The following is a 48,514-nucleotide window of genomic DNA, read 5'->3' on the forward strand; positions in this document are numbered from 1 at the left end:
CTGCCCGTAACTTTTTAATAAAACTGCACCCCGTATCTAGAACGGAATCACCGTGGCGAAAACTCAGGCGATCTTTACTTTCAAGCTCCGGTATGTATTTTAGTCTGTTTGTAGATTAAAACGTTCTCCGCAGTGGGGAAGGAAGCGGACAATTGGGAATAAAATACAACCGGCCTGAAGTAAACAGGCAGATTACAAAACAGCTTATAAGTGACTACGGAGCGATTGTTTCCACGCTCGTGAAGGTTTTCGGCTACGAGAGCCTTGAGCACGTGCAGAGAGTATGTGCCAACTCTTTTGAGAAGATGAGGGCCAGATGGGGAAAAGACGGAATTCCCCAGGATCCCCAGAGCGCGGTGTGGGCTGATATAACGGAGAGCTCAAACAAGCTTTTCTGCAGGAAGATAAACTATCTCTCCAGAGCAAACGGTGCGAAGAGAAGGATCGACGTATCGGGGTTTCACCTCTCCTTTCCAGATAAAGAGGAAGTGGCGAAAAACCAGGTCGAGATGCTTTTCGCCCTGTGCGCGCCCGGAGTTGAAAGTTCCATCCGGAAATATCTCGTACTGAACGTGCTCTGCGGCTTTTCCTGCTCTTCCCTCGCCAGGATACTGGAGAGAAACGAGAAGTCCCTCGAAGAGCAGCTCGCTTCGGAGAAAAAGAAGATCACCGAAGCGGCCGTTCGGATGACCGGGGCCGATATGGAGAAAAATCTCGGGACGGTGACCAAGAACATATACGAGATTTTCAGCCTCGGCCAAAACGGTATCCGCAAGGCAATGCCCCCGATCGCCTCCTTGTGCTTTTCCGCGATAAGGCTTGGCGAAATGCTGCTTGATTTCTCCGCAACGAAAAAACCCGGGGTTCACGCCCTTGTATCCTTCATGCTGCTAAACGCCTCGAGACTTCAGACCATGAACGACGGCAACGGAAGACCGCTTGGGATAAAGGAGCAGGACAGGGGGCTTTGGGACAGGGACATGATCAAAAGGGGATTTGAGCACCTTGCCCTCTCGGCTGAAGAAGGAGAAGAGGTAACGGAGATTCACCTGAAGGCAGGCGTTGACGCCGTTCACTCTCTAGCCAAAAAATACGGAGACACGAACTGGGACCGGATTATCTCACTTTACGACAAGTACCTGGCGTGCAACTACTGTCCGCTTGTCGAACTTCAAAAAGCAATCGCTATCTCCAAAACCCGAGGGCCGCAGGAAGGTCTTCGCGTCATAGGGGGAATACGCGGGGTTGAGGAGCTCCGCTCGCACGATCTCCTGTATTCAACCCTTGGAAATCTTCATTTCCAGCTCCATAAGTACGAAGACGCGATATCGAATTTCAACCGCGCGATCGGCCTTGCCGAGGACTCTTTCGAAAAGGCATTTTATTCCAAAAAGATAAAGATCTGCGAGGACAGGATGAACATGTCGAAGCGCTACAGGTATGGAGTGTCCTTCTGAACACTCCCCGGTCGCTTAATATGCCCGCGGACTCGATCCTTAAACACGCCTTCATACTCTGTCTTGTTTTATCCGTCGCACTCTCTTCCGCCCGCGCGGAGCCCGGTTATTCAAATAAAAGTACGGCGGAATCCACATCTTTTCGAAACGGGATGGTTGTATCCGAGGAGCAGATCGCTACCCACATCGGGCTCTCCGTACTCAAGGAAGGCGGAAACGCCGTTGATGCAGCGGTCGCCGTCGGATTCGCCCTTGCGGTCACTCACCCGAGAGCCGGAAACCTCGGGGGCGGCGGATTCATGCTGGTCCATCTAAGCAAAACGGGACGGACAGTCGCCATAGATTACAGGGAAAAAGCCCCGCTTGGGGCCACGCGCAACATGTTCCTCGATGAGACCGGGGAGGTTGACATGGAACGGGCACGGCACAGCATCTATTCCTGCGGGGTTTCGGGAACGGTCGCGGGGCTTTCGCTGGCCCTTGAAAAATACGGAACCATGCCGCTTGAAAAGGTTCTTGCGCCGGCAATAAGGCTCGCGGAGGAAGGGTTCGCGGTTACGCCGGAGTTCAGGAAATCGCTCCTGAAGGCAAAGTGGCGCTTGAAAAAATCAGGCGAGAGCATGGAGATTTTTTTCAAAAACAACGGAGAGCCGCCCCGGGAGGGAGAAATCCTCAGGCAGAAAAACCTTGCGTGGAGCCTCAAGGAGATAAGCAAAAACGGTCCCGGGGCGTTTTACAGGGGGGCAATAGCGAAAAAAATCACGGCTTACATGAAAAAAGAGGGAGGCCTCATAACCGAACGGGACCTTGCCTCTTACGAGGCTCTCATAAGAGAACCGGTGACCGGAAGCTACAGGGACTACAGCATCCACTCGATGCCGCCTCCAAGCTCGGGTGGGGTCCATCTTATCCAGATGCTTAACATTCTCGAGCGCTATCCCCTCTCGCAATACGGCCATAACTCCGCACGCTACGTCCATATTCTCTCGGAAACCATGAAGCTCGCCTATGCGGACAGATCAAAACATCTGGGCGACCCGGACTTCTCCCCCGTTCCCACAGCACACCTTGTCTCAAAACAGTACGCAAAACGCCAGGAAGTCCGCATCAATCCCCAAAAAGCGACTCCGAGCAGATACGTAAAGCCCGGCTCACCAGTCCCCGCCGGAGGCACTGACACCACCCACTTCACCGTAGCCGACAGATTCGGAAACGTGGTTTCAAACACATACACGCTTAATTTCACCTACGGCTCGGGCCTCGCTGTGCCGGGAACAGGGATCCTGCTGAACAACGAAATGGATGATTTCTCGGCAAAGCCCGGAGCGCCGAACGCATACGGCCTAATCGGCGGTGAAAAAAATTCCATTGCCCCCGGTAAAAGAATGCTGAGTTCCATGACCCCGACCATTGTGTTTAACGACGAAAAGCTTTTTCTAGCGACGGGAGGCAAGGGGGGAAGCAGAATAATAACCTCAGTGCTTCAGGTCATCCTGAACGTGATTGACCATAAAATGAGCATACGGGAGGCCGCATCGGCCCCGAGGATACACCACCAGTGGCTCCCCGACACCCTGTACATAGAAAGAGAAGCAGGGGAAGATCTGGAGGCCGGGTTGCGGAAAAAAGGATACGAAGTGAAAAGAACCGGTCCGATGGGAAGTACGCAGAGCGTGGCGAGGATCAACGGGCTTTTTCACGGAGCGACCGATCCCAGGCACCCGGGAGGGCTGGCGCAGGGGTACTGATCCGCATGCTGCGCCCGGAAAAGCAAATCGCCCCTAACCCGTCTTTCGCCGTCACGTAGCGGACCCTGAGCATGGTAGGATTAACTTTGAAAACAGAATTCATTGGAGGGCTCTTAATGTTCCGATGTCCGCACTTTCTCCTTGCTGTTACGATCCTTTTAGGGCTTGTCAGCGCCGCCCGGGCCCAAACTTTCAATTCTGTCGTCGTATTCGGTGACAGCCTGAGTGATTCTGGGAATATCGCCCAGATCAGCGGACTTCCGCCCGGCACGAGCTTCACCACGAATCCAGATCCGGTCTGGGCCGAAATCGTGGCCCGGGCTTTCGGGGCATCCGGAACCAATTCGCTCGCCGGAGGGACGAACTACGCATGGGGCGGCGCCTGCGTAGACCCAAACGTCGCTTGTGAAAACCCTGTGCCTACAACGCAGCAACAGATTAGCCAGCATCTCTCCGGAGGAAATGCCGACCCGGATACGCTTTACATGATCTGGGGCGGCGCAAACGATATAAGCGCCATCGCCGGGGAAAATCAGTCTGACGTCCAAGGCGCCCTCAATGGCGCCCTGAAAGCGGCAGAAGCGTACGTAGATCAAATCCGAGGTCTCCAGAACGCCGGCGCGCGTTACGTCGTGGTGCTCAGCGTGCCCGACGCCGGCAAAACCATAAACGCTCAGCGTGACGGGCCTGTAGCCGCGGCTGGACTCTCCGCTCTAGTCCAGGTCTATAATGAAGCTCTGGATACGGGTCTCGGATCTCTTGAGCACGGAATCATTCCCGTGAATGTCTCTGTCCTGTTGGACGAGATGACTGAAAATCCTGGAAACTACGGATTCACCAACATTGATGAGATAGCTTGTACTCCCGGTTCCAACCCCCTGCGCCCTAGCGGGGGACTGGAGTCGCTTGTCTGCGGTCCGGCCGATTCAGGCTATCTTTCACCTCCCAAAACTGATGAAACTTATTTTTTCGCGGACGGCTCCCATCCCAGTGGCCTGGGCCATGCGGCAGTCGCAAGTATGGTAATTTCCACTCTTGAGGCCCCGGTTCAGGTATCGCTTGGAGGGGAAGCAGGAGTAGAAGTTGCCAGGGCGCACCGCGACGCCGTATTTACGGAGCGGATGCTTGACCTCGGGTTTAATCGCTCGGCCGGGAAATGGCACAGCTACGCGAGGGGCCTTACAGGCAGATACAATCTCGAATCCCCGCCGCGTCTGGGCAAAACGCAGGCCGAAATGCATGTGCTCACCCTGGGCACCGACTACCGCATTGGGGATGGGCTTTACCTGGGCGCGGCATTGAGCCTTGGGAACCACGACAATGATCTCTCGGGCGCAAGCATTGACAGCATCGTTGTGACAGGCTCGCTGCACGGCACCCTTATCTACGACGTTTTCTACCTGAGCGGCGCCTTTAACGGAGGCAGGACATCTATTGACATCAACCGCTCGATCCGGCTCGGAGCGGCGCTACGCACGGAGCACGGCTCCACAAGCTCCTATCAGTTCGGAACCGATGTCGAATTGGGCTGGGTTTCGAGCACATCCGAGAGGTACAGACATAATCTGTTTCTGGGACTCGGGTGGCTTAATCAGAAAATCGACGGCTACAGTGAAATCGGCTCCACGTCCACATCGATGAACTTCTCGGACTTTGAACGCGACTCCCTATTTGCGAGAGCGGGTTATCAGTTCAAAGGAAATCTAGGTCTAGGCGAAAGGCTGTTACCATACCTCCGCGTCTCTTACGAGAGAGAGCTTAACGACGATTCCGTTCCGGTCACCGCGGGATCGAACACCATGTCCGGCCGCTTTACTCTCCCGGGTTTCAAACCGCCGAATGAATGGATAAACGCCGACGGCGGCCTTACCGCCAACATCGGCAGCCGGACGAGAACTTTCGTCGGCTACTCCGGGCGCTTTGGCAACGACTCCAACCTCAGCCATGAGTTCAGTCTCGGAGTGCGCATGACATTCTAGAAAGCGGTTATTGAGCCGAGATGTAAAGCATCCTGTCTATCGATTTCTTGGCCTTCCGAGCAATATCCTCGGGAACCCTGACCTCGTAGACCTCCTCCCTTAGGGAATTGAGTACCTTATCAACCGTTATCATCTTCATGTACTCGCAGACCGCGTCGGCCTTGGCGGGGTAGAACTCCTTCTCGGGGCTCTGTTTCCTGAGAGTGTGAAGAATTCCGGTTTCAGTGGCGACCACGAACTCGGGGGTGTCGGAATTCCGGGTGTAGTCAATCATCTTTCCCGTAGAGAAAAACTTGATCTCCTTTGCCAGCTCGTCGTCCCTAGCCGCGGAATGAAGAAAAGACGTGGTGCAGCCGCACTCGGGGTGAACTATCATCTCCGCGTTGGGATAGGATTCCTTTATCCTCCTTATATCCTTCGGACGTATCCCCGCGTGCACGTGGCATTCCCCGGGCCAGATGTGAATTTTCCTGCCCGTAGCCTTGGAGACAAATGCCCCCAGGAACATGTCCGGCAGAAAAAGTATCTCTCTGTCCCTGGGAATGGATTCCACTATCTTGACGGCGTTTGAGGAAGTAACGCAGTAGTCGGTCTCCGACTTGACGGCGGCCGAGGTGTTCACATAGGAAACCACGAGCGCGTCCGGGTGTTCGGATTTCCACTTTTTGAGCTGCTCCAGGTTTATGGTCTCGGCAAGGGAGCACCCCGCCTCGGGATCGGGGATGAGCACCTTTTTGTCGGGAGAGATTATGGAAGCGGTTTCGGCCATGAAGTGGACTCCGCAGAAGATGATGATTTCCGCGTCGGTTTCAGAAGCCTTCTGCGAGAGACCTAAGGAATCCCCCGTGTAGTCGGCAAGGTCCTGGATTTCGGGTATCTGGTAGTTATGGGCCAGAATTACCGCGTTTTTTTCCTTTCTGAGCCTGTCTATTTCTTCTGAAATGTCATGTAAGCTGTCCATCTCAACAGCCGGGCATCCCCTATTTAGCCCGCAACTTTCAGTCTAACACATCAAAAGAAATATCTAAACACGGAGCCGAGTGCGTAAGAGCTCCGACAGATATGAAATCGACTCTGCTTTGCGCCATCTCCCTAACGTTCTCAAGAGTAACCCCGCCGGAGACCTCGACAAGCGCGCGGCGGCCTATCAGGCGCACGGCCTCCCCGATTTCCCGGATGTCCATGTTGTCAAGCATTATGACGTCAACGCCGCAGGAAACCGCCTCCTTTACCTGCTCCATGGTTTTGGTCTCCACCTCTACGGAGAAATCCGCTCCGACGCCCCGCCTCGCCCTCTCGACCGCCGCCGCTATGCTCCCGGCGGCCTTTATATGGTTGTCCTTTATGAGCACTCCGTCGTAAAGCCCGGCGCGGTGATTATGTCCCCCGCCGACCGCCACGGCGTATTTGCTGATCCACCTGAGTCCCGGAAGGGTTTTTCTGGTGTCTTTTATCTTCACTCCGGAACCGGCTACGGCCTCGACGAAAAAAGAAGTGAGAGTCGAGATGCCGCTCATTTTCTGAAGGATGTTAAGAGCGGTCCGCTCCGCCGAAAGAATCGCCCTGCTTCTGCCCGTAACGCGGGCGAGAGTGTCTCCCGGCGAAACCCTGTCCCCGTCATGGACAATCTCTTCCCACGTGCAGTCCGGATCAAGTTTCCGGAAAACGGCGCCGGAAAGTCCCAGCCCTGAAACCACGCCGGTCCCCTTCGCGCGCACTTCTCCGGTTAAAACGGCGTCTTCGGGAACTATGCTCCCGGTCGTAACGTCTCCGCTCCCTATATCCTCCCGAAGAGCAAGCTCCAAAACGGCGTCAACTTCCTGCGGGTAATTTTCGTGCGTCTTCATCAGTCGGCTCCGTAGCTCTCCAGATTCTTCCTGAAAACCAGATGTTTTTCATAATCCGAGTCCTCCTCCGGATAATCAGACCTCATGTGGGCTCCCCGGGACTCCTTCCTCGAAAGAGCTGCGCGCGCGACGAGCAGACACACATCCAGCATCGTCCCGAGCTTAAAGCCAAACCATCCGGGAACGTCCCTGGCTGCCGAGGAAACCTCCTCGAGCCGCGCAACGAATTCCTCCATGCCCTCTCGCTCTCTCACTATCCCGAGATGCGTGCTCATCCCCCCGATTATTGAGTCCTTGGCTTCGTTGAAAAACCCGGCATCGGCTTCTCTGGTGTCGGCAAGCATAAAGCCTTCGAAATCTCCGCTAATGTCTCCCGTATGCTGCCTGCCGGACGCGCTGTCAACACACCTCTTGGCAAACACCATGCACTCGAGAAGGGAATTGCTCGCAAGGCGGTTGGCACCGTGGACGCCAGTGTTTGAAACCTCTCCGCAGGCGTAAAGACCCTCTATGTTCGTCTCTCCCATGAGACTGGTCCTTACCCCGCCTATGGTGTAATGGGCGGCGGGAGCAACGGGAATGCGGTCTTTGGGAAGATCAAAACCCGAATCCCTGCAGAGCCTGTCTATGTTAGAGAACCTTTTCCTTACGAATTCGGGATCCATATGGGAGAGATCGAGATACACATAGTCTTCTCCGCAGGACCTCATCTCGCTGTGAATCGCCTTTGAGACCACGTCTCTCGGCGCAAGTTCAAGGAGGGAACTGTAGTGTTCCATGAACCTTTCGCCCCGGGCGTTAAGGAGATAGGCTCCCTCCCCCCTTATCGCCTCGGTGAGAAGAAAGGCGTCGCCTTTTTTGCCGCTGAAAACAGTGGGGTGGAACTGAACGAACTCCATGTCGGAAATCTCGGCTCCCGCTCTCCAGGCAAGCGATATGCCTTCCCCCGAGGCCCCTTCCGGATTGGTGGTCCTACTGTAAAGGGCGCTTGCGCCGCCGGTGGCGACTATGGTGCAGGGAGAAGAAATTCTCACGTAGCTTTCCCTCCCCTCGTCGTAACCCCAGACGCCGTAGCATCTCTCTCCGTCCGAGATTATGTCGGTAACGGTGACAAGCTCAAGAATGGCTACCGACTCGCTTGAACTTACAAAAGAGATGAGGAACTCGATCATCTCCTTTCCCGTCGAGTCGCCTCCCGCGTGAAGAACTCTTCTTTTCGAGTGGCCGCCTTCAAGGCCGAGCAGAAGACCGCTGTCGTCGGAATCGAACTTCATGCCGAGGTTTATGAGGTCTGTTACCCTCTCCCTTCCATCCTCGACCAGGATCTGCACGGCGCGGCCATCGCAAAGCCCTCTTCCCGCGGCAATCGTGTCCTCCTTGTGAAAGATGGGCGAGTCCTCGGGGTCGACCGCAGCCGCGATTCCTCCCTGAGCCCAGTATGAATTGCTTTGCACGAGGGTCTGCTTGGTCACCACCACGCACCGGCCAAGGGAAGACGCGCACACCGCGGCGTAGAGACCCGCAAGCCCCCCGCCCACAACAAGAAAATCGCACTCGACGTCAATAATTTCTGCGCTCATTAAAACCGCCCGGCTTCCCCCCTAGCTCACCGCCGATATAAGAGAATCCTCTATCTTTTTGAGTTTCTTGGCACCGCTTATCTTGCGCCCTCTCGAGTCACGCACGTAAAACGTGTCGGCGACCTGATCCGCCCTGGTCGAAATCTTGGCGTAGTCAATCGAAAGATTCAGCTCGGCGATTGTTTTCGTGATGCTGTAGAGAAGTCCTTCCCGGTCGTGGGCATAAACCTCTATCACGGTCGCCTTATCTGAAGACTCGTTGTCAAACACGATTTCCGGAGGATACTCGGGAATTTTTCTTCCGTAGGAGGAATAGTTCCTCTTCCTCCTCTCAACCAGCCCGTCAACCTCAACATCTCCGTCAAGCACCTTGCTGAGGTTTTTGTCGACCTTTTTCCACACCTCTCCATACTCCTCTTCGGTCAGGTAATCGGTCCTCTCCACATAGAACACGTCGAAAGCCTTCTTGTCGAGAGTGGTTACGATTCTTGCCCCCAGGATATTGAGTCCGTTCGCGCTAAGAACCCCGCAGAACTCCGAGAATATACCCTTCTTGTCGGGAGCACAGACTGTAAACTCGTCGTATTCCTCGTAGCGGATTACCTCCGTTGCGAACTTTCCCTCAATCGAGTTCAGGAGCTTTACGTGGCGTAAAATGTTCTGTCTCGAAAACTGGCCGAAATAGGAAACCGGCATTTTTTTCAATATTTTCGTCACCTTGCGCTCGGGAATCTCTCCGGCGGCGTCTGCCACTATGTCCGAGGTCATCTTCTGCATCCACTCCTCATCGGTTTTACGCCGGTACGTGCCCGCCGACATCTGCCGGAGGGTCTTCACATAGAGCTCCTGGAGCAGCATTCCCGTCCAGTCTTTCCACACGTCGGGACCAACCGATCTTATATCCGCAAAAGTGAGCAGGTAGAGAAGAGAGAGTGTTTCCTGGTCCGGAATGGACTTGGCCAACCTGTTCAGAACGACCGGGTCGTCAAGATCCCTTCTCTGGGAAAAATGAACCATGGCCAGATGATGTCTCACCAGAAATTCAAGCTGCTCCGCGTCGGAGGCACTAAGACCCATCCTCTCGGCTATCTTCGGGATCATGGCAGCCCCTTTCTGCGCGTGGCTTCCCCCTTGGCCCTTCCCCATGTCGTGGAAAAGGCAGGCGAGGAAAAGAACATGTCTTTTCACCAAGGTTTCGGCGACCTTTGTGAGAAAGGGAAATTTTTCCTCGTATTCGTAATTTATAAGCCTTTCGATCTCCCTGACCATGAATATGGAGTGTATGTCGACTGTATAGACGTGGTAGGAATCGAACTGCACCATGCAGACTATTTTCCCGAATTCCGGAATGAAGCGGCCCAGAAGACGCATCTCGTTCATCTTGAGCAGCGTTTTAGAAACATCCTTTCCGAAACGCAGGAGTCTCAGGAACATCATGTTGAACTCCGGGTCGTTTCGGACCTTTTCGTCTATGCGGGTTGCCTGCTCGGCCATGAGAAGTTCCAGGTATTCCGTGAATTCGACCGAGTGGCGGTCAGCGTATTCAAACGCGCGCAGGAAATTGCAGAAGTCCTCGCTGAAAACGTTTCTGCTCGTCACGGAGAGATACTTGCCCCGTATTGTAAAACCGTGGTCAAGATGAATGGCCCTTTTGGCGAGCCTTCTTCGCGCGTACGCCCTCGTGCATTTTTCCGTCAGCCTTCGGGACTGCTGTACCAGCACCGCGGCGCGGAGGTAATAGATCCTCATGAACTTCTCCACCGCACGGAGCTTTCCGTCCCTGTAACCGAAGGATTTCGCTACCTGGACCTGAAGATCGAAACTCAGGTTGTCCTCCCTTTTTTTCGCCTGGTAATGCAACTGCGCACGCACAAGCATAAGGAAGTTAAGGCATTTGCGTATCGCCACGTATTCCCTCTCCGAGACAAACCCCCTCTGGAGCACCTCCTCGAAACTTTTGGCCTTGTAGCTTGCCTGTGCTATCCACATCGCCGTCTGGAACTCCCTGAGCCCTCCTCTTCCCTCCTTAACGTTAGGTTCGAGGATGTAGAGGGTTTTTCCGTATCTTTCGCCCCTTACGTCCCTTTCATCTATTTTTCTCCTTATGAAATCGTGTGAGATCTTGGGGAGCACCTCGCCGTAAATTTCGTTTTCAAGTTCGTCGTAAAGAGCCCTGTCCCCGCATATGAACCTCGAGTCAAGAAGAGAACTCAGGATGGTTACATCGTTTTTGTCCATTGAGAGCTCCCTGCACTCCTCAAGGCTTCTCGTGCAGTTCCCCACATCCATTTTCGTATCCCAGAGAAGGTAAAGAAGCCGCTCAACTACTTCCTCGGCCAGGCCCTTCGAGCCTTTTTTGTGAAGGAAAAGAAGATCTATGTCGGAGTACGGGGAAAGCTCTTCCCTGCCGTAACCCCCGAGAGCCACTATGGAGACGCCTTTGAGTTCCGGGTAACCGTACCGCGAAAGGGCCTGCTTGATGAACTCGTCCACAATCTCGGTTCTCTCTCGGGCAAGCTCGTAGCCTATGAGGGCCTTATTTTTCCTGCTCCTCGCGTAATGGCGCCTGCGTATATGCTCGTAGGAGTCCGTAAAAAAAGCCAGAAGCTCATTCTCAGTGGTCTCAAGTTCTTTCACTTTGGGATCCCGGGAAATAAATATCCGTTAAATCCTGACACTTAGCGCCACCCCGTCGCGAAGGGGAACCACCGTGGAGAAAAACTCCGGGTCCGAGAACAAAAGCCGGTTAAACTCCAAGACTCCTTCGGTGCTCTCAGAACCTCCGCCGCCGAGAACCCTCCCTCCCCAAAGCACGTTATCGGTAATGAGCATCCCTCCGGGGTTAAGCCTCTCCCGCGCAAGCTCGATGACCTGCGGGTAGTTCTCCTTGTCTATGTCATTGAATATCATATCAAATTTACGGTCCGAATTCGCCAGTACTTCGAGCGCGTCCCCGCAGACAAAGCGGAGCTTGCGAATCTGCCCGGCCCGCGTGAAGTACCCGCGCGCCGCCTCCGCGTTTTCCTCAAGCCAGTCCGTACAGGTTACCACGCCTCCGTCACCCAGAAAAAGGGAGAACCAAAGGGCCGAGTACCCGAACCCGGAACCCATCTCAAAAATGCTTTGCGGCCTGCGCAGAAGGCATATCTGCGAAAAAAACCTTCCCACAAGAGGCCCCACTATTTTCACGTCGCTTCCCTCAGCCCGCTTTTCCATCTCATAGAAAACCTCGTGGACGCGAGGATAGAGAGAGAGAATGTAATCTTCGATCTCGGGGTTCGTTATAATTGCGCCTTCGTCCATCACCCGTCCTCGCCCCGTCCGAAATCAACGAAGATCTCCCCCGTCCCCGCGGCCTTATTCTCCACTCTCGCAAGAACGAAAAGAAGATCCGAGAGGCGGTTAAGGTAAACCAGAATCCTGCTTCCCTCCTCGGAATCCCCGAAAAATTCCTCAACGCCTCTCTCGGCCCTCCTGCACACCGTGCGGGCGAGATGAAGCCAGGCGGCGCCCTCCGCCCCTCCAGGCAAAACAAATTCCCTAAGCTCTCCGACCTCTGGCAAAAACTCATCTATCCGTTCCTCAAGCCGTTTCGCCATCCCCGCGGTCACCCTCGGCGGGGAGAAAGTCGAATCCAGCGGGGTCGCCAAGTCGCTTCCCACGGTGAAAAGCGCGTTCTGTATTTCCCGCAGAAGCTCCTTAACCCTGGGATCGACCGCTTTTGTGCAGGCAACTCCCAGAACCGAGTTAAGCTCGTCCACATCGCCGTACGCATCGACCCTCGGCGATGATTTCCTCACCCTTTTTCCGCCCAGAAGCGAAGTTTTCCCGTCATCTCCAAGACCAGTGTAAACAGTAGTTATTCTCTTTTTAGGCATTTGAAAAAATTTTAACCGCCCTCCTGCGAGCTTCAATTGCGGTTTAAATCTCCTCCCTCCTGCGACACATCCCAAGCGCCTTGCCCGCCGCTTTAAATCATGTTAGTTTTTAATTTCCGGCTTTAAGTTGTGAGGAGGTTCGGATTGCCTTTCCCCCCCAGGCTAAGAGATAAGATACAAGAAATAGCGGATGACCACGAAACCAGGCTTTCGGCGCTTATTCCCGTCCTGCGGGAAGTGCAGAACGAATTCGGCTGGCTTTCCACCGAATCCATGGAAGAAGTCGCCGAGACACTTGATATTCCCGCCTCTTCGGTTCAGAACGTCGCGTCATTTTACACCATGTTTTTCACAGAACCCGTGGGGACTCACGTTATGTGGCTCTGCAGAACCCTTTCCTGTGCGCTTCGCGGAGCCGAGGGGTTGGAGCATCACCTATGCAAGCGCCTGGGAGTAAAAACCGGTGAAACAACGGCCGACGGAAAAATAACCTTTCTCGAAGCGGAATGTCTTGCCTCCTGCGGTACCGCCCCCGCCATGCTCGTGGACGATACTCTTTACGAGAACCTCACCGAGTCGGAAGTTGACAGAATAGTTGATGAAATTAAGAGAAGGGAATGAGCGAGAAACTTAGAAAGGACGCAAGGAAGCTTTTTGACCAGGCGCTTAAAGAAGCCGACCCGGGAAAATGCGTTCTGGAGCATATTAAACTCAAAGGCAAGCAACTTAAGGTCGGAGGGAAGAGCTTCAATCTCTCCGATTTCGAGTCGGTGTACGTCGTGGCCTTCGGAAAGGCCGCGTCCTCCATGGCCGCGGCGCTTGAGGAGCTTCTCGGCGAGCGGATAACCGGGGGAATCGTGGTATCAAATGTCCGTTCCGAGCAGGCTTTTCAGAAAATGGATTTTCATCTCTCCTCTCACCCGGTGCCGGATGAAAAAAGCGTCGAGGCGGCGAAAAAAGTAGTCTCGCTTCTCGAAGGATCGGGAGAGAAAGATCTCGTGATTTTCCTCATATCGGGAGGCGGAAGCTCGATACTCGCGATGCCAAGCGAAGGGCTCACCATAGGGGATAAAAGAGCGGTGACCCAGAGACTGATGCTGAGCGGAGTCGACACCTACGGCCTTAACACCGTGAGGAAGAAAATGTCGCAGACAAAAGGAGGAGGGCTTCTTAAAAAAGCCCTGCCCTCGCAGGTCATCACGCTGATTCTCTCGGATGTTGTGGGCGACCGGCTTGAATTCATAGCTTCGGGACCCACGGTTCCCGACACTACGACCTACGAGGACGCGTGGCGGGTCATAGAGGCACTTGAGCTTGAGCATAAAATTCCCCCTAGGGTGGTGGTGCATCTTGAGAGAGGAAGGGAAAAAAACAGTTCTCCCACGATGGACCGCGAGCAGTACGAACGGAGCGGAGCCACCACGGTTGTTGTCGGAAACAATCACAAGGCGATAATCTCTATGGAGAAGATGGCGAAGAAAATGGGGTACAACACGCTTTTTCTCTCCTCCCAGATATCTGGAGAGGCAAGGGAAGTGGCCAAGGTGCTTGCGGGAATCTCCTTTGATGTACAAAGGTTCGGAAGGCCTGTTAAGAAACCCGCCTGCATACTTTTCGGGGGAGAGACAACCGTGAACGTAACGGGGCGGGGACGCGGCGGGCGCAACACCGAGACCGCCCTTTCCTTCTGCTTTGAGATAATAGGGAGTAGTGGAATCGTGGGGCTTTTCGCCGGAACCGACGGAATAGACGGTCCCACGGACGCCGCCGGGGCGATATGCGACGGGCAATCACGCCTGATAGCAAGATCGATGGGCATAAGCGCGAGAGACCATCTTGCCGACAACGACTCTTACTCTTTCTTCGAAACCCTGGGCGATCTTATAAAAACCGGAAGCACGGGAACAAACGTCATGGACGTGGGAGTGGTTCTGATAGGAGAATGAAAAACCATCGGACAGGCGGAACAGGAGAGAACCTCGAACGATGGACAGTCTGACGAAATCACCCCTTCCGAGCAACGAAGAGGCGGAGCGCGCTGTACTGGGCTCTGTACTCATTGAAAGCAGCTCGATAAACCAGGTCCTCGAAATCCTTATAGCCGAGGATTTCTATAACGAAAGCCACTCCAAGATAATGAACTGCATGATAGATCTTGACAGGGAGGGCACACCCATCGACGTTCTTACCCTGTATGAGTGGATGGACTCCAAGGGGATCATAGAAGAAGTCGGGGGGGCCGCCTACCTCACCTACTTGGTCTCGACCGTTCCCACGGCGGGAAACGTCGCTCATTACGCGAGGATAGTAAAAGACAAGTCCGTCCTGAGGAAACTGGTGCTCACCGCAACTGACATAGCCCACCGCGGGTACGGACCCGATATCGAAGTTGACGAGTTCCTGGACAGGGCGGAGCAGTCAATCCTCGACATCGCCCAGAACAAGATAAAGCCAAGCTTCTGGCACTCAAGGGAGCTCGCACCGGTGGCGATAGACAATATCGAGAGGCTCTACAAGAAAAAAGAGCTCATAACCGGCTTAAGAACCGGCTTTGAGAAACTCGACCACCTGACCTCGGGTCTTCAGAGATCTGATCTCGTGATAATTGCCGCGCGCCCGGGGGCGGGAAAAACATCGCTCTGCCTTAACATAATAAGCAACGCCGCATTGAACGAAGACCTCTCAGTGGCCATGTTCTCGCTTGAGATGACGAAGGAGCAGCTCATGATGAGACTTCTTTCCATAAACTCGAAAGTCAGTTTTTCGGCAATGCGAAGCGGGTACATAAGGGATAACGACCTGGAGAGGCTGTTTGATTCAGCCGAGAGGTACGCGAGCGCGAGCATCTTTATAGACGACACCCCGGCACTCACGGTGCTTGAGATAAGGGCAAAGGCGAGACGGCTTAAGAAGGACAACCGCCTCGACCTGATCGTGGTCGACTATCTGCAGCTCATGAGAGGAAGCTCGAGAAATGAAACCCGGGAAAGGGAAATAGCGGAGATCTCGGGCGCCCTGAAGGCGCTTGCCAAGGAACTTGACGTTCCGGTAATAGGAATCTCGCAGCTAAGCCGCCAGACCGAAGCCAGAACCGACCGCCGTCCCCAGCTCTCAGACCTCAGGGAAAGCGGCGCCATAGAGCAGGACGCAGACGTAGTGCTCTTCATTCACCGCCAAGACATATACAGAAAAAACCCCGAGGAAAAAGATGGCATGGCGGAACTCATAATCGGAAAGCAGAGAAACGGGCCCACGGGCACGGTGAAGCTGGTGTTTCTTGAGCAAAACGGGATTCCGAGCTTCGAGAATCCTTCGGACGAATTCGAAGAGGGATTCGTCTAGACTATGAAGGGCTTTACGACCGCCTTGGACTTTGACTCCTCCAGGTAGAGAGCGGGGGAGCGCTGCCAAGCAACGAATTTTTGGTGGATTTCTGCGAATTTCTGCCTGACCGAGGTCCAGTGAAAATCCCAGTCGTAGTTCTTAGGCCTGTCTGAAAAAAACATTTCGGAGAATACGGCGCTCTGCTCCGGAAGTCCCTTCTCCGCGATCCAGCCCGTTCTCACGTTCGCGTAGCCGCTGGCAAACCCCATGGCCAGCGTTCCCTCGAGGCCGAGGCGCAGCGCTGCCGCGTTCACAAGCTCTACATAGACGTAGAGGGCTTCCGTTGTGCGGTAGTTTTTCTCCGGGAATCTCTCCCGGAACTCCTGCAGGTTCTTCACGAGATACATCGGATAATAGGTTGGAGAGTAAACCGAAACGGATTTCGTCGGACTCCCAAGCGGCTCGCGCGTTATTGTTTCCCCGGAAATTGTCCCGAGCATGAAATCATCCCCGCAGTAATCCCCCGTATCCCCGCAAAGAGCCAGGGAGACCCTTATCTTCTCCCATTCTTCTCTGGCGATCTCGCTTGCGCGCTCTATCTCGCTGGCTGTCTCGTCGGCTAAAACAAGTTCTTCAAGTGAAGGCATCTTGAACGAAAATCCTCCTGCGCTTCAATATACATATACCGGGGAATTTATCAAAAAACACTTAAGGCAAAAACCTTTCCCTCTCCTCAGGGGACGGTACCCGGCATGTATCCCTTCTACCGAAAATACTGTAGCGGTTCCTCGATATGATTCCGTAGAAATAGTCTTTTACAGGCCGGGGGACGCATATTAGGAGCGCGGGAAGTGTCCAGAGACCCCCAAGCCTTCTAAGAACCAGCAAAACCGCGTCAGCTCCCTCGTAAACCCCTTCTTCATCAGCGTAGGCTATCTTCCAATCGCGCGGGGGTTCGTCCTGATACAGAGAGAACTCAACGGCTGTCTCTCCCTGCACGGGGGAAAAGAATATTTCCCGGCGGACATCCGCCCACATCACGAAATCGACGAACCTGTTACAGAACCCGCACACGCCGTCAAAAAAAATCACAGGTTTTTCTGATCCCGGAATCTCTATCTCCCGTTTACGTAAGCTCCCGTATGAGGTTTTCGTGCTGAGGAAATCTCAGCAGAAGGCTCTCCTGCGCACCCAGTTCGAAATCCTCAAGCTCAAACCCGGGAGCCATCGTAGTTCCCATAAAAGCGTATCCGTGCTCTCCCTCCACCACCATTGCGCCCTGCCAGGTTCCCTTGGGAATCACAAGCTGGGTTCTCTGGCCGGAGGGAAGATTATCTCCCATGAACACTATCCTTGATTCTCCCGTAGGATAGAGAAGCAGCATCTGGACGGGATCGCCGAAGTAAAAATGAAAAATTTCGTCCGAATTCACCCTGTGCATCTTGGAATTCTCCTCTGAGGTTATAAGGTAGTAAATAGCGGTTGAAAGACTGCGGTCTTCTCCGGCCATTTCCTCGCTTCTGTAAGTTTCTTTGTAGTATCCTCCCTCGCCGGGAAGCTTTTTCAGACCGAGTCTCTGTATAAGGTGATCGGCTTTCATGGATTTTCCTCCAGCAAAATTGTTAAAATCAAATCAGCAATATAATATAATACGTCAGGACGATTTCACCATACAAAAACGGGGGATATTAAAATGTCAGAAGAAGACACAAAGCCGCAAGAGGGAACAGAGTCGGAAGAGGCAGTAGCAGACAACTTCATGAACTCCATAAACATGGCCTTTAACCTCGGAGTAGCGGCCCATCAGGAGTCCGGCCAGTCAAAAAGCGTCGTGGAGATAGCGACCGAGCTCGGAAACCAGATATACCAGAATTTCGCACAGGCATACGGCGGCGAGATAAACGAGTCTTTTCTCAAGGCAAACACCGAATACTTTCTCCAGATAGCGCTTATGGGATACATAATCCCAGGGGTATGCGCCTTTGATAACGACTTCAAGGAGAAATTCTTCGCTCTTGTCTACGCCAGAGCCAAGCAGAACCAGCAGAGACAAAGCGGAGGGGAACCCGAGGGCGGAAGCAGGATAATAACCTGAGTACGCCTGCGGCCCGAGGCTCATGAGAAAAGTTCTAGGCGGCAGGGAAAAAGTAAAAGTTGCGGTTGCCCAGACGGCTCCCGTGTTCATGGACAAGGAACGGACCCTTGAGAAGGCCTGTCGCGTGATAAGGGAAGCGGGAGATAACGGAGCGGAGCTTATCGCATTCCCCGAGGCATTCATTCCAGGCTACCCGGCCTATTACACAGTCGGCTACGAAACCCCGCCGCATGACTGGACGGATTTCATGATCGCGCTTCAGGACAACTCCTTAGTGATTCCCGGAGACGATACCGAGATGCTCGCAGAGGCCGCCAAGGCAGCTGATGCTCACGTGGTAATAGGCTGCAACGAGCTTGACGACCGCAAGGGAAGCCGCACCGTTTACAACTCTCTTCTTTTCATATCGCGAGAAGGCAAGGTGCTCGGCAGGCACAGAAAGCTCATGCCCACCTACACAGAGAGAGTCTACTGGGGCCAGGGGGACGGAAGCGACATAACCACCTACGACACCGACATAGGAAGAATAGGGGGACTTGTTTGCTGGGAGAATCATATGGTTCTCGTAAGGGCCGCGATGGTTCACAGCGGACAGGACTTCCACGTGGCGGTGTGGCCGGGGAACTGGAGGAGAGGAGACGACAAACTGCTTGCCGCCGAAACGGAGGATCCCGGAGCGGGGTGCACGGTGCAGGCGCTCATAAGGGTTCACGCGTTTGAATCGGGGGCGTTCGTCCTAAGCGCCTGCGGTTATCTTGACGACGATGATTTCCCGGAAAGATGGCACTATGTGCGCGACGGGGACCACATGAATTACGACTGGGCTCGAGGAGGAAGCTCCATCGTCAACCCAGCCGGCAGATATCTTTTCGAACCCCACTTCGAAAAAGACGCGATACTCTACGCCGACTGTTACGCAAACCAGATAAAGGCGGTAAAGGCTGTTTTCGACTCCCTGGGCCACTATTCAAGGTGGGACGTGGCCAAACTTCTCATCGACAGGGAGAAACGGGAACCCATTGCGGAAAAAACCACGGGACTTCGGATATCTTCCCAGGAAATAAAAAGAATTTCAGATGAGTACGGGGTTTCCGAGGACAAGCTTGAGGCAATCGCAGAAGAGCTTGAAAGACTTTTTAACTGAGAATAAAAATCTCAGCCGTCGCTAAAACGCCCCATTTTGTCTTTAAGTGTAATTCCGAGTCGCGACCGGTTCGTCTTTTGAGAATGTGCGCTTCTATGTCCCGGTCATTGCGTCGGAGAGTTCAAGAACCTGTTTTTCCGCATGGTAAGAGCTTCTGACAAGCGGTCCCGCTTCCACGTGCGGGATACCGATTATTTTCTCCCCGTAGTCTTTAAGAGATTCGAATTCGACGGGATGATAGAACCTTGATACCGGTATATGATCGATAGTGGGCTGCAGATACTGTCCTATGGTAACTATGTCGCAACCGGCGCGCTTGAGATCCTTAAGCGTTTCGACGATTTCTTCGAAACTCTCCCCAAGACCGACCATAATGCCTGATTTGGTAAGCATCCCGGGCCTTCCCATCTTCGCGGACAGCGAAAGAAGTTCAAGAGATCTGCCGTAGACCGCCTGCGGCCTCACGGACCTCGTTCTTCCCGACTGAGTTTTCTGGGGAAGCGAGTAGAGTCTCGGAACGGTTTCAATATTATGATTCAAAACGTCGGGAGATGACGCTATCACTTTGTGAATCGCCTCGTGTTCCCCCTTGAAATCCGGGATCAGAACTTCGATCTTTACCCCCGGGGATGTCTTTTTTACCTCGTTTACGGTCTGCGCGAAGATACAGGCGCTTTCGTAGTTCCTGTCATCTCTGTTTACCGAAGTTATAACTACATGTGTAACCCGCGCGTTGTTTTTCCGAAGCTCCGCGACCGCCGCAGCCACCCTGGCGGGTTCTTCCCAGTCAAGTTCACCGCCTTTCCCCGTTTTCACATGGCAGAACCCACAGCTTCTCGTGCAGACGTCCCCCAGGATCATGAAAGTGAGCGTTCCGGCCCCCCAGCACTCCCCTATGTTCGGACATTTCGCTTCCTCGCACACGGTGTGAAGGCCAAATTCGCGCACCAAGCTCCTAAGCTTGGTATAATTCGGACCGCTTGGGATTTTGGCCTTTATCCATTCGGGTTTTTTACGAGTCCCCGTACGAACAGGCATCCGGGTTTCAGTGGTAGCAGATCTCATTTCGGCGTCTTGAACAGATCATGGGAAGAAGGCGGTTCCTGATAGCCGGCAGGTTTGTTCTGCAGAAGCTCCACCTCTAGCTTCCCGACTTTTTCCTCGAGATCTTTCACGGTTTCCCTGCTTCGCCTCAACTCGGACTTTGTGGAATGCCCTCTTGCAAAAGTCAGCAAGAAAAAAACAAACCCGCCCAGAATAAACGAAGCTCCTATTATCCCGGCATTGTAAACCCCCCACGTATTCTTAAAAGAGAAAAAACCCAGCTCGACTACAAACACCTGCGTGGCTATCTCAAGGTTCTGAATGAAGAAAACGGCTACAAAACAGCATATGATCAGGAGAAAAAATCTTTTTACGTGTTTCATCGGTTGTTTGAAAAACGGTTTCGCTAAACCAGCGTGATCCGCCAAGCGGTACTGTATTTTAGAATATCGGTTTTTGGAGAAAATACCAGCCGAATCAAGCTGCTGCACACGTACTGCAAGACGAAAATTGATATGGAATAAGGGGGAACTTCGGTTAGTAAACCACGTCGGCTATGTAGTAAAGACCGAACCCGGTTCTCACGGGAGAGACAAAAGTCACGCGCTCAGAAAGAGTTTCGGGGAAAACGAAATCAAGCAACGTTTTTTTCTTCATGGGATACTCCCTAATCCACGAATCCTCATCTAGGTCCCCTAGCTCCCTCGCCTCGGCAATCGCGGCCTCAAGAGTCCCGATGCGGTCAATCAGGCCGAGCTCCCTCGCCTGGCTTCCGATGAATATCTTTCCGTCAGAAAGCGAAGTGACTTTCGCCGGGGGCAGGTTCCTTCTTTCGGAAATCATGCCCTTGAACTGGGAGTGGGAGCCGTCTATGAGAGTCTGCAGGTAAGCCTTTTGCGTCTCGGGCATTTTGCGAAACGGCGAGCCCAGATCCTTAAACTCCCCGCTCTTTATCACCTCGACTTCCACCTTCGCCCACTTAAGCAGCTGCTCGTAGCTTGCAAACTGCGCTATCACGCCGATGCTCCCGGTCACGGTGCCGGGATTGGCATAAATCGTGGCTGCCGCGCAGGCGATATAGTAACCCCCCGAGGCGGCAACCGTTCCCATGCTGGCCACAACCGGCATGGCTTCGCCCAGGCTTCTGAGTTCTTCGTATATTTCCTGAGAGGCAGCGACTGATCCTCCCGGGGAATTTACCCTTATCACAACAGCCTTTACGGAATCGGTCTCGCGTATTTTTCTTATGCTTTTAATATAGGGATCGGGGTTGATTATTATGCCGTCAATGTTCACCACCGCCACCCCGTCCCCGCCGGGGTTCTGGCCATGATCGGAGATCAGCATTCCTATGAGGATTCCCGCGAAACCGACAAGGAGGATGACCAGAAGCGAGAGAAAGGTCTTAAGAAAGAAATTCAGGTCGGGGACTTTCACTTCGCCATCCCTCAGTCAAGGGCCTTGAGCTTTTCGTTCAGGATGTCCCCGAGCTTGGAGGAACTTTCCTGCTGGGAAGACGCGAAGTCTCTCATCGTGTCTTTTTCCTGCTTCTTCTCAAGCCTTCTGCGGCTGAGATTCACCTGATGCTTGGGCTTGTTAAAACCCGTGACGAGACCGCTTATCTCGTCTCCAACCTTAATGGATTCCTTGCTGAACTCATCGTCCTGAAATTCGCGGATGGCGTAAAATCCCGTTACGTCGTCGGCAAGCGCCACGGTGACGCCGCTCTCGAGAATTTCCTCTATCTTGGAGGTGACCACGGTTTCGTTCACCTTGTAGTCCCGAAGCACCTTGTTCCACGGGTCCGGGGTGAGCTGCTTGACTCCAAGCCCGATTTTTCTCTGCCTCGGGATGACATTCAGCACAATAAGCTCTATTTCCTTTCCCAGGTCTTCGCTTGAGAAAACCTCAAGGGGGCTGATTTCCCCCTCCCACTTCAGATTTTCCGGACGCACGAGCCCGACCATGTCCGGGGCAACTTCGACAAAAACCCCGAGTTCCGTAACGTTTCTTATGGTTCCGCTAACCCTCGTGTTAGGAGGATTGTTCCGCTTGAACTCATCCCATGGGTTTTCCTGTATCTGCTTGAGGCTCAGCGAAATTCTTCTTTCCTTCGGCTTTACTCCCAGAACCGCGACTTCTATCTCGCTTCCGACTGAAACTACTTCACTTGGATGACGGAAATTCTTAACCCAGGAAAGTTCGCTTACGTGCACAAGCCCCTCTATCCCGGGTTCAAGCTCGACGAACACGCCGAATTCTGCCGCGAAGACTACCTTGCCCTTGACTCTGTCGCCGATTCGGTATCTTTCCTGTATGCTCTCCCACGGATCCTCGGTGGTCTGTTTCACCCCGAGAGTTATTTTCCCGTTTTCGATCTCAAGGCGAAGAATCTTGACCTGGATGTCCTCGCCTTCTTTGAGGACATCCCCCGGATGCCTTACCCTCCCCCAGGAAAGCTCTCCTATCGGGACAAAACCCTCTATGCCCCCTATATCCACGAAAGCCCCGGCGTCAATTATCTTCACCACGTTTCCGGAAACAGTCTGGTCTTCCGATATAGTGGCAAGCGTCTCCTTCTTTTTCTCCTCTCTCTCTTCTTCGAGAATCGCCCTTCTCGACACCACTATACCGTTGTCGTTGTTCTGAATAATGCGGGTTTCGATCGTCTGTCCTACCATCTCGTCAAAATCCGCAACCGGTCGCAGGCCAACTTGGGAACCGGGAAGAAATACCTTGAAGGGGGTATGCCGCCCTATATCGCAGTTAAAACCACCCTTAACTCTGTTTAGAATCTTAGTGACGACCGGTTCTTTGTTCTTGAACTTTTCCTCGATCGCCCTTTTTTCTCTGATCTGGTCTGCTTTTTGTTTGGAAGCCCTGACGGTGTTCGGATTAGGTCTTTCGACCAGAACCTCTATCTCCGAGCCCACCGAGACTTCATATTCGCCGTCTTTGTTTAGAAATTGGTTTATGGGAACTATGCACTCGAACTTAAACCCGAGGTCTATGAAAACAGCATCAGAATCAACCCTTATGACCCTTCCTTTCGCTATTTCCCCGTTCTCGGGCTCGCTCAAGCGCGATTCCATACTTTCATCAAGTAACTCCTCAAAGCTTTTCTCATTAGAATCCGTAACACCATTATCCTGAGTCATTTTGTTTAGCCGCCTTTGCCATCAGTCTTTTACTAATAAAGGCAAGGTTACATGAAAACTGTCTAAAATGAAAAGAGCGCTAGGGAAGAAAAATTGTTTTCAATCGCCGCGGAAAGAGATATCTTTTGTGCGAAGAAATATCGCCGCAATCACATCTTCGGCGCTCATTCGGGTCGTATCTATCACCACGGCGTCCTGGGCGGGACGAAGTGGGTTCTCCGCGCGAAGCGTGTCACGACGGTCCCTTCTGCGAAGCTCGTCTTCGACATCGGAGAGGGGAATATCTCCCCGTTTACTTTGAAGGAATCTCCTTTTCGCTCTCTCGGCGACCGTAGCGTCGAGGTAGAATTTATACCTTGCCCCGGGAAAAACATAGGTTCCCATATCCCTTCCCTCGGCAACTATGTTTTCCCCTTCCCCGATCTTTCTCTGAATGCCGATGAGAAATTCCCTTACTTCGGCAAGCTCCGCGAGTTCGGAGGAAAGGGAAGAGATCTTCTCCGTCCTTATAAGTTTCGAGACGTCGCGCCCGTCAAGGAAAACAAGGCCCTCCGGAGAGAATTCCACCATAGTTCCGGAAAGAAGCCGCGAGAGCGAAGCGGGATCGTTGGGGTCAACTTCCGCCTCGCTTACCTTAAGCGCCACGGCCCTGTACATGGCGCCCGTGTCAAGACACGAAAAACCGAGCAGGTCGGCAACTCGTCTGGCAACGGTGCTTTTCCCCACTCCCGAAGGTCCGTCTATGGTAACGATATTGTCGCCGTCTCGTTTCATTTGGAATCTAAAAGAGCCTCGAAAAGCGGGAAGAATTCAGGAAATGAAATGGAAACGCATCCGGCGTCCCCGATCACCGTCTCCCCCCGGGCCCGCGTGGCAGCGACGGCAAGAGACATGGCAATCCGGTGGTCTCCGCGGCTCTCGCACCGGGCTCCGCGAAGCTCCCCCGTGCCGTTTATAATCATGCCGTCCGGTGTTTCGCTTATGTCCGCGCCAAGTTTCGAAAGCTCACCTGTCATGGCGCTTATCCGGTCGGTTTCCTTTACCCGAAGCTCCCCCGCGCCGCTTATCACCGTTTCGCCCTCGGCAAAACACGCAGCCACGGAAATAACGGGAAATTCGTCTATGGCCCGCGACACCGACTCCCCCTCTATGCGCACGGCGCGAAGCGCACCGTGGCGGGCAATTAGATCCCCTACCGGTTCCCCGCAGCACTGGCGGCGGTTCTCAACCGAGATGTCGGCCCCCATTTCCCACAGGATATCAAGCACCCCGGTTCTAAGCGGGTTAAGCCCGACGTTTTTCACCATGATTTCCGATCCCGGGTTTAGAAGCGCGGCGACGATAAAAAAAGCCGCCGATGAGATGTCCGAGGGGATTTCAAGCTCGGTTCCCGGAAACTCCACTCCCTGGCTTACCGAGACACATGTTCCGCTTATCTGCACCGGAACTCCAAAGTAGCGCAGCATCCTTTCGGTGTGGTCCCGGGTTCTTTCGAGTTCTGTCACGCTCGTCCTTCCCGCAGCATAGAGTCCCGCGAGCAGAATCGTGGATTTTACCTGCGCACTTGCCACTGGAGATCTGTAATCTATTCCCTGAAGTTCCGAGCCTGTTATGTGAAGCGGAAGGACTTCCCCCTCCCCCGATATCCTGGCCCCCATGCTGCGAAGCGGGACAGTCACTCTGGACATGGGACGGCGACGCAGGGAATCATCCCCGGTAATGGTCGAGGGGAAGCTCTGGGCACTTAGAACTCCCGTGAGCAGCCTAGCGGTGGTTCCCGAATTTTCAGCGTCTATGGTCTTGCGGGGCTCCTTGAGGCCGAAAAGCCCCCTTCCCGCAATTTCCACTCCTCCCGCGCCTACTTCCACCTCGATCCCCATGCTTCTAAAAGCGTTCGCCGTAGCAAGGGTATCCTGGGAAGCGAGAAACCCGCTTGCCCTGGTCTTTCCCCGCGCAAGCGAGCCTAGAATGATCGCTCTGTGGGAAATGGATTTATCGCCGGGAGGGGTTATCTCTCCGGCAAGCGTGCGGGGTTTTTCCTTGAGTATGAAATCGGACATCTTCTGACTGAGAATTATATACCTAACTCGGTAAAACAATATATAATATTTACCGTAAGGCGCAGTCTTTTACCGAAAACACGGGATGAAAACGGAAGAGAAAAACATATTCGGCGAAGAGCTAAAAGAATGTAGCACGGATCCGATGACCGGATTTTTCAGGGATGGCTGCTGCAGAGCGGCAGTCGAGGATGTGGGGCTTCATCTGGTCTGCGCGGAGATGACGGAGGAATTTCTCGAATTTTCGAGATCCAGGGGAAACGACCTCATAACCCCCCGCCCCGAGTTCGGTTTTGATGGGCTGAAACCCGGAGACAGGTGGTGTCTTTGCGCGCTTCGCTGGAAAGAAGCACTTGACGGCGGTGTGGCTCCCCCGGTTTTTCTTCAGTCGACCCATGAATCGGTGCTCAAAATCATAGATCTCTCGGATCTTAAAAAATACGCCGCCGACATATCCTGAGCCTTGATTCCCCTGAATTTACATATACCCTCTTCTCACCGTGAAATACCTTGTCCTCCAAGGCGACGGCATGCCCGACCACAAGCTCCCCGAGCTTGAGGGAAGGACTCCGCTTGAAGTCGCCGCCACTCCCAACCTTGACGCGATCGCCAAGCGGGCCGAGATTTTCGGAATCGCAAAAACCATTCCGGATCCTCTCCCTCCGGGAAGCGACGTGGGAAACCTGGCGGTGCTGGGCTACGATCCCACGGAATACTACACGGGAAGATCTCCCCTTGAAGCTGCGAGCATTGGGATTTCGCTCGGGGAGACGGACGTTACGGTGCGATGCAATCTTGTAACTCTCGCGGAGAGAAACGGCCGGACGGTCATGGAGGACTACAGCGCCGGGCACATAACGGACGATGATGCGGCCGGGATCATCGAGGATCTAAAAAAAGAGTTCGACGGGGAGGAGTTCTCCCTAAGCCAGGGGGTAAGCTACAGGCATCTTCTGCTCTGGCGCGGAGGAAACAGCGGTATTCAAACGACTCCACCTCATGACATTTCCGGAAAGGAAATCGCTCCCTGGCTTCCTTCGGGAGACGGGGCGGAAAAACTCCTGAACCTCATGGAGAGATCCCGGAGGATACTTAAAGACCACCCCGTGAACGCAAAAAGAAGAGCCGAAGGGAAAAACACCGCAGACTCCATATGGCTCTGGGGCGAGGGGACAAAACCCGACATGCCGTCCCTTCAGGAGCTTTACGGAATCACCGGGTCAGTGGTATCGGCGGTCGACCTCGTAAAGGGGATAGGAATATTCGCCGCGATGGAAGTGATCGAGGTTCCGGGAGCGACCGGGTACCTCGACACCAACTACGCGGGAAAGGTGAGCGGCGCTATTGAGTCGCTGCAACGCGTGGACCTCGCAATGATCCACATAGAGGCAACGGACGAAACGGGTCATGTCGGAGACGCGAGCCTTAAAATACAGGCGATCGAGGATTTTGACCAAAAGGTAGTGGGGCCTGCACTCGCGGGGATGGAGCAGTTCGGCGAATACAGGGTGCTGGTGCTCTCAGACCATCCCACCCCCATAGACCTCAGGACCCACTCGAACGAACCCGTCCCATTTGCCATACTTGATTCCGCGAACCGCTCGGTAAAGCATGACTCTCTTGTTTATACCGAGGACTGCGCCGCGGCAAGCGGAGTCTATGTAAAAGAAGGCTGGAAGCTATTGGGAACGCTTGTCGCCAGACAGGAATAAAGAGCCTCAGAGGTAATACTTGAGCCCGACCGTGAAGGTCCAGCTGTCTGTGTCACCCACTTCGAAATCGGTCGTAAGCGGCGTAACGCCGTCGGCGCGTATGGGTTCGTGGCCTCTGACCCGCTTCCAAGACAGGTCGTCGCGGTCAAAATCGCTAAGGCGCGTCCAGCGGGCCTTGGCGCCGACTGAAAGATCGTCGCTGAGCGCGTAGTCGACTCCGCCCACAACCTGAAAGCCGAACCTGGTTTTTCCCAGCTCTGTATCTATGTCGCTGACCGTACCCGCCGCGGCCATCTGCCACGGTTCCGTGCCCAGATCGCTCCTGCGCAAAAATCTGGCAGAGTAACGCATTTCCGTCGAACCCACACCTATACCGCCCCCGATATAAGGCGTAAAGGGCGAGTCGTTGCGCAGGTCGTAGTAGGCGTTCAGGAAGAAATGATGAGCGCTGAGGTCATACACGCGTTCTGAAGGAAGATCGTTCTCGTCCCATTCGCTCTCCTTCTGATCAAACGTTTCGCCGCCGCCGGAACCGAGGCGCGCGAGCCTTCTCTGCGAGCCCTGGCGGCGGTTTAGATACTCCGCCTCAAAACGCAGCCCGTTGCCGAATGCGTAACCAAGGGTCGCGCCCCCCGCGAAGCCAGCGCCGGGGGCAAACACGTTTGCAATGATAGTTGTCTTTTCGGTGGTGCACTCCGCGTCCATCGGTGGAGTCGCACCGGAAGGGTAAAGGAACGAATCGCATCGGGTTGGATGATCAATCAAGGACTGGGAAACGTCCATGTCTCCCGACTTTGAAAAACCCGCTTCAAGCCCTACATAAAAACCTTCCGCCGCTCCATCCGTCACCGACAAGGTGGCCGCCAAAAGAACCGCCACAAGCCAAAGACACCCGTTGCCCGTAAAATGTCTCATATATTTTCTCCTTGTATCTCTCAATTCAAGAACCGTTCACGGGCAAAGAATACCCCTGAAGCGAGGGAAACTACGTCTTTTTTACCTCTTCCCAGATCTCGTCCATCTGCTCCATGGAAAGAGTGCTTATTTCTTTTGCCCCGGTCCGCGCTTTCTCTTCGAACCGGGAGAATCTCTCTATGAACTTCTCGACGGCCCCATGAGACGTAGTCTCGGCGTCGATGTCAAGATGTCTTGCCAGATTCACTACGGAAAAAACAAGATCTCCCCACTCCTCCCGGGATCTGTTTTTCTCTCCGGCCTCCATTTCCCGTTCAAGCTCAAGCAGTTCCTCTTTTACCTTAGCAAAAACCGAAGAAACGTCGTTCCAGTCAAACCCGGCGCGGGCCGCTTTCTCGCCAACCCTCTGCGCCCTCATCAAAGAGGGCATGGCTCTCGGTATTTCCTCCAGATCGGCCCTCCCTTTTTTTTCCTTGAGCTTCTCGGCGTTCCAAGTCCTTAAGGCCTCGTCCGCGTCCTTGGCTTTTTTCTCACCGAACACGTGAGGGTGCCTTCTTATGAGTTTGTCGTGGAGTCTCTGGGTAACATCGCCTATGCCGAATTTCCCCTCTTCGCTTGCTATCTGGGAGATGAAGACAACCTGGAAAAGGAAATCTCCAAGCTCCTCTACGAGTCCGTCCGTATCCCCAAGCTCTATTGCCTGTATTACCTCGTAGGCCTCTTCGAGAACGTACGCCCGAAGCGACTCGAGCGTCTGCTCCCTGTCCCATGGACAGCCTCCCGGAGCGCGCAGACGCCTTGCAAGCGAAACTATATCGTCAAAAGTCTTTTCCTCTTTCATAACTCCTGAGGCACCCTAGACCCGAAATTTCTTCGAACACCGGGTCAGGTTCTGGTTTCCGTCCCGCGTGACCAAGACCACGTCCTCTATCCTGACTCCCCCGAGACGCTCGTAGTAAAGACCGGGCTCTACAGTAACAACATTTCCCTCCTTAAGAATCTCGTTTCCGGGACCGATTCTCGGCGGCTCATGGATGTCAAGCCCCAGACCGTGGCCCGTGGAATGTATGAACCCTTCGGGGCTTCCGGAACCCGAAGCCGTGGTAGGAAACCCCCGTTCCGTGAAGAAATCTATTACCGCGCCGTGCACGTCCTTCGATCTCACGCCGTCTTTTATCATGGAGAGCGCGATTTTCTGACCGCGCAAAACGGTGTCGTACATTCTCAGAAGTTCAGCCGAGGGCTCGCCCTTAACAACCGTCCTCGTCATGTCGCCGAAGTAGCCGTTCTCCTGGGATCTCGGGAAAATGTCGATCACCACCGGCCACCCGGCCTTAAGAGGTCCTGAGCCCTTCTCGTGGGGCATGGAGCCCTGAACCCCTCCGGCCACTATGGTGTTTGAAGCCAGATACCCCCGTTCGGCAAGATAGGAGCTTATGGCGGAACGCACTATCTCGGAGGTAAGGGGCTTGCCGTCGCGGTAAAGCACGGAACCCTTCACCACTGAATCCGATATAATTGAAATAGCAATCCTCATGGCCCATGCCGTAGCGTAAAGCGCCTTCTTTATGAGTGAAACTTCCGCCGGGGATTTCCTGAGGCGCCCGGGAAAAAGAAAATCCGTTTTCGCGGTCCTGACGAAAAAACCGGCTCCCCGGAGCGCGTCGGCATAGGAAACCGGAAAAAACCTCTGGACAACCAGGCTCCTTACCCCTCTTTCCCTGAGAATTGCCGCGGCCACCTCGGCAATACCGGGCCTTTTTCTCTTGCCACCGCGAATCTTGGCAACCCACTCCCCAAGTGAGATGACCCGCTCTACTCTTGCCTCTTTTTTCCCCCGCTCAAGCTCAAGGTCGCTGAGAACCAGTGTTCCTTCCCCGTCGTGTTCAAAAAAAATAACAGGGTCCGGAACGAAAAAGCCGGTTCTGTGGTAAAGGTCAGAGTTGCGCTCGCTCGAATCGATTATAAGGTAGGCCGTTTTGCTCACGCCGAAAACTATACAATAAACCTGGGCAGCGGGGCAAACTAGCGCCACTGCTTACCGCTTACGCTTGTTAGCAATAAACTAATTGTCCGGTCTTAGATTTTTGGTTGCAGGAGGGATCTACGAACCGGACAGAGTTACTGCTTAACTGACTTCTTCTGAACAAATGCTTGACAATGCACATTCATGTTAGTTATACCGACGTACGTACCTAGACCGACCTGAACACCATCCGTAGATGAGGAAACCACCATCTACGAGGAATTTATGGAAGATAAAGAAAGCTAGCATTGCGTTCTATTGCACATATTGATATAGTGAGGAATGGGCGGTAGTCAAATATGCTAGTAGGCTATCTGACCAGATACTAACATTCACCATTCACCCTTCGCATCTACTGCCCCGTTTGATATGGGCGATGAGAGAAACTTTGCTATTTATTGAATTCTTTATCCTGTGTTTAGTTGAGGCAATGGTTTTGGCTTACTGTTAATGGAGGTTTTTATTGTGAAAAGATTTTTGCTTTTATTGACGGCTTTCTTTGTCATAGGTTTGGCTTCTTGTGATGACGATAATGGCTCAGACATGGAACCTGAGCCCACGACAATAAAGATGAAGGGTTTCTTTAACAGCGTTGATGAAAACAACATGGATGACTGTCAGAGTGAGGACCTGAATTTGATAGTGGAAGATGAGGTAGTTGTTGGCAGTTCTAATTTTGCTGCATCAGGGGAAACGGGCGAAGTCTTTGATGAAGCGGTGTTCGGATATATAGGTATAAAGACTCAAAACCGTATAGCCGCCTCTTACGTAACGGCAACGAGAGAAGGGGAACTTGTTAATCCCGGAGTTCTCTATCTTAGGAAAAGAGGGGATTTATATGTTGGGTTTTGGGGTGGAGGAGCTACACGTCCGGAAGGTAATCCGTCCGTTGTTTGTCCGTACATAATGGTTCCGCAGGAGATGGTCGAGGAAGGTGGCTGCGAAGCTGAAGCTTATGCAGAGCATCTTAAAAATGAGGATGGTTCAATAAAAGCCTGTGTAATGGCCCCAAATAGCTAATCCGTTAAATGAGTGACGGACCTGTAATTACGATAACAGTGGAAATTCCCGAAACTGTTAGTCAACTTCCTCCTGGCGATGACGATCAGGAATTTGAAATATGTCTATATAATAATGGAAGGCAGCTTCGACCAAATCTTGTAGCGGCTTCACGCCGTCTGAATGGCTTCGTAGATATGCTTGACCATATGCGTTCGTTTTTTCACGTTTCTTACGATTCATAATTAAAACCTCCTTGAACTTCATTTGAGTTCATTGACTTAAAGACCTAATTACCATTTAATTTGTTTCCTACACTTACCGCTTACGCTTTGACAATCGTCCCCGGCAGATGTATTTTGTTAGTGGAGTGGTAAAAGAAATTTACACTGCGAGGAGGCAGAGGAATTATGTTTTCCGTAACTCCCAAAGCCGTAGATGAAATAAAAAGGCTGCTTGCCGAAGACGACATCGAAAATGCGTTTCTCAGGGTAAGGATAGTGCCCGGGGGCTGTTCCGGGTTTTCCTACGAGATGGGATTTGACGACGAGACCGATGAAGGAGACAACTTGATCGAGTCCGACGGCATAAAGGTCGCTATCGACGAGATCAGCTACACCTATCTCGACGGATCGGTTCTTGATTTCAAGGATGGTCTTGACGGAAAGGGCTTTGCAATCGAAAACCCTAACGCGACCGGTTCCTGCGGCTGCGGACAGTCTTTCACCGCATAGAAAAATCCGCAACATCCAGATTTTCCCCACAAAACCTTTGCCGGATCCCGCGGCGAATCTTGGCGCGGAGGATTCATTGAATGTGGACGGGCCGGAAAAGCAGGCTTTTTGTCTGTGAGGCGTTGTGTGGGGTAACGGATCATGGTTTCTGTATTTGCAAAAAACCGCAGAAACCAGATTCTCGGAAAAACGTATTCTTTTTCGGATAAACAGATTTGATTATATACTTATACAGGCAGCAGACCTGCTAGGCAGTCGGCACAGAGTACATCATGGCATCAACGGCAAAAACACTTAAGGCCCACGAAGAGGCAAAAAGCTACGACAGGATCAAGTCAAAACACCTGATCGGAACCATCTTCACCGACTTTACTCCTTGGAACAAGCTCTACGGATTCAGAAACTTTATCCACGCCCCCTCAGGGAAGAAGATCGAGTTCGCTAACGATCCCGCCGTCATAGTAGGCACCGCAGTGTTTAAGGGCACCGGTGAGGAAGTGGCCGTAATAGCCCAGCAGACCCCCTCGAGCGAAAAGGAAAGAACTACGCTTAACTATGGAATGGTCAAGGCCGACGGCTACGGGCTGTCTTTGTGCATGATGGAATACGCAGAGCAGCACCGTCTCAAGCTCTACACGTTCATCGACACCATTGGTGGAGATCCCTATGAATACTCGGCCGAAAAGCTTCAGTCCTGGCTGATTTCCTACTGCCAGTCAAAGATGATCTCCATAAGAACGAAAACGATAACCACGGTGCTCGGGCTCGGGGGAAGCGGCGGCGCGATCGCCATACAGCTGGGACACAGGAGGCTCATGCTCTCGAGAGCCGAATATTCCGTAATAACGGCCGAAGGCTGTTCCGCCATCCTTTTCAGAAGTGCGGACAAAGTGGCGGAAGCGCTTGAGGTGCTGCAGCCCACGGCGACCCACATGAAGAAATACGGAATAATAGACGAGATAGTAAAAGAGGCTCCTCTTGGAAGAAACAACTACATCCCATCGACACTTAAGAACCTGCAGGCATCCCTGACCGCCGCCTCCAATGAAGTTGACCGCTTCGACGTGAGGCACCTGCGCCAGGAACTGCGCAGGAAAATCGAGAAGTGTGGCCGCATAAAAAAGCGGGAGAGACTCTACGGGGGGATCGCAAAGAAAATAAAGGCCTGGCTCCCTAACTACTTCAGCGGAAGAAAGGAAAATCCCGATATCTCGGAAATGCAGATAGCCATCTACGGATCGGAACCTCACTTCTGCAACGACGAAAAAGACGGTCAGGGAAAAATTATACGCCCCGGTTGCAAGAAACAGCTTACGAAAAAGGAACTGCACGCGAACAATTCCTCGTGTCCTTACTGCGGCCGCCCCGAAGCGCTTAGTTCCGATGACTATCTGGACTTTCTTCTGGACGAGGCGTCCTTTCACGAAGTAGAACCGGGTCTTTCCCTTGAGGACGTGGATTCGGTCTACAAGTTCTTTAACTATTCGTCTTCAATACAGAAACTCGCCGGGAAAACCGACTCCAAGGATTCCCTTGTAACGGGTTACGGGACCATGTTCGGCATACCCGTGGCGGTGGCGGTCTGCGACTTCCGTTTCATGGGCGGGTCAATGAGTTCCGTCTTCGGCGAGAAGATGAACAGGATCGTCAGCTACGCCATAGAAAACAGGCTTCCCCTGATAACGATAACGGTAAGCGGAGGAGCCAGGATGCAGGAAGGCACCGTGGCGCTGTATCAGATGGCGAAAACCATATCAGCGATTATGAGGCTTAAAGAAAACGGGCTTCCGAACATCTCCATACTCGGCCACCCGACGACCGGAGGAGCCCTCGCGAGCTACTCGGTCCAGGGAGACTTTATAATAGCGGAGAAAAGAGCGACAATCGCATTTGCCGGAGACCGGGTTGTAAAGCTCACAAGCGGCGGACGCGGGGTCGATCCGAAAATAATGTCCTCTGAGTTCTACGAGGAAAGCGGCGGCGTTCACCTGGTGGTCGAAAGAAGCAAGATAAAACCCGCGATCTCCGGGCTGCTTAAGTTCAGGGGTTTTAAAAACAGTCTGGACACCGGGGCATTTCACCAGCGCCTGGACGATGGATTCGAAGACGACTGGCTTTAGTCGTCCGAAACATCTCCCACAGAACTGATCAGAAGTTAACTTCTCCTCTCAGGATGACTCCATGCTCGGGCTTTGCGGTATTACTCTGCCTGCGTACGGGTGAAGATTGCTCAAACGGGCATGCTATGTATGGAGCCGGATGAATAAGTTTGGTCGGAAACCCTGAAGCGGGCGCTTCATGTGGCCGGAGGCGTATCCGGTTTCTCGGAGTAGGTGCCGTCAAGTCCCATTATTTTTGAAATTTCCTCTGGGGAATCGAGTATCTCCCCTTTGCCCATCTTGTAAAGAAAGTTCGCGTTGTCCCTCGGGGCGTCGCTTTTTACGTTAGGGTCGAAGAAAACCCCTTTGGTGTGAACGAGTCCCGCGCGGTTATACGAAGAGAGTTCATACTTCATTCCCATCCGAAGCGCATCGCACGGGCAGGCCTCGACGCAAAAGCCGCAGAAAACGCAGCGCATGAAATCTATGTTGTATACCTTGGGCCTTCTCTCGATTCCGTAATCGTCCGCGGGTTCCGAGACTATGGAGATAGCCTGGGTGGGACACGCGATCTCGCAGAGCTTGCACGCAACGCACCTTATCTCGCCCTCGTCATCGGCAGGCATCACGTGAAGCCCCCTGTAGTTCTCGGGAAGCGCTTTTACCTCCTCGGGGTATTTCACGGTTATCGGCTGGTGACGCGTGATGTGCCTTATGGTGATCATAAGGCCCTTTAGCACCTGGGGAATGTAAAGCTTCTCCCAGAAAGAAAGCCGCGGTCGCTCAAGCACTTTTACGTTTATCGCCATAGCAACCATCTATATACCACAGAAAGGGAAAATACTGAAGCCGCTAGCGGAAAAAACTGCCGCGGCGGTAAAGGATGAGGGCAAGCGCAAGTGCCGAGCCGCAAAGAAGCCAGAGCGCGGTTTCTACGTCTCCCAGAACGAGCTTTCCCGTCCCTATCATGAAACAGAGAAGAAAGGATACGACAAGCGACCAGTTAAGAAGAACAGAAGAGAAGACTCCCCGCCCCGGCGCAATCCCCGCTTTCTTGCGGACAGGGGACCAGAGGCCAGGGGGCCTTACCCTCGAATAGAATTCCGAGAGTTTTTCCCAGGACTCGGGAGCGGTGACGAAAGTGGCCGCAACCCAGCAGGCTATCGAGACGGGAACGACAAGTATCTGGTGGCGCAGTTCAAGCGGAATGCCTCTGGCCTCTGTGTAGAGAATCAGAACCAGTATGGTCGCAAGCGACGATGCAAGCGCCACTATCTCGCTCCAGGCGTTTATCCTCCACCAGAACCACCTGAGTATGAGCACAAGGCCGATTCCCGAACTCATGGCCCAGAGAAATATCCAGGCGTCCCCTATGTTTTTTATCTGAAGCGCCACTGCGCCCGCGATAACGGCAAGCACCACGGTTGCGATCCTCGAGACCGCCACGTAATGGCGCTGCGGGGCGCTTTGCCGCACGAACCTCCTGTAAAGATCGTTCACTAGATACGAAGCCCCCCAGTTAAGGTGCGTCGATACCGTGGACATAAACGCCGCGAGAAAGGAAACCAGCAGAAGACCCCGAAGACCCGGCGGGAGAAAGTCCCTGATCATCACAAGGTAAACTGACTCATCATCCCCTCCCGCCACTCCGGCCGCCTCGGGAAAGATTACCACCGAAGCCAGTGCAACCAGAACCCACGGCCAGAGGCGAAGCACATAATGGTTAAGCGCAAACCACGCCGTGCCCGCAAGGGCATGTCTCTCGTCTTTTGCGGAACAAAGCCGCTGTATGAAGTAACCTCCACCGTCAGCGTTGTGGGAGGACCACCAGACAACAGTCATGAAAATAAGGAATGTGAAAAAGTCAGAGGAAAAAAACTCTTCAGTGCCTGCAGCCTGCGTGATGAACATGGAGGTCTGCTCGGGGGGAAGCTCCGCGATTTTGCTTACGAACTGCCCGTACCCTCCGACCGCGTCAGAATTTATTACCACGACCGCGAGTATGATCGTGCCGCCGAGGGCTATCGCGTACTGTACGAAATCCGTTATCACGACTCCCCAGAGCCCGGAGAAGACCGTGTAGATGAGCACGATTCCTACGCAAAGCGAAACCGCGTATATCTGCCCCACTCCGAAAAAGACCTCAAACACCTTGATCATCGCGGTTATAACCCACCCCATCACTATGAAATTAAAAATCGTCGAGAAATAAAACGCCTTAAACCCCCGGAGAAACGCGGCGGGGCGGCCCCCGTAGCGAAGCTCTATCAGTTCGTTGTCGGTTATAACCTGAGCCCTTCTCCAGAGTCTCGAGAAAACCACTATCACGAGCGCGTGGCTGAAGATGTAGTTCCACCAGAACCAGTTCTTCCATATCCCTTCGGTCCTTATCCACCCGGTTATGGCAAGCGGGGTGTCGGCGGCAAAAGTGGTGGCGACCATCGAGGTTCCAAGAAGCCACCAGGGAAGCCCGCGCCCCGAAACGAAATAGTCTGAAAGACTTCCGGACGCCCTCCTTGAAAAATAAAGGCCTACACCCAGGGAAAAGACCAGGTAGAGGCCGAGCAGCATCCAGTCTACGGCGTGGAGTTTCATGGATCTATTCTCACCGGAAGCTTAGCAGCCGACGTCCGCTCTCCCGCAAGAATTTCCGCGGCAGCGCGGCCCGCCGCGCGCGAGGAATCGAAAAGCGAGATCACGGTATCGAAAAAGGGAAACTCGGCTGCGGGATAGGGAGAGCCGAAGGTAAGCAGAATTTTTTCATCCGGAAAGGAGGAAAGACCGTTTACGTAATCGGCTATCGCCGGGGGAACAATGCAGTTCTCCGTCCATCCTGCCGGGGCTGCGGATAAAACGCACACGAGCGAGGAGACATTTTCCCTTGGCGGCAGTTCGGGGCAGCAAAAGCTCTTCTCCAACGTCACTCCTCCCTCGGAAAATCCCTCGCGAATCCCGGCCAGAAGCTCCTCCGTATCTTCCCTGCCAAAATGAAAGACCGAGACTTTTTCGCCGCGAAGTCTGCCTCCTCGAACAACACAGGCCGAGCGGCGGGCGATTTCCCCTGCCTCCTCGCGGTTTTTCTTAAAATCGGGTGGCGGAACTTCCTCCCCGCCCGAGGCGAAAAGCCCCTTCGCGTAGGATATCCTGGAGAGAGATTCTCCCCGGGCCGGATCTTTAAAAAAGTCATCCTCCGCCCTTCTTTCGAGGAATCCCTCTGGGTCCCTTGGGTCAAGAACTATGTCCACTCCGCTCGCAAGAGCCGCCAGAATGTTTTCCTCCTCCCGCTCATCCCCTCCCAGCGCGTCCATTCTGAAGGAATCCGAGACGATCAGGCCGTTGAATCCGAGTTTTCCGCGCAGAAGGCCCCGCAGAATCGGTTCCGATAGGGTGGCAGGGACTCCGAGAGGGTCAAGGGCGGTATAACAGACATGGGCCGGCATCACGCAGTGAAGCCTTTTCGCAATCGCTTCCCGAAAAGGCAGAAGATCCGATTCCATGAGACGCTCAAGAGACCTTTCGACTGTAGGAAGGCAGGCATGTGAATCCTCGAGTGTGGCGCCGTGGCCCGGAAAGTGCTTCCCGCAGGCTAGCACTCCCTCTTTCTGCATGGTCTCCGCAAAAACTCCTCCCAGTTTCGAGACAACCGCGGGATCATCAGAGAACGCCCTTACGTTTATTATCGGGTTTTGTGGCTCGGAATTAACGTCAAGAACCGGAGCGAAGGCAAGATTTAGCCCGCAGTATCTCATCTCCCGGGCCGTTATCATAGCCTGACGCTTCAGAAGCTCCTCGTCGTCCATCGCCCCCTGGGCCATCGCGAAAGGAAAAAGAGTCCCTCCCGAAACGCGCTGACCTAGGCCCCTTTCAACGTCGCAGCCGAAAAAAAGCGGAAACTCGGAAAGATCCGAAAGCCTCCGCGTGGTCTCCCTCACCCGCTCGACATCCCCATTGAATATTATGAAGCCGCAGACACCGAAATCCCGCGCGAGACGCTCCGCCCGTTTGACCGAGCCGGGGTCCCGAAAATCGATTCTCGGCATAATAAACTGTGCCGCACGCCGGGACGCGGGGATATCTTTTGACGAAAAGACTGAAGGATTCTCATACATTTTTACAAGATATTCTTCCCAATCGAGATTTTTCCGAGAAACGTGGCATCCCGGGCTCCCGTAACTGCTGGCACGTTCGTCCGGTTTCCACACACGGTTTCATTCGCAAGCACCGCGAATCCTAGAGCTTCCTTGGCATCTGCGGGAATGCCGTATTCATCCGAGAGGCAAAGCCGCGTCGGGGCGAGCTTCTCACGAAGTCTCGAGACCATTACGGAATTTCTGGCGCCGCCGCCGCTCAGCACGACTTCTTCCACATCCGCACGAGGGTAAATGAATCTTTCATAGGCAGAAACTATGGAGCAGGTAGTAAACTCAACAAGGGTGCGCAGGAGATCGGGAAGAGATACCCCTTTTTTCTGGGCAAGGGAAAAAAGCCTCCCCGCCATCCGCTCCCCGAAAAGCTCCCTGCCGGTCGATTTAGGGGGTTCTATATCAAGGTACGGATTTTTCATGAGCCTGCGGAAAATGTCCTTATTAACCGAACCCTTCCCCGCTATCGTGCCGTCTTCATCGAAACTCCTCTCGCCCCCCGAGGCAAGACGCACCACCGAGTCCATCAGGGAATTGCCGGGTCCCGTATCGAAAGCCAGAAGCTCCCCGAGTTTTTTCGTGACCAGAGTGCAGTTGGAAATGCCCCCTATGTTATGGGCTATTACGTTTTTACCGGTTCCGGAGAACAGCAGGTAGTCGACGTAGGGGATAAGGGGCGCTCCTTCTCCGCCCGCCGCCATATCCCTAGTCCTGAAATCTCCCACCGTGGTAATTCCCGTGGCCTCGCAGATAACGTCCGCTTCGCCCAGCTGAAGGGTCGAGGAAACCTCCTGTCCCAGAGAAGGGGGGTTATGAAAAACCGTCTGGCCGTGGGTGCCCACCAAGTCAATGTCGGTCGTTTTGAGTGCCGCCTTCCGCAGAAGATCAAAGACCGCCGCGGCAAACTCCTGGCCGAGCAGGAAATTAAGATCGGACAGTGAGGCGGTGTTCAAGGCACCGGGAGAGAGAAGGAGCTTCCTTGCGTCATCGGAGTATTCCCGGCAGATAAAGTCCTCAACCTGTACTTCTGTATCCTCTCCCGAGCCGCGAATCCTTACCAGCGCCGCGTCAATACCGTCCATCGAAGTCCCGGAAATGAGACCGACGGCCAGTTTTTCCTTCTTCGAAATTATCGGACGAAGCCAGTTCACGCGGAAAAAGTTACCTGATGAAAAAAGGATTTAGCAGACGGAATGAGCATGGGGCCAGTTACGAATTCCCCGCCGAGCGGGATATGCCCCTTAGGGTTTTCTTCAAGTACCCGCCGTTTTCCCGCAGCACTTTGACCGACTCTTCGGGCAAGAGGCCGCCGAGTTTCATTACCACGGCAACCTTGAGATTTCCGCCGGCTTTCTGGAAAAGCGAGGCAGCCTCCTCTTCCCCCACGCCACATATGTCCATTATGATTCTCCTTGCCCTGTCGACAAGCTTTGACGATGTGGGCTTAAGGTCAACCATCAGGTTTCCGTAAGTTTTCCCGAGAAGTACCATCGCGGTCGTCGTAACCATGTTAAGGACCATCTTGGTAGCGGTAGCGGCCTTGAGCCTGGTGGAACCCACTATCACTTCAGGACCGACAAGAAGGGGTATGACCAAGTCGGCCGGGGTGTTCTCTGGCTCGCTGCAGCATACAAGTATGCTTGTGCAACCAACCGTCTTTGCATACTCAAGAGCTGATATCACAAACGGCGTACCGGAGCTCGCCGCGATTCCCAAGACCACGTCGTCCCCCGAGAGTTTTTTGTCACGGAGGGCTTCCACGGAAGCCGTAGCGGAATCCTCAGCACCCTCGACCGAGTTCCATACTGCATCCCGCCCTCCCGCCATAACCGCCTGCACCGTTTCGGGACCCGTTCCGAAGGTAGGCGGGCATTCGGCAGCTTCCATTACCCCGAGCCGCCCGCTTGTCCCCGCCCCGACGAAAAAGACCCTGCCGCTACGCTCAAGGGAGCGGAAAACCATTTCCGCTGCCTGGGAGATGGAATCTTTTTCCCTGGAAACGGCCTCAAACGCCGCTTGGTCTTCCCCGCTTACAAGATCAATGATCTCAGAACATGAAAGTTCATCGATACTGACCGTCCTCGGGTTTACTTTTTCTGTGAGCAGGTGTCCTGTCCGGCGAGTCTTTTCCACAGGAAACATTATATCTGAAACATGCGCCGCTTATCCGGAGAACCGTCCGCGGTGCCGGGTTTGATTTGTAAGCGATATCCGTATAGAGTGCTTTGGATATTGCGGGTGTAGCTCAGCTGGCCAGAGCATTGGCTTCCCAAGCCAAGGGTCGCGGGTTCGAATCCCGTCGCCCGCTCTCACTCTCTGAAGGCTGTATTTGAATTCTGGTTGTCGCACTAATATCAAATCCGCCCGATTTGTATTGATGATTCTGCTTTTCCCAATCCGAAAAAATTAAGTTCGTGGAAAAACATTTAGAAATATCATAAGAGGGTAAATTGTCGGCGAATCTCTCCAGTACCAACAAACTGAGAGAGCAGGCGGTAGTTTCCTTGTTCATGGCGAACCCTGCCAGCCACTATTGCCGGATGAATATTTAAAGCTCTTGCCAGATTCATAACGGCTACTGCGGTAGTTGGCTGCTTGCTGGCCTCGCTGGTATCCCAAACTGCTTTTGGTATTAATGCTTCCTTAACCCATTGGTCTGCTTGTGTCTCCATTTCATCTTGTAACATAGATCTGGCTCCGCCCAAACTTAAATCATCAAAAAAGGCGTCCCCTTCGTTATTGTCAATATGAAGTCCAACATGGGCTAACTCATGTAAAAGACAGAACCAGAAATTATCAATCCGGTCATAACGTAGAGTAAGACCAATGACTGGCCTCCCGTCACTGCCTCGCAGTGCCGCCCCATCAAGATATGTCTTCGGCAGATGCCTGACTGTCACAAAAGAAATACCGTTGTTCGCCAAGAACTCCGCCGCAAGTCGCGGTCCTTCTTCCGACCAGCTCATTTGTGCAAGCTGACTCAGAAAATCCAACGTTACGGTTCCGGGTTTGTAAGCCACCTCGGGACGATTCTCGTTCGCCGCACCCAACACCTTCCAGCACCATGCCTTGAGCGCATACGGATCCGTTTTGGCATTTAGGCGACGGTAATCATTCTTTCGGTAAAAAGCAGCATAAGCCACATCCCGACCACCTGCACGTTCAATCAGTTCACCAATAATTTCTTCAGCGCGCTCCTTCAAGTTGGGAACACTTGGAATCCACTCCCACTTCGCCATAGTTTTGAGTGGGAACCGGCCCCACTGAATATCGTCCTCGGGATTCTCAAGCCCTGCATCCGAATTGCGAATCAGCACTTCGGCTGGAATACCAATATGTTCATGAAGAGCTCTCGCCATAGGCATAGTTATGGCGCGTTTCCCGGAAAGCACTTCGGAAACCCTCGCACGGCTTCCTATGAAAGGAACCAAGTCGCGCTGATTCAAACCTGCCTGCTCCATGCGAAATTTGATCGCTTCAATAGGGTCTGGATACCCCATTGGCACATGTTTGCTCTCGTAGAGCTCAACAAGGTCAACCAGAACATCAAGTTCTCCGCCCTCGGGACTATCTAATTCGGCTTCAAAGATTTCGTCGATACGAGCCAAGGCAGCTTCATAGTCTTCCTCGGTACGAATTGGTTTTACGTTAACCATTTTTATACCTCCTCCGCATCTATACGATCATACTGCGCGTGGGTTCCCACGAAACGTATATAAACCACGCGGTATTTATAGTTAATTTTCACGACTAATCTGTACTTATTGCCCTTTATGTTAAAAACCACTCGATTGTCCCCCAAGATACTGGCACTACGGTACTTTTCTTTTACCTCGGCAGGAGTATCCCAATCTTCTTTCTCAACCTCGCGATACCAACTGAGAAGTGATTGCTCTGCATCTTTATAACACTCATAAAATTCCCGCAACCTTTTCTTGGCTATAATTCTCATGTAGCAACTTATATCGCTCCCAATTTAATTTGAAGTACTTCGCTCCCAAACTGATACAATTCTAACTTCTTTCATTCAAATGTCAAACAGTAAAATTTTGGTACAGACTTCATATAGAAAAAGAGGCTTAGTTCTTGTTTCCTAGACGAAGTGTTGCATTTAAAAAACTACGGGGTAATGCAAATTGGCATTAAAAGCGATCGATTGAAATAACACAACAGCTATGGAGCCGTTAACATTAAAAACGCTGTTAATTTAAGGTTTGTGACAAATGCAGTTTAATTCACGTCTCAACTTCGAGAGTTCTAAAATCAAACGATTTATCGAATTGAAAAACCAGAACCAATCAAGACCTTTTCTTAAAAACCAGATACTTAAGGCCGAAGAAGTTCCAGAAAAGCGTGAATATCAAGGATACCGCAGCTCCTATGTTCGCCCACACCGTGGACGAGATGGAGCCCCCCGAACCTCCAAATTCGGCAACCACGTACGAAGCAACCGTAACGTTTATCACGAGCCCCACGCCCACGACGGCGAAGAACCTTATGAACTGGTTCATCCATCCCTCGACCTCCTTGCTGCGAAACGTCCAGAACTTGTTCCACGCATAGCCGTTAACGTTTGCCAGAATAAAGGAAGCCGCCTTGAAAACCGAGTAGAGGATCCCCTCCGCCACCCCGGAATAATAGATGAGCAGGTTAAGTATTCCGAAGTCGATTACGAGGTTAGAAAAACTTATGACGCAGAACTTTGCGAACTGGACCAGCGAGGACCAACGGGAGAAAAACCCGAGAAAAAGAAAGTGGATCACGGGACTCAGTATGAACATCCCCCACTGCACTCCCACAAGCTTGGAGTACACTCCGGGCATCTCGGCGCGAAGCGTGAAGAAGAGAAGCAGTATGAAAAACGCGTTTATCTCGCTTATTACGAATAAAACGGGATAATCCGATCTGGTCATGGGGGTTTTCGGGGAAAAAAAGGGTTGTATCCCGAAGCAAGAAGCTTCGGGATACAACCCTGAAAAATGTACTTACCTTACCTTCAGTTAACTACCTGGTACTGGGGGTAGACGAAGCTTCCCTTGGTCCAGATCGCCCAGGTCGGATCCGCAAGCGGCTTAAGCTTGTGAAGCGAATGTCCCTCGGGAGCCGTGAACGTTATTTTCGGGTTAGCCATTGATACCGTTCCCCCGTTCCACGGGATCGGGTACTTGACCACTCCCTTGTCCTCCATAAACCCGAAGTAGTTAAGGTGTCCTCCGCCGAATCCTCCGAGTTCGCTTCCGACCTCGGCCGTGGCCTCGATCATCGACTGTCCGCCGATTTCAAGCTTTGTCTTAAGCACTCCGTTCTCTACCACGGTGGTGGTCATTCCCTCCTGAGCGGGAATTCCGACAGGCTTGGTGAACTCCCTCATCGTGGGAGAGCTGTTGTAGTAATGAACGAAGTACCTTCCGGGGTAGGTTATATCGGAATCCATCACGTACGAGTTGTGACCTTCAAGCTCAATCGTCAGATAGGTGAGCGTGTACGCCCCGAATCCCGAGGTCTGGTTCTTGTCGGGAACCGTGTACATGTTTATGACCACGTGATTGTTCGGATGGGGCTTAAGACCCGCCGGAAGCATCGATTTCAAAACCTCCGGGTCGGCCTTGTAGGCTGCGATGAACATCCAAGCACCGGTTACCAGCTGCGGGCCCGGAAGCGAAAACGACTTGGCCGGGGCCGGCGGGGCCTCACCCGAGTGCGTGGCCGTGAGCGGAACGGCACAGAAAACCAAAGCAATCAAAAAAACCAAAAACCTTCTAGCTAACATCTTTATTACCTCCTTAAGACTTTCTGATTCAATATCAAGACGTCGCCGGAAGCAAGGTCCGCTTGAACCCTAATGCTCTCCCGACGCCCTCTTCTCCTTTTCTTCTATCATATACCTAACGGCGGAGCGAACAAACCTGTTTCTCTCCGCCTCCCCCAGCACTCCTTTAAGGGCGTCGTGAACCGAGGGATCGACTATAAGTGCCCCAAGCGAACCTTCTCCTTCCCTGATCATCCGGGAAATCTCGGCCAAGTTGGAGGAGAAGCTCCGCATGTCGGCCGCAAACTGCTCGTCGTAGATGAGAGTATGCAGGAAATCCTCCCGCTTCTCATCCGCAAACGCCCCCACTATCTTGTCGAGACTCCTGGAGATGGACGTGAGGTTAGTAACGAATTCCTCTGACTGGCTTATTATCTCCTGCATCTCGGGCGACGTGTAACCCCTGATCACGATCCCGTCGCGGGCCTTGCCTATGCTCTCTCCCTGGCCGGGAACGATCTCGACGAACTTCGCCCCCAGAAGTCCTTCGGTCTTGATCGTGGCGTGGGAGTCCTTCGAGATTCTGGAAAGCGCCCGCTTGTTGATTTCCATTATGACCTGAACCTTCCCGAGGGAAGAATCGTCCGAGAAACGGATGGTCGACACGGATCCCACTCCCACTCCCGAGAGTCGCACATAGGCACCCTCGAGCAACCCAGCCGAGTTGTTAAAGTAGGTCTTTACCTTGTACTCCCTCTCAAAGAGCTCTTCCTGGCCGCTTATCGTGAAAACTCCGTAAACGAATATAGCGATCGATGCGAGGACGAAAACCCCTACCTTGAGTCGGGCCGATTTCTGCTTTTCCATCTGCGCTCACCCGGCGCGGCCGACACGCCTGATCTCTGATATTGTACCATATTGTTTGCAAGCAGAGAATTGAAAATCCGGGCGACTGTGATAACCTGAATTATTCCTTTCCATCCGAGGCACGCCCCGATTCCGAAAAGGAGTTTATTTCATGACAAAGATAAAAAGAGCGGTAATAAGCGTTTACGACAAAAAGGGGATAACCACGCTCGCAAAGGGCCTGGGGGAACTCGGCGTTGAGATGCTCTCAACCGGAGGGACCGCCAAGAGGCTTAGGGACGGCGGGGCGAAAGTGACGGAAATATCGGACTACACGGGGTTTCCCGAAATACTTGGAGGAAGGGTGAAAACGCTTCACCCCAAAATACACGGAGGCCTTCTTGGAATGAGGGACGATGAGCGCCACCTTGGGGAAATGGCCGAGAATTCCATAGAGCCGATAGACATGCTCGTGGTCAACTTCTACCCTTTTGAGGAAGTGGTCGCGAAAGAGGGAACCACGTTTTCTGAAGCGATAGAGAACATAGACATAGGCGGGCCGGCGATGCTTCGGGCCGCGGCGAAGAACCACGCGTCGGTAACCGTGCTCACCGACCCCGAAGACTACGGTGCCGTGCTCAGGGAGCTTCGCAGAAACAAGGGAAAAATCTCCCCCGAAACCAATTTCCGCCTCTCGGCAAAGGCCTTTTCCTACGTCTCGAGGTACGACGCGGCGATATCGAATTATCTCTCGTTCCTCGAACCTGACGGCGAAAGAAACCCGCTCCCGGCGACCTACACCCTCCACCTCGAAAAAAAGCTTGATCTTCGCTACGGGGAGAACCCCCACCAGCTGGGGGCCTTCTACACGGAGGGCGGCATAGAAGGGGCGCACTGCGTTGCAAACGCCAGACAGCTCCAGGGGAAAGAGCTTTCCCTTAACAACATATACGACACCGACTCCGCCTTCGAGCTCGTAAGGGAGTTCCAAGAGACCGCATGCGTAATAGTGAAGCACAACAATCCCTGCGGAGCGGCACTCGGGAACACTCCGGCAGAGGCGTTCTCCCGGGCGAGGGAATGCGACCCGGAAAGCGCTTTCGGCGGGATAATCGCCTTTAACAGGGAGGTTGACGAGACCGCGGCCGGGGAGATAGCCGGCATGTTCGCCGAGGTCGTGATAGCCCCCGGTTTTTCTGAGAAGGCGCTCATGCTGCTTGGGGCAAGGAAGAACCTGCGGGTGCTTCTTTCGGGAGGCATGGATATCGGCGGGGCGGGCATCTGGGACATAAAGAAAGTGACGGGAGGGGCGCTCATACAGCAAAGCGACAGGGGATGGGGAGATGATTTTTCAGAGATAAAGGTCCCGACCAAGAGAAAACCCACCCCCGAGGAAATGGAAGATCTGCGGTTCGCCTGGAAAGTCTGCCGGCACACCAAGTCAAATGCCATTGTCTACGCAAGAGACCTCCGGACGGTGGGCATAGGGGCGGGGCAGATGAGCAGGGTAGATTCAGTCAGGATCGCGGGGATGAAGGCCCGCACTCCGACCGACGGCTCGGTACTCGCTTCTGACGCGTTTTTCCCTTTCAGAGACGGAGTTGACGAGGCGGCGCGTGCGGGAATCACGGCAATAGTGCAGCCCGGGGGATCCGTAAGGGACGACGAAGTGATAGCCGCAGCGGATGAGCACTCGATGGCGATGATCTTTACCGGAAAAAGGCACTTTAAGCACTGAGCACCTGCCGGTTAAAGAAAGGATTGGGCGATATTCTTTCTTTACGGAAGCTCTAAAGAAAGCTTTTGCGGTTTCCCTTTCTTAAGGAGACCTCCAAGAAGAGGGTTCTTTCGCTAGAGATAAGCAACGGAAAACGCTTAGCGCTTGGTGACCTCGCGATATTTCACCTCTCTTGACAGCCAGAACTCCGCACTGCCGCCAACGCCCGTTCCAGTCGAAACGCGGCATCCTCCGTAATCGCCGCCTTGCCTTGTACAAGCCGGCTTACGTGCTTTGTCGTATAACCGGTACGGTCTGCGAACTTAGCCTGAGCCCAGTTTTTCTCTTCGAGAATGTCAAGAATCGTATCTCCAGGCGGAGACAAACGCCATTTCGGTTCAAACCGATCAAGATTTTCAGTCATGACAGTCTCCTATAAATACAATCCGTATTGGTTTCAATGGGAAACTATATACAAGGTTACAATTATCTCTCTATTCAGCTATTTGAACGAGTGTGGAATAAAGATTTCTTAAGGAAAAGCCTAGCCAACATTTCACAACTTCACTAATTAACCTAGGAAGTTCCGTGATTATAACTTATCTCGGAAAACCTGACTGTCACAGCTAAGAGATGTTTTTGCAGAATCAACCACAAAAGTTTTCTACACACTTTTTGCTATCAAAAAGATTTTTCGACTGTCTAAAGCATTCCGGCTTCTGCCCTCGTGAAAGCTACTCTTATTAAGCCATTGCTTTTATGGTTAAATAAAGATAATCGACTATGCTTATTTGACTTTTCTTTTCTCACCGTTATCATACTTAGCGCTATGCGGAAAGTTCCCGAAGAAGAAATCCTCAAGCGGTTGCGTGTTGACAACCCTTGGTGGAAGAACCGAAACAATGTCAGGTGGAAAAAATATCCTGAACGGGTCTATTTAACCCCGTTTTTCGAACTTGTATACAGGAAGAAAATTAACAGGGCGATTGTGCTGATGGGACCGCGCAGAGTCGGTAAAACTGTTATGGTTCACCAGGCAATTGCCAAGCTAATAAAGGAAAAAGTTCCACCGCGGCGGATTCTCTACGTTTCTCTGGACAATCCTCTGTATTCAGGCCTCTGGCTTGAAAAAATACTTCTTATGTTCTCCGAACTAAACTCTTTAACGCAAAAGGAGCGTTGCTATGTTTTTTTTGACGAGATTCAGTATTTAGGCGACTGGGAGAGACACCTCAAATCCTTAGTTGATTCCTACCCGCAGCACCGTTTCGTAGCTACCGGTTCGGCTGCTGCTGCGCTAAAACTGAAAAGCAATGAATCCGGAGCCGGGAGATTCTCTGATTTTACACTTCCTCCTCTCACGTTCTATGAATATATAAGATTCTCGGACACTAATAAAAAATCCCCTTTTCTGCAAAAAGACGGTTCTTTTGAACCCAGAATTCTCGAAAAAATTGAAGATTTAAACAATGAGTTCATAAATTATATAAATTTCGGCGGCTACCCAGAAACCGTATTTCTGAAGGACGCCAGAGAAAACCCCCGTTTCGTCAAGGACGATATTATAGATAAGGTGCTTCTGCGGGATTTGCCAAGCCTGTACGGAATTCAAGACATCGCAGAACTAAACAGGCTGTTTGTGACGCTTTCCCACAACACGGGACAAGAAGTTGACCTGCCTGGCATTTCTCAAGACTCAAACGTGTCGAAAGATACGATATTGAGATATCTGGAATATCTGGAAGCAGCTTTTCTGATAAAACGCGTAAATAGGGTTGACAGAAGTGTCCGGAAGTTTAAAAGAAACCACACATTCAAAGTCTATTTAAGGAATGCCTCGATGTACCCAGCGCTGTTCGGTTCCGTGAGTAAGAGCAACAAAGCCGTCTTGGGAAGATTGGTAGAGACAGCTGTTTTCAGCCACTTTTTTCATTTCGCGGAATATCTAAACCCACATTATGCAAGATGGAAAAACGGAGAGGTTGATCTGATAATCATGGACGTACTGGGAAAACCCATTCAGGCGGTTGAAATCAAGTGGTCCAACAGACCGCTTGAAAACCCGTCTCAGCTTAAAGCGTTGCTTAGTTTTGGCGAAAAAAACCAACTTAGCAGTTCGAAAAAATTGATTTGCTGTACTCTTACCAAACTCGATTCCCGGACATACGGCAATAAAGAAATCGTGTTTTGTCCGACAAGTTTTTTCTGTCTTCTGTACGGACAATCTCTGGAAAGTCCGGAATTCAGAAAAGCTTTGATTG

At 52.8% G+C, this 48,514-nt stretch carries 44 protein-coding genes and 1 tRNA gene; 16 read left to right on the top strand and 29 right to left on the bottom strand.

What is annotated here, in order from left to right:
• The first annotated feature begins 152 nt into the window (after window positions 1–152).
• From OXG10_08520 to OXG10_08530, 3 genes are all read left to right on the top strand, one after another.
• Entirely contained in the window at window positions 153–1,457 is a 1,305-nt protein-coding gene (locus OXG10_08520; GenBank protein MCY3827397.1) for a hypothetical protein, read from the top strand.
• A gap of 152 nt (window positions 1,458–1,609) precedes the next feature.
• Window positions 1,610–3,205, top strand: a complete 1,596-nt coding sequence (ggt, locus tag OXG10_08525) for a gamma-glutamyltransferase (protein ID MCY3827398.1) — start codon at window positions 1,610–1,612, stop codon at window positions 3,203–3,205.
• A gap of 116 nt (window positions 3,206–3,321) precedes the next feature.
• Window positions 3,322–5,184, top strand: a complete 1,863-nt coding sequence (locus OXG10_08530; protein MCY3827399.1) for an autotransporter domain-containing protein — start codon at window positions 3,322–3,324, stop codon at window positions 5,182–5,184.
• Window positions 5,185–5,191: 7 nt separating this feature from the next.
• Here the strand turns inward: OXG10_08530 and nadA are convergent, their stop codons facing one another.
• The 6 genes from nadA to OXG10_08560 are packed head-to-tail and all read right to left on the bottom strand — an operon-like array spanning window position 5,192 to window position 12,489.
• Entirely contained in the window at window positions 5,192–6,145 is a 954-nt protein-coding gene (nadA, locus tag OXG10_08535) for a quinolinate synthase NadA (protein ID MCY3827400.1), read from the bottom strand.
• 37 nt (window positions 6,146–6,182) lie between these two features.
• Window positions 6,183–7,031: a carboxylating nicotinate-nucleotide diphosphorylase gene (gene nadC / locus OXG10_08540; protein ID MCY3827401.1), complete on the bottom strand. Its 849-nt coding sequence runs from the start codon at window positions 7,029–7,031 to the stop codon at window positions 6,183–6,185.
• A complete protein-coding gene (gene nadB / locus OXG10_08545; protein ID MCY3827402.1) occupies window positions 7,031–8,611 on the bottom strand; it encodes an L-aspartate oxidase in 1,581 nt (526 codons plus the stop codon). The genes nadC and nadB overlap by 1 nt, the downstream gene beginning before the upstream one ends.
• Before the next feature lie 21 nt (window positions 8,612–8,632).
• A complete protein-coding gene (gene glnD, locus OXG10_08550; GenBank protein MCY3827403.1) occupies window positions 8,633–11,248 on the bottom strand; it encodes a [protein-PII] uridylyltransferase in 2,616 nt (871 codons plus the stop codon).
• Between the two features lie 27 nt (window positions 11,249–11,275).
• Window positions 11,276–11,914 carry an O-methyltransferase gene (locus OXG10_08555; GenBank protein MCY3827404.1) on the bottom strand — a complete coding sequence of 213 codons (639 nt, stop codon included), beginning with the start codon at window positions 11,912–11,914 and terminating at the stop codon, window positions 11,276–11,278.
• Window positions 11,914–12,489 carry a cob(I)yrinic acid a,c-diamide adenosyltransferase gene (locus tag OXG10_08560; protein MCY3827405.1) on the bottom strand — a complete coding sequence of 192 codons (576 nt, stop codon included), beginning with the start codon at window positions 12,487–12,489 and terminating at the stop codon, window positions 11,914–11,916. The genes OXG10_08555 and OXG10_08560 overlap by 1 nt, the downstream gene beginning before the upstream one ends.
• Window positions 12,490–12,633: 144 nt before the next feature.
• Here OXG10_08560 and nuoE point away from each other — a divergent pair, with 144 nt between their 5' ends.
• The 3 genes from nuoE to dnaB are packed head-to-tail and all read left to right on the top strand — an operon-like array spanning window position 12,634 to window position 15,831.
• Window positions 12,634–13,110 (top strand): NADH-quinone oxidoreductase subunit NuoE, encoded by a 477-nt coding sequence (nuoE, locus tag OXG10_08565; protein MCY3827406.1) that lies wholly within the window; start codon window positions 12,634–12,636, stop codon window positions 13,108–13,110.
• A complete protein-coding gene (locus OXG10_08570; protein ID MCY3827407.1) occupies window positions 13,107–14,435 on the top strand; it encodes a glycerate kinase in 1,329 nt (442 codons plus the stop codon). The genes nuoE and OXG10_08570 overlap by 4 nt, the downstream gene beginning before the upstream one ends.
• 40 nt (window positions 14,436–14,475) lie before the next feature.
• On the top strand, window positions 14,476–15,831 hold the full coding sequence (gene dnaB / locus OXG10_08575; GenBank protein ID MCY3827408.1) for a replicative DNA helicase: 1,356 nt from the start codon (window positions 14,476–14,478) through the stop codon (window positions 15,829–15,831).
• On the opposite strand, the gene OXG10_08580 is transcribed toward dnaB, so the two are convergent.
• From OXG10_08580 to OXG10_08590, 3 genes are all read right to left on the bottom strand, one after another.
• On the bottom strand, window positions 15,828–16,460 hold the full coding sequence (locus OXG10_08580; GenBank protein ID MCY3827409.1) for a hypothetical protein: 633 nt from the start codon (window positions 16,458–16,460) through the stop codon (window positions 15,828–15,830). The two genes, dnaB and OXG10_08580, sit on opposite strands and share 4 nt — an antisense overlap.
• A gap of 61 nt (window positions 16,461–16,521) precedes the next feature.
• Window positions 16,522–16,905 carry a DCC1-like thiol-disulfide oxidoreductase family protein gene (locus tag OXG10_08585; protein MCY3827410.1) on the bottom strand — a complete coding sequence of 128 codons (384 nt, stop codon included), beginning with the start codon at window positions 16,903–16,905 and terminating at the stop codon, window positions 16,522–16,524.
• Window positions 16,906–16,939: 34 nt separating this feature from the next.
• Complete coding sequence (locus tag OXG10_08590; protein MCY3827411.1) at window positions 16,940–17,413, bottom strand: cupin domain-containing protein; 474 nt, start codon at window positions 17,411–17,413, stop codon at window positions 16,940–16,942.
• A gap of 93 nt (window positions 17,414–17,506) precedes the next feature.
• Here OXG10_08590 and OXG10_08595 point away from each other — a divergent pair, with 93 nt between their 5' ends.
• Both OXG10_08595 and OXG10_08600 read left to right on the top strand, forming a co-directional pair.
• Window positions 17,507–17,908, top strand: coding sequence for a hypothetical protein (locus OXG10_08595; protein ID MCY3827412.1), 402 nt, complete (start codon window positions 17,507–17,509; stop codon window positions 17,906–17,908).
• Between the two features lie 22 nt (window positions 17,909–17,930).
• Entirely contained in the window at window positions 17,931–19,052 is a 1,122-nt protein-coding gene (locus OXG10_08600) for a carbon-nitrogen hydrolase family protein (GenBank protein MCY3827413.1), read from the top strand.
• Between the two features lie 93 nt (window positions 19,053–19,145).
• Here the strand turns inward: OXG10_08600 and lipA are convergent, their stop codons facing one another.
• The 6 genes from lipA to aroA form a co-directional block, all read right to left on the bottom strand.
• Window positions 19,146–20,117, bottom strand: coding sequence for a lipoyl synthase (gene lipA / locus OXG10_08605; protein MCY3827414.1), 972 nt, complete (start codon window positions 20,115–20,117; stop codon window positions 19,146–19,148).
• Complete coding sequence (locus OXG10_08610; GenBank protein MCY3827415.1) at window positions 20,114–20,479, bottom strand: hypothetical protein; 366 nt, start codon at window positions 20,477–20,479, stop codon at window positions 20,114–20,116. The genes lipA and OXG10_08610 overlap by 4 nt, the downstream gene beginning before the upstream one ends.
• Window positions 20,480–20,633: 154 nt before the next feature.
• Window positions 20,634–21,533, bottom strand: a complete 900-nt coding sequence (gene sppA, locus OXG10_08615; GenBank protein MCY3827416.1) for a signal peptide peptidase SppA — start codon at window positions 21,531–21,533, stop codon at window positions 20,634–20,636.
• Between the two features lie 11 nt (window positions 21,534–21,544).
• Window positions 21,545–23,254: a 30S ribosomal protein S1 gene (locus OXG10_08620; GenBank protein MCY3827417.1), complete on the bottom strand. Its 1,710-nt coding sequence runs from the start codon at window positions 23,252–23,254 to the stop codon at window positions 21,545–21,547.
• A gap of 99 nt (window positions 23,255–23,353) precedes the next feature.
• Window positions 23,354–24,028, bottom strand: a complete 675-nt coding sequence (cmk, locus tag OXG10_08625; protein MCY3827418.1) for a (d)CMP kinase — start codon at window positions 24,026–24,028, stop codon at window positions 23,354–23,356.
• Window positions 24,025–25,314 (bottom strand): 3-phosphoshikimate 1-carboxyvinyltransferase, encoded by a 1,290-nt coding sequence (gene aroA, locus OXG10_08630; GenBank protein MCY3827419.1) that lies wholly within the window; start codon window positions 25,312–25,314, stop codon window positions 24,025–24,027. Before aroA ends, cmk begins: the two co-directional genes overlap by 4 nt.
• Before the next feature lie 85 nt (window positions 25,315–25,399).
• On the opposite strand from aroA, the gene OXG10_08635 reads away from it, so the two are divergent.
• Both OXG10_08635 and OXG10_08640 read left to right on the top strand, forming a co-directional pair.
• Window positions 25,400–25,774: a DUF2237 domain-containing protein gene (locus OXG10_08635; protein ID MCY3827420.1), complete on the top strand. Its 375-nt coding sequence runs from the start codon at window positions 25,400–25,402 to the stop codon at window positions 25,772–25,774.
• Between the two features lie 40 nt (window positions 25,775–25,814).
• A complete protein-coding gene (locus tag OXG10_08640) occupies window positions 25,815–27,026 on the top strand; it encodes a cofactor-independent phosphoglycerate mutase (GenBank protein MCY3827421.1) in 1,212 nt (403 codons plus the stop codon).
• A 6-nt stretch (window positions 27,027–27,032) separates the two neighbouring features.
• Here OXG10_08640 and OXG10_08645 read toward each other — a convergent pair whose 3' ends face one another.
• The 3 genes from OXG10_08645 to OXG10_08655 all read right to left on the bottom strand — a co-directional run bounded on the left by OXG10_08645 (window position 27,033) and on the right by OXG10_08655 (window position 29,928).
• A complete protein-coding gene (locus OXG10_08645) occupies window positions 27,033–27,941 on the bottom strand; it encodes an outer membrane beta-barrel protein (protein ID MCY3827422.1) in 909 nt (302 codons plus the stop codon).
• A gap of 70 nt (window positions 27,942–28,011) precedes the next feature.
• Window positions 28,012–28,782 carry a nucleoside triphosphate pyrophosphohydrolase gene (gene mazG, locus OXG10_08650; GenBank protein MCY3827423.1) on the bottom strand — a complete coding sequence of 257 codons (771 nt, stop codon included), beginning with the start codon at window positions 28,780–28,782 and terminating at the stop codon, window positions 28,012–28,014.
• A 15-nt stretch (window positions 28,783–28,797) separates the two neighbouring features.
• The gene (locus OXG10_08655) at window positions 28,798–29,928 is read right to left on the bottom strand and encodes a Xaa-Pro peptidase family protein (GenBank protein MCY3827424.1); all 1,131 of its coding nucleotides are present in this window, start codon (window positions 29,926–29,928) and stop codon (window positions 28,798–28,800) included.
• A gap of 504 nt (window positions 29,929–30,432) precedes the next feature.
• Here OXG10_08655 and OXG10_08660 point away from each other — a divergent pair.
• From OXG10_08660 to OXG10_08670, 3 genes are all read left to right on the top strand, one after another.
• Window positions 30,433–30,987, top strand: coding sequence for a hypothetical protein (locus OXG10_08660; GenBank protein ID MCY3827425.1), 555 nt, complete (start codon window positions 30,433–30,435; stop codon window positions 30,985–30,987).
• A 389-nt stretch (window positions 30,988–31,376) separates the two neighbouring features.
• The gene (locus tag OXG10_08665; GenBank protein ID MCY3827426.1) at window positions 31,377–31,700 is read left to right on the top strand and encodes an iron-sulfur cluster assembly accessory protein; all 324 of its coding nucleotides are present in this window, start codon (window positions 31,377–31,379) and stop codon (window positions 31,698–31,700) included.
• A 272-nt stretch (window positions 31,701–31,972) separates the two neighbouring features.
• On the top strand, window positions 31,973–33,820 hold the full coding sequence (locus OXG10_08670) for a hypothetical protein (protein ID MCY3827427.1): 1,848 nt from the start codon (window positions 31,973–31,975) through the stop codon (window positions 33,818–33,820).
• A gap of 176 nt (window positions 33,821–33,996) precedes the next feature.
• On the opposite strand, the gene OXG10_08675 is transcribed toward OXG10_08670, so the two are convergent.
• The 5 genes from OXG10_08675 to murQ form a co-directional block, all read right to left on the bottom strand.
• The gene (locus OXG10_08675; protein MCY3827428.1) at window positions 33,997–34,617 is read right to left on the bottom strand and encodes an NADH-quinone oxidoreductase subunit I; all 621 of its coding nucleotides are present in this window, start codon (window positions 34,615–34,617) and stop codon (window positions 33,997–33,999) included.
• Window positions 34,618–34,651: 34 nt separating this feature from the next.
• Entirely contained in the window at window positions 34,652–36,394 is a 1,743-nt protein-coding gene (locus OXG10_08680; protein MCY3827429.1) for a Na+:solute symporter, read from the bottom strand.
• Entirely contained in the window at window positions 36,391–37,839 is a 1,449-nt protein-coding gene (locus tag OXG10_08685; protein MCY3827430.1) for a glycoside hydrolase family 3 protein, read from the bottom strand. Before OXG10_08685 ends, OXG10_08680 begins: the two co-directional genes overlap by 4 nt.
• A gap of 71 nt (window positions 37,840–37,910) precedes the next feature.
• The gene (locus tag OXG10_08690; GenBank protein ID MCY3827431.1) at window positions 37,911–39,092 is read right to left on the bottom strand and encodes an anhydro-N-acetylmuramic acid kinase; all 1,182 of its coding nucleotides are present in this window, start codon (window positions 39,090–39,092) and stop codon (window positions 37,911–37,913) included.
• A 58-nt stretch (window positions 39,093–39,150) separates the two neighbouring features.
• A complete protein-coding gene (gene murQ / locus OXG10_08695; GenBank protein MCY3827432.1) occupies window positions 39,151–40,074 on the bottom strand; it encodes an N-acetylmuramic acid 6-phosphate etherase in 924 nt (307 codons plus the stop codon).
• Window positions 40,075–40,175: 101 nt separating this feature from the next.
• On the opposite strand from murQ, the gene OXG10_08700 reads away from it, so the two are divergent.
• Window positions 40,176–40,249: transfer RNA gene (locus tag OXG10_08700), tRNA-Gly, on the top strand.
• A 127-nt stretch (window positions 40,250–40,376) separates the two neighbouring features.
• Here the strand turns inward: OXG10_08700 and OXG10_08705 are convergent.
• The 5 genes from OXG10_08705 to OXG10_08725 all read right to left on the bottom strand — a co-directional run bounded on the left by OXG10_08705 (window position 40,377) and on the right by OXG10_08725 (window position 44,557).
• A complete protein-coding gene (locus OXG10_08705) occupies window positions 40,377–41,597 on the bottom strand; it encodes a transcriptional regulator (GenBank protein ID MCY3827433.1) in 1,221 nt (406 codons plus the stop codon).
• 2 nt (window positions 41,598–41,599) lie between these two features.
• Window positions 41,600–41,893 carry a type II toxin-antitoxin system HigB family toxin gene (locus OXG10_08710; protein ID MCY3827434.1) on the bottom strand — a complete coding sequence of 98 codons (294 nt, stop codon included), beginning with the start codon at window positions 41,891–41,893 and terminating at the stop codon, window positions 41,600–41,602.
• Window positions 41,894–42,239: 346 nt separating this feature from the next.
• Entirely contained in the window at window positions 42,240–42,854 is a 615-nt protein-coding gene (locus OXG10_08715; GenBank protein MCY3827435.1) for a GtrA family protein, read from the bottom strand.
• Window positions 42,855–42,937: 83 nt separating this feature from the next.
• Window positions 42,938–43,711 carry an acetoacetate decarboxylase family protein gene (locus OXG10_08720; protein ID MCY3827436.1) on the bottom strand — a complete coding sequence of 258 codons (774 nt, stop codon included), beginning with the start codon at window positions 43,709–43,711 and terminating at the stop codon, window positions 42,938–42,940.
• 69 nt (window positions 43,712–43,780) lie between these two features.
• Window positions 43,781–44,557, bottom strand: coding sequence for an MlaD family protein (locus OXG10_08725; GenBank protein MCY3827437.1), 777 nt, complete (start codon window positions 44,555–44,557; stop codon window positions 43,781–43,783).
• A gap of 151 nt (window positions 44,558–44,708) precedes the next feature.
• On the opposite strand from OXG10_08725, the gene purH reads away from it, so the two are divergent.
• Window positions 44,709–46,274, top strand: coding sequence for a bifunctional phosphoribosylaminoimidazolecarboxamide formyltransferase/IMP cyclohydrolase (purH, locus tag OXG10_08730; GenBank protein MCY3827438.1), 1,566 nt, complete (start codon window positions 44,709–44,711; stop codon window positions 46,272–46,274).
• Between the two features lie 163 nt (window positions 46,275–46,437).
• Here purH and OXG10_08735 read toward each other — a convergent pair whose 3' ends face one another.
• Window positions 46,438–46,677 (bottom strand): helix-turn-helix domain-containing protein, encoded by a 240-nt coding sequence (locus OXG10_08735; GenBank protein MCY3827439.1) that lies wholly within the window; start codon window positions 46,675–46,677, stop codon window positions 46,438–46,440.
• A gap of 405 nt (window positions 46,678–47,082) precedes the next feature.
• On the opposite strand from OXG10_08735, the gene OXG10_08740 reads away from it, so the two are divergent.
• Window positions 47,083–48,514, top strand: a 1,432-nt coding sequence (locus OXG10_08740) for an ATP-binding protein (protein MCY3827440.1), incomplete at its 3' end; no start/stop codon positions are given.

This window comes from Candidatus Dadabacteria bacterium (genome assembly GCA_026706695.1).
Lineage (GTDB): Bacteria > Desulfobacterota_D > UBA1144 > Nemesobacterales > Nemesobacteraceae > Nemesobacter.

Excerpts from the sequence above, each read along its gene's own strand:
- ggt (MCY3827398.1), top strand. The coding sequence starts at position 1,610 with ATGGTTGTATCCGAGGAGCAGATCGCTACCCACATCGGGCTCTCCGTA.
- OXG10_08530 (MCY3827399.1), top strand. The coding sequence starts at position 3,322 with ATGTTCCGATGTCCGCACTTTCTCCTTGCTGTTACGATCCTTTTAGGG.
- nadA (MCY3827400.1), bottom strand. The coding sequence starts at position 6,145 with ATGGACAGCTTACATGACATTTCAGAAGAAATAGACAGGCTCAGAAAG.
- nadC (MCY3827401.1), bottom strand. The coding sequence starts at position 7,031 with ATGAAGACGCACGAAAATTACCCGCAGGAAGTTGACGCCGTTTTGGAG.
- nadB (MCY3827402.1), bottom strand. The coding sequence starts at position 8,611 with ATGAGCGCAGAAATTATTGACGTCGAGTGCGATTTTCTTGTTGTGGGC.
- OXG10_08555 (MCY3827404.1), bottom strand. The coding sequence starts at position 11,914 with ATGGACGAAGGCGCAATTATAACGAACCCCGAGATCGAAGATTACATT.
- OXG10_08560 (MCY3827405.1), bottom strand. The coding sequence starts at position 12,489 with ATGCCTAAAAAGAGAATAACTACTGTTTACACTGGTCTTGGAGATGAC.
- OXG10_08570 (MCY3827407.1), top strand. The coding sequence starts at position 13,107 with ATGAGCGAGAAACTTAGAAAGGACGCAAGGAAGCTTTTTGACCAGGCG.
- dnaB (MCY3827408.1), top strand. The coding sequence starts at position 14,476 with ATGGACAGTCTGACGAAATCACCCCTTCCGAGCAACGAAGAGGCGGAG.
- OXG10_08580 (MCY3827409.1), bottom strand. The coding sequence starts at position 16,460 with ATGCCTTCACTTGAAGAACTTGTTTTAGCCGACGAGACAGCCAGCGAG.
- OXG10_08590 (MCY3827411.1), bottom strand. The coding sequence starts at position 17,413 with ATGAAAGCCGATCACCTTATACAGAGACTCGGTCTGAAAAAGCTTCCC.
- OXG10_08595 (MCY3827412.1), top strand. The coding sequence starts at position 17,507 with ATGTCAGAAGAAGACACAAAGCCGCAAGAGGGAACAGAGTCGGAAGAG.
- OXG10_08600 (MCY3827413.1), top strand. The coding sequence starts at position 17,931 with ATGAGAAAAGTTCTAGGCGGCAGGGAAAAAGTAAAAGTTGCGGTTGCC.
- lipA (MCY3827414.1), bottom strand. The coding sequence starts at position 20,117 with ATGAGATCTGCTACCACTGAAACCCGGATGCCTGTTCGTACGGGGACT.
- OXG10_08610 (MCY3827415.1), bottom strand. The coding sequence starts at position 20,479 with ATGAAACACGTAAAAAGATTTTTTCTCCTGATCATATGCTGTTTTGTA.
- OXG10_08620 (MCY3827417.1), bottom strand. The coding sequence starts at position 23,254 with ATGACTCAGGATAATGGTGTTACGGATTCTAATGAGAAAAGCTTTGAG.
- cmk (MCY3827418.1), bottom strand. The coding sequence starts at position 24,028 with ATGAAACGAGACGGCGACAATATCGTTACCATAGACGGACCTTCGGGA.
- aroA (MCY3827419.1), bottom strand. The coding sequence starts at position 25,314 with ATGTCCGATTTCATACTCAAGGAAAAACCCCGCACGCTTGCCGGAGAG.
- OXG10_08635 (MCY3827420.1), top strand. The coding sequence starts at position 25,400 with ATGAAAACGGAAGAGAAAAACATATTCGGCGAAGAGCTAAAAGAATGT.
- OXG10_08645 (MCY3827422.1), bottom strand. The coding sequence starts at position 27,941 with ATGAGACATTTTACGGGCAACGGGTGTCTTTGGCTTGTGGCGGTTCTT.
- mazG (MCY3827423.1), bottom strand. The coding sequence starts at position 28,782 with ATGAAAGAGGAAAAGACTTTTGACGATATAGTTTCGCTTGCAAGGCGT.
- OXG10_08665 (MCY3827426.1), top strand. The coding sequence starts at position 31,377 with ATGTTTTCCGTAACTCCCAAAGCCGTAGATGAAATAAAAAGGCTGCTT.
- OXG10_08670 (MCY3827427.1), top strand. The coding sequence starts at position 31,973 with ATGGCATCAACGGCAAAAACACTTAAGGCCCACGAAGAGGCAAAAAGC.
- OXG10_08675 (MCY3827428.1), bottom strand. The coding sequence starts at position 34,617 with ATGGTTGCTATGGCGATAAACGTAAAAGTGCTTGAGCGACCGCGGCTT.
- OXG10_08680 (MCY3827429.1), bottom strand. The coding sequence starts at position 36,394 with ATGAAACTCCACGCCGTAGACTGGATGCTGCTCGGCCTCTACCTGGTC.
- OXG10_08685 (MCY3827430.1), bottom strand. The coding sequence starts at position 37,839 with ATGCCGAGAATCGATTTTCGGGACCCCGGCTCGGTCAAACGGGCGGAG.
- OXG10_08705 (MCY3827433.1), bottom strand. The coding sequence starts at position 41,597 with ATGGTTAACGTAAAACCAATTCGTACCGAGGAAGACTATGAAGCTGCC.
- OXG10_08710 (MCY3827434.1), bottom strand. The coding sequence starts at position 41,893 with ATGAGAATTATAGCCAAGAAAAGGTTGCGGGAATTTTATGAGTGTTAT.
- OXG10_08715 (MCY3827435.1), bottom strand. The coding sequence starts at position 42,854 with ATGACCAGATCGGATTATCCCGTTTTATTCGTAATAAGCGAGATAAAC.
- OXG10_08720 (MCY3827436.1), bottom strand. The coding sequence starts at position 43,711 with ATGTTAGCTAGAAGGTTTTTGGTTTTTTTGATTGCTTTGGTTTTCTGT.
- OXG10_08725 (MCY3827437.1), bottom strand. The coding sequence starts at position 44,557 with ATGGAAAAGCAGAAATCGGCCCGACTCAAGGTAGGGGTTTTCGTCCTC.
- purH (MCY3827438.1), top strand. The coding sequence starts at position 44,709 with ATGACAAAGATAAAAAGAGCGGTAATAAGCGTTTACGACAAAAAGGGG.
- OXG10_08735 (MCY3827439.1), bottom strand. The coding sequence starts at position 46,677 with ATGACTGAAAATCTTGATCGGTTTGAACCGAAATGGCGTTTGTCTCCG.